Annotated in this window: 51 protein-coding genes and 3 tRNA genes (2 of these 54 only partly in view); 22 read left to right on the top strand and 32 right to left on the bottom strand. The window is 70.5% G+C overall.

Going from position 1 to position 56250, the window contains the following annotated elements:
• A protein-coding gene (locus ACSU1G_RS20930) for an App1 family protein (RefSeq protein ID WP_439281930.1) crosses the window boundary here: on the bottom strand, positions 1-985 show its 5' portion. The gene continues 185 nt to the left of window position 1, outside the view; only the first 985 of its 1170 coding nucleotides appear in the window; its start codon is at positions 983-985; the stop codon falls past the left edge of the window.
• A gap of 60 nt (positions 986-1045) precedes the next feature.
• Between ACSU1G_RS20930 and ACSU1G_RS20935 the strand changes: the two genes are divergently transcribed.
• Positions 1046-1993 (top strand): inositol monophosphatase family protein, encoded by a 948-nt coding sequence (locus tag ACSU1G_RS20935; protein WP_439281931.1) that lies wholly within the window; start codon positions 1046-1048, stop codon positions 1991-1993.
• Positions 1994-2132: 139 nt separating this feature from the next.
• The gene (locus ACSU1G_RS20940; protein ID WP_439281932.1) at positions 2133-2567 is read left to right on the top strand and encodes a pyridoxamine 5'-phosphate oxidase family protein; all 435 of its coding nucleotides are present in this window, start codon (positions 2133-2135) and stop codon (positions 2565-2567) included.
• Between the two features lie 76 nt (positions 2568-2643).
• On the opposite strand, the gene ACSU1G_RS20945 is transcribed toward ACSU1G_RS20940, so the two are convergent.
• The 5 genes from ACSU1G_RS20945 to ACSU1G_RS20965 form a co-directional block, all read right to left on the bottom strand.
• Positions 2644-4311 carry a thiamine pyrophosphate-binding protein gene (locus ACSU1G_RS20945; protein WP_439281933.1) on the bottom strand — a complete coding sequence of 556 codons (1668 nt, stop codon included), beginning with the start codon at positions 4309-4311 and terminating at the stop codon, positions 2644-2646.
• A complete protein-coding gene (speB, locus tag ACSU1G_RS20950; protein ID WP_439281934.1) occupies positions 4308-5300 on the bottom strand; it encodes an agmatinase in 993 nt (330 codons plus the stop codon). The genes ACSU1G_RS20945 and speB overlap by 4 nt, the downstream gene beginning before the upstream one ends.
• Positions 5294-6037, bottom strand: a complete 744-nt coding sequence (locus tag ACSU1G_RS20955) for a cyclase family protein (protein WP_439281935.1) — start codon at positions 6035-6037, stop codon at positions 5294-5296. The genes speB and ACSU1G_RS20955 overlap by 7 nt, the downstream gene beginning before the upstream one ends.
• Before the next feature lie 61 nt (positions 6038-6098).
• Complete coding sequence (locus ACSU1G_RS20960; RefSeq protein ID WP_439281936.1) at positions 6099-6434, bottom strand: DUF202 domain-containing protein; 336 nt, start codon at positions 6432-6434, stop codon at positions 6099-6101.
• A 3-nt stretch (positions 6435-6437) separates the two neighbouring features.
• A complete protein-coding gene (locus ACSU1G_RS20965) occupies positions 6438-6836 on the bottom strand; it encodes a YidH family protein (RefSeq protein WP_439281937.1) in 399 nt (132 codons plus the stop codon).
• A 67-nt stretch (positions 6837-6903) separates the two neighbouring features.
• On the opposite strand from ACSU1G_RS20965, the gene ACSU1G_RS20970 reads away from it, so the two are divergent.
• On the top strand, positions 6904-8010 hold the full coding sequence (locus ACSU1G_RS20970; protein ID WP_439281938.1) for a VIT1/CCC1 transporter family protein: 1107 nt from the start codon (positions 6904-6906) through the stop codon (positions 8008-8010).
• A gap of 348 nt (positions 8011-8358) precedes the next feature.
• Here ACSU1G_RS20970 and sucD read toward each other — a convergent pair whose 3' ends face one another.
• The 3 genes from sucD to ACSU1G_RS20985 form a co-directional block, all read right to left on the bottom strand.
• Positions 8359-9273: a succinate--CoA ligase subunit alpha gene (sucD, locus tag ACSU1G_RS20975; RefSeq protein WP_439281939.1), complete on the bottom strand. Its 915-nt coding sequence runs from the start codon at positions 9271-9273 to the stop codon at positions 8359-8361.
• A gap of 14 nt (positions 9274-9287) precedes the next feature.
• Positions 9288-10466 (bottom strand): ADP-forming succinate--CoA ligase subunit beta, encoded by a 1179-nt coding sequence (sucC, locus tag ACSU1G_RS20980; protein ID WP_439281940.1) that lies wholly within the window; start codon positions 10464-10466, stop codon positions 9288-9290.
• Between the two features lie 143 nt (positions 10467-10609).
• Positions 10610-13135 (bottom strand): UvrD-helicase domain-containing protein, encoded by a 2526-nt coding sequence (locus tag ACSU1G_RS20985; protein WP_439281941.1) that lies wholly within the window; start codon positions 13133-13135, stop codon positions 10610-10612.
• A 109-nt stretch (positions 13136-13244) separates the two neighbouring features.
• Here ACSU1G_RS20985 and ACSU1G_RS20990 point away from each other — a divergent pair, with 109 nt between their 5' ends.
• Positions 13245-13946, top strand: a complete 702-nt coding sequence (locus ACSU1G_RS20990; RefSeq protein ID WP_439281942.1) for a hypothetical protein — start codon at positions 13245-13247, stop codon at positions 13944-13946.
• Positions 13947-13978: 32 nt separating this feature from the next.
• Positions 13979-14055, top strand: a tRNA-Arg gene (locus ACSU1G_RS20995).
• Between the two features lie 25 nt (positions 14056-14080).
• Here the strand turns inward: ACSU1G_RS20995 and ACSU1G_RS21000 are convergent.
• From ACSU1G_RS21000 to ACSU1G_RS21020, 5 genes are all read right to left on the bottom strand, one after another.
• Positions 14081-15955 carry an ABC transporter ATP-binding protein gene (locus ACSU1G_RS21000; protein ID WP_439281943.1) on the bottom strand — a complete coding sequence of 625 codons (1875 nt, stop codon included), beginning with the start codon at positions 15953-15955 and terminating at the stop codon, positions 14081-14083.
• Positions 15952-16224 (bottom strand): DUF6457 domain-containing protein, encoded by a 273-nt coding sequence (locus tag ACSU1G_RS21005; protein WP_439281944.1) that lies wholly within the window; start codon positions 16222-16224, stop codon positions 15952-15954. Before ACSU1G_RS21005 ends, ACSU1G_RS21000 begins: the two co-directional genes overlap by 4 nt.
• 42 nt (positions 16225-16266) lie before the next feature.
• Positions 16267-16758: an HNH endonuclease gene (locus tag ACSU1G_RS21010; RefSeq protein ID WP_439281945.1), complete on the bottom strand. Its 492-nt coding sequence runs from the start codon at positions 16756-16758 to the stop codon at positions 16267-16269.
• A gap of 213 nt (positions 16759-16971) precedes the next feature.
• Positions 16972-17859: a C40 family peptidase gene (locus ACSU1G_RS21015; protein WP_439281946.1), complete on the bottom strand. Its 888-nt coding sequence runs from the start codon at positions 17857-17859 to the stop codon at positions 16972-16974.
• 304 nt (positions 17860-18163) lie between these two features.
• On the bottom strand, positions 18164-18871 hold the full coding sequence (locus ACSU1G_RS21020; RefSeq protein ID WP_439281947.1) for an iron dependent repressor, metal binding and dimerization domain protein: 708 nt from the start codon (positions 18869-18871) through the stop codon (positions 18164-18166).
• 210 nt (positions 18872-19081) lie between these two features.
• Here ACSU1G_RS21020 and serC point away from each other — a divergent pair, with 210 nt between their 5' ends.
• Positions 19082-20209 (top strand): phosphoserine transaminase, encoded by a 1128-nt coding sequence (serC, locus tag ACSU1G_RS21025; RefSeq protein WP_439281948.1) that lies wholly within the window; start codon positions 19082-19084, stop codon positions 20207-20209.
• Positions 20210-20283: 74 nt separating this feature from the next.
• On the opposite strand, the gene ACSU1G_RS21030 is transcribed toward serC, so the two are convergent.
• Complete coding sequence (locus ACSU1G_RS21030; RefSeq protein ID WP_439281949.1) at positions 20284-20871, bottom strand: DUF3027 domain-containing protein; 588 nt, start codon at positions 20869-20871, stop codon at positions 20284-20286.
• Positions 20861-21244 (bottom strand): cold-shock protein, encoded by a 384-nt coding sequence (locus ACSU1G_RS21035; RefSeq protein ID WP_439281950.1) that lies wholly within the window; start codon positions 21242-21244, stop codon positions 20861-20863. The genes ACSU1G_RS21030 and ACSU1G_RS21035 overlap by 11 nt, the downstream gene beginning before the upstream one ends.
• A gap of 238 nt (positions 21245-21482) precedes the next feature.
• Here ACSU1G_RS21035 and ACSU1G_RS21040 point away from each other — a divergent pair, with 238 nt between their 5' ends.
• A complete protein-coding gene (locus tag ACSU1G_RS21040; RefSeq protein WP_439281951.1) occupies positions 21483-21737 on the top strand; it encodes a hypothetical protein in 255 nt (84 codons plus the stop codon).
• A gap of 14 nt (positions 21738-21751) precedes the next feature.
• Positions 21752-23764: a helicase-associated domain-containing protein gene (locus ACSU1G_RS21045; RefSeq protein WP_439281952.1), complete on the top strand. Its 2013-nt coding sequence runs from the start codon at positions 21752-21754 to the stop codon at positions 23762-23764.
• Here the strand turns inward: ACSU1G_RS21045 and ACSU1G_RS21050 are convergent.
• Entirely contained in the window at positions 23761-24591 is an 831-nt protein-coding gene (locus tag ACSU1G_RS21050) for a formate/nitrite transporter family protein (RefSeq protein WP_439281953.1), read from the bottom strand. The genes ACSU1G_RS21045 and ACSU1G_RS21050 overlap by 4 nt on opposite strands.
• Before the next feature lie 108 nt (positions 24592-24699).
• On the opposite strand from ACSU1G_RS21050, the gene ACSU1G_RS21055 reads away from it, so the two are divergent.
• The 5 genes from ACSU1G_RS21055 (at position 24700) to ACSU1G_RS21075 (ending at position 30295) form a co-directional block, all read left to right on the top strand.
• The gene (locus ACSU1G_RS21055) at positions 24700-26415 is read left to right on the top strand and encodes a DNA repair helicase XPB (protein WP_439281954.1); all 1716 of its coding nucleotides are present in this window, start codon (positions 24700-24702) and stop codon (positions 26413-26415) included.
• 41 nt (positions 26416-26456) lie between these two features.
• Positions 26457-27164 carry a response regulator transcription factor gene (locus tag ACSU1G_RS21060; protein ID WP_439281956.1) on the top strand — a complete coding sequence of 236 codons (708 nt, stop codon included), beginning with the start codon at positions 26457-26459 and terminating at the stop codon, positions 27162-27164.
• 37 nt (positions 27165-27201) lie between these two features.
• Complete coding sequence (locus ACSU1G_RS21065; protein WP_439281957.1) at positions 27202-28872, top strand: ATP-binding protein; 1671 nt, start codon at positions 27202-27204, stop codon at positions 28870-28872.
• An 85-nt stretch (positions 28873-28957) separates the two neighbouring features.
• Complete coding sequence (locus tag ACSU1G_RS21070; protein ID WP_439281959.1) at positions 28958-29248, top strand: WXG100 family type VII secretion target; 291 nt, start codon at positions 28958-28960, stop codon at positions 29246-29248.
• A 105-nt stretch (positions 29249-29353) separates the two neighbouring features.
• Positions 29354-30295, top strand: a complete 942-nt coding sequence (locus ACSU1G_RS21075) for a DUF4031 domain-containing protein (RefSeq protein ID WP_439281961.1) — start codon at positions 29354-29356, stop codon at positions 30293-30295.
• A 103-nt stretch (positions 30296-30398) separates the two neighbouring features.
• On the opposite strand, the gene groL is transcribed toward ACSU1G_RS21075, so the two are convergent.
• From groL to ACSU1G_RS21090, 3 genes are all read right to left on the bottom strand, one after another.
• Positions 30399-32036, bottom strand: a complete 1638-nt coding sequence (gene groL / locus ACSU1G_RS21080; protein ID WP_439281962.1) for a chaperonin GroEL — start codon at positions 32034-32036, stop codon at positions 30399-30401.
• A gap of 254 nt (positions 32037-32290) precedes the next feature.
• Positions 32291-33016 carry a LytR C-terminal domain-containing protein gene (locus ACSU1G_RS21085; RefSeq protein ID WP_439281963.1) on the bottom strand — a complete coding sequence of 242 codons (726 nt, stop codon included), beginning with the start codon at positions 33014-33016 and terminating at the stop codon, positions 32291-32293.
• Between the two features lie 34 nt (positions 33017-33050).
• Positions 33051-33341, bottom strand: a complete 291-nt coding sequence (locus ACSU1G_RS21090) for a DUF3263 domain-containing protein (RefSeq protein WP_439281964.1) — start codon at positions 33339-33341, stop codon at positions 33051-33053.
• Between the two features lie 98 nt (positions 33342-33439).
• On the opposite strand from ACSU1G_RS21090, the gene ACSU1G_RS21095 reads away from it, so the two are divergent.
• Positions 33440-34129 carry a uracil-DNA glycosylase gene (locus ACSU1G_RS21095; protein ID WP_439281965.1) on the top strand — a complete coding sequence of 230 codons (690 nt, stop codon included), beginning with the start codon at positions 33440-33442 and terminating at the stop codon, positions 34127-34129.
• A gap of 25 nt (positions 34130-34154) precedes the next feature.
• Here ACSU1G_RS21095 and ACSU1G_RS21100 read toward each other — a convergent pair whose 3' ends face one another.
• The gene (locus ACSU1G_RS21100) at positions 34155-36020 is read right to left on the bottom strand and encodes a threonine/serine exporter family protein (RefSeq protein ID WP_439281967.1); all 1866 of its coding nucleotides are present in this window, start codon (positions 36018-36020) and stop codon (positions 34155-34157) included.
• Between the two features lie 105 nt (positions 36021-36125).
• Positions 36126-36202, bottom strand: a tRNA-Val gene (locus ACSU1G_RS21105).
• Between the two features lie 111 nt (positions 36203-36313).
• Between ACSU1G_RS21105 and ACSU1G_RS21110 the strand changes: the two genes are divergently transcribed.
• Entirely contained in the window at positions 36314-36970 is a 657-nt protein-coding gene (locus tag ACSU1G_RS21110) for a DsbA family protein (protein ID WP_439281968.1), read from the top strand.
• Here ACSU1G_RS21110 and ACSU1G_RS21115 read toward each other — a convergent pair.
• From ACSU1G_RS21115 to ACSU1G_RS21135, 5 genes are all read right to left on the bottom strand, one after another.
• Positions 36936-37682 (bottom strand): TMEM164-related integral membrane acyltransferase, encoded by a 747-nt coding sequence (locus ACSU1G_RS21115; protein ID WP_439281969.1) that lies wholly within the window; start codon positions 37680-37682, stop codon positions 36936-36938. The genes ACSU1G_RS21110 and ACSU1G_RS21115 overlap by 35 nt on opposite strands.
• A 4-nt stretch (positions 37683-37686) precedes the next feature.
• Positions 37687-39033, bottom strand: a complete 1347-nt coding sequence (locus tag ACSU1G_RS21120) for an NtaA/DmoA family FMN-dependent monooxygenase (protein WP_439281970.1) — start codon at positions 39031-39033, stop codon at positions 37687-37689.
• 29 nt (positions 39034-39062) lie between these two features.
• The gene (locus ACSU1G_RS21125) at positions 39063-40901 is read right to left on the bottom strand and encodes a SpoIID/LytB domain-containing protein (protein ID WP_439281971.1); all 1839 of its coding nucleotides are present in this window, start codon (positions 40899-40901) and stop codon (positions 39063-39065) included.
• Positions 40902-41019: 118 nt separating this feature from the next.
• Positions 41020-41096, bottom strand: a tRNA-Thr gene (locus ACSU1G_RS21130).
• Between the two features lie 83 nt (positions 41097-41179).
• Positions 41180-42052, bottom strand: a complete 873-nt coding sequence (locus ACSU1G_RS21135; protein ID WP_439281972.1) for a DsbA family protein — start codon at positions 42050-42052, stop codon at positions 41180-41182.
• A gap of 276 nt (positions 42053-42328) precedes the next feature.
• On the opposite strand from ACSU1G_RS21135, the gene ACSU1G_RS21140 reads away from it, so the two are divergent.
• The 6 genes from ACSU1G_RS21140 (at position 42329) to ACSU1G_RS21165 (ending at position 48144) form a co-directional block, all read left to right on the top strand.
• The gene (locus tag ACSU1G_RS21140) at positions 42329-43816 is read left to right on the top strand and encodes an alpha,alpha-trehalose-phosphate synthase (UDP-forming) (protein WP_439282012.1); all 1488 of its coding nucleotides are present in this window, start codon (positions 42329-42331) and stop codon (positions 43814-43816) included.
• Positions 43813-44667 (top strand): trehalose-phosphatase, encoded by an 855-nt coding sequence (gene otsB / locus ACSU1G_RS21145; RefSeq protein WP_439281973.1) that lies wholly within the window; start codon positions 43813-43815, stop codon positions 44665-44667. Before ACSU1G_RS21140 ends, otsB begins: the two co-directional genes overlap by 4 nt.
• Positions 44655-45320: an ABC transporter ATP-binding protein gene (locus ACSU1G_RS21150; protein ID WP_439281974.1), complete on the top strand. Its 666-nt coding sequence runs from the start codon at positions 44655-44657 to the stop codon at positions 45318-45320. The genes otsB and ACSU1G_RS21150 overlap by 13 nt, the downstream gene beginning before the upstream one ends.
• Positions 45317-46603 (top strand): DUF4032 domain-containing protein, encoded by a 1287-nt coding sequence (locus ACSU1G_RS21155; protein WP_439281975.1) that lies wholly within the window; start codon positions 45317-45319, stop codon positions 46601-46603. Before ACSU1G_RS21150 ends, ACSU1G_RS21155 begins: the two co-directional genes overlap by 4 nt.
• A 138-nt stretch (positions 46604-46741) precedes the next feature.
• On the top strand, positions 46742-47167 hold the full coding sequence (locus tag ACSU1G_RS21160; RefSeq protein ID WP_439281976.1) for an ArsR/SmtB family transcription factor: 426 nt from the start codon (positions 46742-46744) through the stop codon (positions 47165-47167).
• Positions 47168-47169: 2 nt separating this feature from the next.
• Positions 47170-48144 (top strand): cation diffusion facilitator family transporter, encoded by a 975-nt coding sequence (locus ACSU1G_RS21165; RefSeq protein WP_439281977.1) that lies wholly within the window; start codon positions 47170-47172, stop codon positions 48142-48144.
• A 398-nt stretch (positions 48145-48542) separates the two neighbouring features.
• On the opposite strand, the gene treZ is transcribed toward ACSU1G_RS21165, so the two are convergent.
• The 5 genes from treZ to ACSU1G_RS21190 all read right to left on the bottom strand — a co-directional run bounded on the left by treZ (position 48543) and on the right by ACSU1G_RS21190 (position 55707).
• On the bottom strand, positions 48543-50507 hold the full coding sequence (gene treZ, locus ACSU1G_RS21170; RefSeq protein ID WP_439281978.1) for a malto-oligosyltrehalose trehalohydrolase: 1965 nt from the start codon (positions 50505-50507) through the stop codon (positions 48543-48545).
• Positions 50504-52933, bottom strand: coding sequence for a malto-oligosyltrehalose synthase (gene treY / locus ACSU1G_RS21175; RefSeq protein WP_439282013.1), 2430 nt, complete (start codon positions 52931-52933; stop codon positions 50504-50506). The genes treZ and treY overlap by 4 nt, the downstream gene beginning before the upstream one ends.
• 100 nt (positions 52934-53033) lie before the next feature.
• Positions 53034-53486, bottom strand: a complete 453-nt coding sequence (locus ACSU1G_RS21180; RefSeq protein WP_439281979.1) for a hypothetical protein — start codon at positions 53484-53486, stop codon at positions 53034-53036.
• Between the two features lie 31 nt (positions 53487-53517).
• Positions 53518-53991: a hypothetical protein gene (locus ACSU1G_RS21185; RefSeq protein WP_439281980.1), complete on the bottom strand. Its 474-nt coding sequence runs from the start codon at positions 53989-53991 to the stop codon at positions 53518-53520.
• Positions 53992-54000: 9 nt separating this feature from the next.
• Positions 54001-55707 (bottom strand): S-layer homology domain-containing protein, encoded by a 1707-nt coding sequence (locus ACSU1G_RS21190; protein ID WP_439281981.1) that lies wholly within the window; start codon positions 55705-55707, stop codon positions 54001-54003.
• Positions 55708-55879: 172 nt separating this feature from the next.
• Here ACSU1G_RS21190 and ACSU1G_RS21195 point away from each other — a divergent pair, with 172 nt between their 5' ends.
• Positions 55880-56250, top strand: the 5' portion of a protein-coding gene (locus ACSU1G_RS21195; protein WP_439281982.1) for a fumarylacetoacetate hydrolase family protein. Its footprint extends 523 nt past the window's final position; the window shows 371 of its 894 coding nt (coding positions 1-371); its start codon is at positions 55880-55882; its stop codon lies off the right edge, out of view.

Consider the following 56250-nt stretch of genomic DNA (forward strand, 5'->3'; position numbering starts at 1 on the left):
GGACCGCCTGGGAGGGGGTCAGCTGGCGGATGACGATGGCGCGCACCTTGTCCGGGTGGCGGCGCGCGAAGTCGGCGTAGATCTCGGGGTCATGCTGGCCGTCGTCCCCGATCAGCAGCCAGCGCACGCCGGGGAAGTCCCGCGCCAGGCGGTCCAGCTGGATGACCTTGTGCTCCATGCCGGAGCGGAACCAACGGTCCTCCGTGGGACCCCAGCTGGTCAGCAGCAGCGGGCCGAAGGGGTAGAGGTTGCGGGAGAGGAAGCGGGAGAGGGTCTGGGCCACGTTCCACGCTCCCGTGGAGAGGTAGACAACCGGGGAGTCGGGTTGCTGGTTCAGCAGCCGGTGCAGCATCACGGCCATGCCCGGGGTCGGGGTGCGGGCGTGCTCGTCCAGGACGAAGGAGTTCCAGGCGGCCAGGAAGGGACGCGGCAGGTACGTCACCACCACCGTGTCATCGATGTCCGAGACCACGCCGGTCACCACGTGGTCATCCACGATGTACACGTCCGAGAAGGAGGGTTCGCTGCCGTTGGCCTGCAACGTGACGGTCTGCCAGCCCGGTTCCATGACCGCCTCGACCACGGTGTCCACCACGCCGCCGCGGTCCGCCCGGACCGTGACCGTCCGGCCCCCGGCGGTCACCTCCACCAGGGCGTAGGGCACGGGCGGTGAGGTGAAGTTGTGCCAGCCGCGCACGCCGTCCTCGACCATCTTGGCCAACCGGCGGCCGTTCTCGAAGGCCTCATCCGGGGCCATCACCACGCGCGAGAGCACCCGGACCCACCCGGTGGTGCCGTAGCCGGTGAACGACATCACCGTGGGCATGAGGCCGCGGCGGACGGCTGACTTGCGCCGGAAGGCGTGCCACCGGTCCTGGAGCATGGTGGCCACGTGTTCGGTGATGAGGACTTCCCGGTCCTCGAGCAGCGGGGACGGTGGGGCGCCCTCGGCAGCAGCATGCAGGGAAGGAGTCCGATCGGCCATGCATCCAGTATTCACCACCTCGCTGATCCTGATCACATCGGTGACTACTAGGCTGGCCGCATGTCGCTCCCCTCCCCCGGCGAATTGCGCCGCCTGGCCCAATCCGCCGCCACCGCCTGCGCCCCCCGACTGGTCGAGGCCTTCCGGGCGGAGCCCGACGGGCTCCAGCTGAGCACCAAGCGCAACACCCACGACCTCGTCACCGTGCACGACCGCGCCACGGAGGACGAGCTGGTCCGCCTGCTCGGTGCGGCGGTGCCCGGCAGCCGCTTCGTCGGCGAGGAGGGCGGTGCCCGCGGCACGGACACCGGGCACGACGCCGGCCCCCTCACCTCCCCCGGCCCGCTCGCCACCTCCACCCCGGACCGGCTCGAATGGATCGTCGACCCGATCGACGGGACGGCGAACTTCGCCCACGGCTTCGCGATGTTCTCCATCTCGATCGCCGCCGCCGTGGACGGCGAGGTGGTGGCCGGCGTGGTGCTGGACCCGGTGAACGGCCTCGAGTTCTCCGCCGACGATGCCGGGGCGTACCTCAACGGCGAGCGCTTCGGCGCGGCGTGTGCCGGGGATGCCGCCGCCGCGGATGCCGCGGTCACCCCTGACGAATCCGCCCTGAACCTCGTGACCTCCTACCCCTCGGCCGAGGCCCTGACGGTGGACGGCCCCGTGGCCTTGGAGCGCTTCGGCCGGCTCGTGGACTCCTACGCCACCGTGCGCCGCACCGTCTCCGGGGCTCTGGAGCTGGCCTACACGGCGATCGGCTGGGCGGACGTGACCTTGGGGGTGGACACCAACCCCTGGGATGTGGGGGTCGGCCAGCTGCTCGTGCGCCGGGCCGGCGGCCACTACCTGGGACTGTTCTATGACACCCACGGCCCCGAGCGCCGCCCCGCGCACCTGGCCCCGTGTTATGTGGCCGTGGCCCCGGGGCGCACCGCGCCGACGGCGGTGCGCGTGTTGGAGGAGACCGTCGCGGTCCGCCGGGCGGCCGGGTATACGCGCTAGTCCGCCGCCATCTGCCGGGATCGGATCCGGTCAGCACTAGCAGGAACGCGCCGAGCACGGGAGAATGGAATCACCGACTGACCGGGCAGGACACCACACCACCAGGCAGATCAGCACCCAGACCACAGGAGACCGGCCCATGATGTTCGACCACCCCGATGGCGAGGCCATCCTCGTCCTGGACGAGGGGCAGTGCTGGCAGCTGCTGGAGAACACCCGGCACGGTCGGCTCGGGTTGCGGGTCAATGACGAGCTGGACCTGGTCCCGGTGAACATCAAGGCCCACGACCAGAAGATCTACTTCCGTTCCGCCCCGGGCAACAAGCTGGCCGAACTGACCATCAACCCCAAGATCCTCGTGGAGGCGGACGGCATCCTCTCGGACCAGGCCTGGTCCGTACTGGCCCGCGGCACGGCCCGCGTCCTGGAGACCGATGCGGAGATCGAATTCGCCGAGTCACTGGGTATTGACCCCTGGGTCCCCACGTACAAGGATTTCTATATAGAGGTAGATGTCAGCCGGGTGACCGGTCGGCATTTCATCTTCGGTGAGCATCCCGAGCGCTTCGAATAGCAGCCGGACGCACACCAAACCATTTGACCCCCGGGAGCTGACGCTTCTCCGGGGGTCAGATGCGTCCGGGGGCCCTTCACTCCAGGTGCGAGGGACTCCACATCCTCAGCAGGGTCTTGACCACGACGACGGCCGGCCCCTTCCGCTGCCAGGTGCGGTTCAGGGCGGGGCCCACCTGATCCACCGGGACCTCTTCGGCGGGCACCCCGAAGGAGCGGGCCAGGGCCACGAAGTCGGGCCGGTGCAGCTCGGTGGCGGTGGCCCGGCCGAAGGCGCCCTCCATGTACTCGCGCAGGATCCCGTAACCGCCGTCGTCCACGATCAGCCACGTCACGTCCGCGGAGTGCTGCACGGCCGAGGCCAGCTCGGCGATCGAGTACATGGCCGAGCCGTCCCCGGCCACGGCCAGCGTGCGCTCGCCGAGGCCGAGGGCTCCGCCGATCGCGGCCGGGAACGCGTAGCCCAGCCCGCCGGCCCCCTGGGCGGAGTGGAACTGGCCGGATAACGCGTCCCAGCAGTTCCAGCCCCAGTAGGCGGCGATGGTCATGTCCCAATAGGTCTGCATCCCCGCCGGCACGGCGGCGCGCACGTCCGCCATGAAACGCCGCTCGCGGCCCAGGTCCTGGGCGTCCAGCCGGGCAGCCACCTTCGCGTTGACCTCCGCCACGGCCTCGGCGGCGGTGCGGCCGTGCCAGTCCGGGCGCACCGGACCCGTGGGCTCCTCGGGGCCCGAGGCCGGCACCGAGGCCAAGGCGTCGGCGAGCGCGGACAGGGCCTGGCCGGCGTCGGCCCTCACGCCGAGGGTGGGGAAATTGGACTCGAGCACGCGGGGTTCGGCGTCCACCTGGATGAGCCGGCCGCGCGGGACCAGGGTGAAGTAGTTGGAGGTGACCTCACCGAGTGAGGAACCCACCACGAGCAGCACCTCGGCGTCCTCGAGCAGGTCCGTGACGTGACGGTCCTCCACCCAGGAGCCGAGGGAGAGCGGGTGCTCCCAGGGGAAGGCCGTGTTACCGCCGGGGGTGCAGACCACGGGCGCGTCCAGCAGCTCGGCCACCCGCAAAAGGTGCTGCTGTGCATCCTGCGTGGAGCGGCGCACCCCGCCGCCGGCCACGATCGCGGTCCGGCGTGAGGCGGCGAGCCAGCGCACGGACTCCTCCACCAGTTCGGCCCGCGGCGGGTGGTCGTAGGGCACGGCCAGGGCGTCCACCACGGGCGGGACCAGGACCTGGCCCAGCAGCACGTCCTGCGGGACCTCCACCCACACCGGGCCCTGCGGCACGGTGACGGCCTCGGTCCAGGCGTCCTGGATGGCCGAGGGGATCCCGGAGGCGTGATGCACGCTGAACTGCGCCTTGGTGACGTTCTGTGCGGAGGCCTTCTGGTCGTCGAGTTGGTGCAGCATGCCCTTGCGCCGCGCCCCGAGCCCGGACAGCGGGATCTGCGAGGCCACCACGAGCATCGGGACTCCGGTGGCGTAGGCCTCCTGCAGCCCCGCCAGGGAGGTCAGCGCGCCGGGTCCGGTGGAGAGGAAGAGCACCCCGACCTCTCCGGTGGCCCGCGCGTAGCCGTCCGCGGCGAAGGCGGCGTTGTTCTCCACGCGGGAGGAGACGTAGGACAGCTCCGAGCGGGACAGGGCGTCGAAGAGCCCGAGCGCGTGCTGGCCCGGGATGCCGAACACGGTGCGGGCACCCAGGGACGTCAGGGTCTCGATGACGAGGTCACCACCGTTGCGGGCGGTCATGCGCCGCTCCCCCGCCCTTCGCCCAGCAGCCCGATCAGGTCGTAGGCCACGTGGGCGGCCGCGATCCCGGTGAGCTCGGCGTGGTCATAGGCCGGGGCCACCTCCACGACGTCGGCGCCCACCAGGTTCGCCCCGCGCAGCCCCCGCAGGATCTCCAGCAGCTCCCGGCTGGTCATCCCGCCGGCCTCCGGGGTGCCGGTGCCGGGTGCGTGGGCGGGGTCCAGGACGTCGATGTCCACGGAGAGGTAGAGCGGGCGGTCGCCGATGCGCTCGGCGAGCCGGGCCGCCACGGCGTCCGCACCCTGCCGGTAGACGTCCGCGGAGGTGACGATCCCGAAGCCGAGCCGGGTGTCGTCGTCGAGGTCCTGTCGGCCGTAGAGCGGGCCGCGGGTGCCCACGTGGCAGGCGGCCTCCGTGTCCAGCAGGCCCTCCTCGGCGGCCCGCCGGAACGGGGTGCCGTGCGTGTAGGCGGCGCCGAAGTAGGTGTCCCAGGTGTCCAGGTGGGCGTCGAAGTGCAGCAGGGCCACCGGGGATCCGGCCCGCTCGGCGGCAGCCCGCAGCAGGGGTAGGGCGATGGTGTGGTCGCCGCCGATCGCCACCAGACTGGCCCCGTCCGCGGTCAGGTCCAGGGCATCGGCCTGGATGGTGGCGATGGCCTCGTCGATGTCGAAGGGGTTGATGGCCATGTCGCCGGCGTCCGCCACCTGTACCTGGGCGAAGGGGGAGGTGTCCGTGGCCGGGTTGTACGGGCGCAGCAATCGGGAGGACTGGCGCACGTGCCCTGGCCCGAACCGTGCGCCGGGCCGGTAGGAGACCCCGGCGTCGAAGGGCACGCCGACCACCTTGATGTCGGCCCGCTGTCCGGCGGCCTCGACCTCGTCCAGCCGAGGCAGCAGGGCGAAGGTCGGGGCGCCGCTGTAGCGCGGGACCACGGTGGAGTCCACCGGACCGAGGTTCCCGTTCTCGGTGATGCGGGGGCGGTTCAGCATGGTGGGGTCCTTTCGTCGGGTCCTCGATGACGGGCGACCGCCCGGGCCGGGGCACCGTCACGGCCGGCCAGTGGCAGGGGGTAGACGCCCACGGTGATCGTGGCCGTCCAATCCGCTCCGCGGTCGGGGTCCTGCGCCGTGCCCGGCGGCCGGAAGCAGTCCAGGCCGGTGAGGTTCTCCACCAGGATGCCGTCGTGGCCGAGGAAGACCCGGTGTACCGGTAGCCCGGTTGCCGCGGCGGAATCGGGGCTGGCGGTGTCGATACCGAGCAGTCGGGCCCCGGCATCCCAGAGCAACCGGGCGGCGTCCTCCGTCAGGTGGGCGGGGTGGAGTTCGGCCGCCCCGGTGTGTACGAGCACCCGCGGGGGCAGCGTTGCCGCAGGAGTGGCCGGCCCGTCCGGCCCGGCCGGTCCGAACCGTCCGATCAGGGGGCGCAGTCGGTCAGCGGTGATGGGCGCGTGGGGGCCGAGGCCTTCCAGGCCCAGGATGACGGCGGGTCCACAGAGCTCGGCCAGTTCCAGCCGGTCCACGGTCCGCCCACCGGGCACCAGGTGCGCGGGCGCGTCCACATGGGTGCCGGTGTGGGATCCGAGGCAGAGGTGGCTGACCCACGCGCCGTCGTGTTCGAGCGTCAGGGCCGTGCCGATCTCCACGGCAGGGTCGCCGGGGACGACGGGCATCCCCGTGCTGATCGGACGCGTCAGGTCCTTCCACGGGTGGTTGCTCGAGGTCGGCACCCGTTCACCGTAGGCCGGTCCTGAAGACCCTGGCAACAGCGGGCAGCACCGGGCTCCGGCCTCAGAGCACCCAGATCGCCAGGACCGCCAGCACTGCAACGGCCACCACGAGCACCACCATCCACAGCACGGCGAACACGTCTGCCTCCACGCGCTCCGCGGCGATGCCGGTGGACTGCACCGCATACCGGCGCCGTTGGGTCACATGGATCGCCAGCGCCGTCGCCCCGCACAGCCCGGCCGGGAACAGCGCCGCCAGACCCACGGCGGAATACCAGCGCAGGAGCATGGCGGCCACCACGAACAGGGCGAGCAGGGTCCGGTCCCAGCTCATCACCGTCCGTTCGGGCTGCAGCCCGGGGTCCTGGTGCAGGGACGGCCGAGTGGTGGAGGCCACGGCTCAGGCCTGCCGGAGCAACAGGAACACCAGCAGCACCACCGCCGCCACGGCTCCCCCCGTGGCCAGCAGCGGGACCAGCAGCGGCAGGGGCAGCGGCCGTCCGTGCCGCATGGCCCGCTCCACCTGGATCCAGCGGAACCCGGCCGTGACCGCGAGCAGGGCGGCCAGGCCCAGGAGCACGGAGCCGAGCACCGTGCGCGTCACCGGGTCGAACACGGAACCGGTGAAGGCCTCCACCGCGATGCCGCCGGCGATCAGCGCCAGCGACGTGCGGATCCAGGCCAGGAAGGTCCGCTCATTCGCCAGGGTGAATCGGGGATCAGGTTCCCGGCCGCCGTCGAGCACCGTGGTGGAGAACCGGCCGCGGGCTGGCGGGCCGGCCGGGGCTGAAGATGTCATACCCCCAGCGTAAACTGATCCGGGCCGGCATTCCGGCCGCCGTCCGCAGTCACTGGAGTCTGATCCCATGTCCGAGAACCCGATGCCCACCCGGGACCAGATCCGGCGGTGGCGCCGGTATCTGGCAGACGAGATCGCCGAGGCGGAGGTCTACCGGGTGATCGCCGAGCGCAAGGTCGGCCCGGAGCGGGACATCCTGTTGGGTCTGGCCACGGCGGAGAAGCGGCACGAGAACCACTGGCGGACCCTCCTCGGCGAGCACGCGAAGCACCCGCCGCGCCCCTCGCCGCACCGGGTGCTGCTGCGCTGGCTGGCCCGGATCTTCGGTTCCGTCTTCGTGCTGGCCCTGGCCCAGCGGGCCGAGTCCGACTCCCCCTACGCTAAGGACCAGCACGCCACCCCCGCCATGGTGGCGGACGAGGCCATCCACGAGGAGGTCGTGCGCGGCCTGGCGTCCCGCGGCCGCGAGCAGCTGGCCGGCAACTTCCGCGCCGCCGTGTTCGGCGCCAATGACGGCCTGGTGTCCAACCTGGCCCTCGTGATGGGCATCGGCGCCACCGGAGTCGCCCACCAGGTGGTGCTCTTCACGGGGATCGCCGGGCTGTTGGCCGGCGCCCTGTCCATGGCCGCCGGCGAGTTCGTCTCCGTGCGCTCCCAGCGCGAGCTGCTGGAGGCCTCCTCCCCCACCCAGATCACCCTCGAGACGGCCGAACACCTGGACCTGGACGAGAATGAACTCGTTCTCGTCTACCGGGCCCGTGGCATGAGCGAGGAGGACGCCACCCACCGCGCCTTGGAGCGTCTGGGCTACTTCAGCTGCGACTGCAACCCGTCCTTCTCCGCGCGTCCGGACGGCTCGCAGGGCCCGGTGGACTACTCGGACGACCACGAGGCCATCGGCAGCCCGTGGAGTGCGGCGTTCTCCAGCTTCTGCTTCTTCGCCTCCGGAGCCATCATCCCCGTCATCCCCTACCTGTTCGGGATGGGCGGGATCGGCGCCGTGGCACTCTCCGCGGCGTTGGTCGGTATCGCCCTGCTGGGCACCGGCGGCGTGGTCGGGCTGCTCTCCGGCGCTTCACCCCTCAAACGCGGGCTGCGCCAGCTGCTCATCGGCTTCGGCGCCGCGGCCATCACCTACGTGCTGGGCCTGCTCTTCGGCACGTCGGTGGCCTGAGCCCGCGCGGGGTGCTGATGGAAGGCGCCCCGCGGCCTACACCGCCCTGACCACGGGTTTCGACACGGTTTCGAGCGGTGACAGGTTTGCAATGAGCGCAGTTCGTGCAAGCATGAAGGAGACGTATCCCCTAGAGAACGGATGAAATACGATGCGCGGAAGTAACCTTGTGTGGACCATCGTCGGTATTCTGGTGGCCATCGCACTGATCATCTGGATCGTCTCGGCGCTCTAGGGATCGGTTCTCAGGTCCGCCGCACTCGTGGCGCCTGATGGCCCAGTCAACAACGACGCCGGCCCCCACCTTCCGCTGAAGGTGGGGGCCGGCGTCGTTGAACCGGGGCTGAATCAGCCCTTCAGGATCGCGCGCATCAACTCGGCGGTCTCCGAGGGGGTCTTGCCGACCTTCACGCCGGCGGCCTCGAGGGCTTCCTTCTTGGCCTGCGCGGTGCCGGAGGAGCCGGAGACGATGGCGCCGGCATGGCCCATGGTCTTGCCCTCCGGGGCGGTGAAGCCGGCCACGTAGCCGACGACCGGCTTGGTGACGTTGGCCTTGATGTAGTCGGCGGCACGCTCCTCGGCGTCGCCGCCGATCTCGCCGATCATCACGATGGCCTTCGTCTCCGGGTCCGCCTCGAACGCGGCCAGCGCGTCGATGTGGGTGGTGCCGATGACCGGGTCGCCGCCGATGCCGATGGCGGTGGAGAAGCCGAGGTCACGCAGCTCGTACATCATCTGGTAGGTCAGGGTGCCGGACTTGGAGACCAAGCCGATCGGGCCCTTGCCGGTGATGTTCGCGGGGGTGATGCCGGCCAGCGCCTCGCCCGGGGTGATGACGCCGGGGCAGTTCGGACCGATGATCGTGGTGGTCGGCTTGCCGTCGGCGTCCGTGCGGGAGGCGGCCAGGGCGTAGAACTCGGCGGTGTCCTGCACCGGGATGCCCTCGGTGATGACCACGAGCAGCGGCATGGTGGCCTCGACGGCCTCGATGGCGGCGTCCTTGGCGAACTTCGGCGGCACGAAGGCGACCGAGACGTCAGCGCCGGTGGCCTCCATGGCCTCGGCCACGGTGCCGAAGACGGGCAGCTCGACCTCGTGCCCTTCCGCGTGCGTGTGCGTCACGGTGGTGCCGGCCTTGCGGGCGTTGACGCCGCCGACGACGTTGGTACCGGCCTTGAGCATCAGGGCGGTGTGCTTGGTGCCTTCGCCGCCGGTGATGCCCTGGACGATGACCTTGGAGTCCTTATTCAGGTAGATCGACATGAGTTGAGCGGTCCTTACTTGTCAGCCGGAGCGGTGTTGGCGAGTTCTGCGGCCTTGTCGGCGCCTTCGTCCATGGTGGTGGCGAGGGTGACCAGCGGGTGGTTGGCCTCGGCCAGGATGCGCCGGCCCTCTTCAACGTTGTTGCCGTCCAGGCGGACCACGAGCGGCTTGGTGGCCGACTCGCCCAGGATCTCCAAGGCCTTCACGATGCCGTGGGCCACGGCGTCACAGGAGGTGATGCCACCGAAGACGTTGACGAACACGGACTTGACCTGCTCGTCGTTCAGGATGACGTCCAGGCCGTTGGCCATGACCGCGGCGGAGGCGCCGCCACCGATGTCCAGGAAGTTGGCGGGCTTGACGTTGCCGTGGTTCTCCCCGGCGTAGGCCACCACGTCCAGGGTGGACATGACGAGTCCGGCGCCGTTGCCGATGATGCCGACCTGGCCGTCCAGCTTGACGTAGTTGAGGTCGTTGGCCTTGGCCTTGGCCTCCAGCGGGTCCTCGGTGCGCTTGTCCACGAGGGAGGCGTGGGCCTCCTGGCGGAAGTCTGCGTTCTCGTCCAGGGTGACCTTGCCGTCCAGGGCGATGATGTCACCCGCGCCGGTCTTGACCAGCGGGTTGACCTCCACGAGCGTGGCGTCTTCCTTCTCGAAGACGTCCCACAGCTTCACCAGGACGTCGGCCACCTGGCCGCGCAGCTCCTCGGGGAAGTTGGCCTCGGCCACGATCTTCTGCGCGGTGGCGGCGTCGATGCCGGTCAGCGCGGAGACGGGCACCTTGGCCAAGGCCTCGGGGCGCTCCACGGCGAGCTGCTCGATCTCCATGCCGCCCTCGACGGAGCACATGGCCAGGTAGGTGCGGTTGGAGCGGTCCAGCAGCACGGAGAAGTAGTACTCCTCGGCGATGTCCGCACCGGCCGCGATCATGACCTGGTGGACGGTGTGGCCCTTGATGTCCATGCCCAGGATGTCCTTGGCGTACTGGAAGGCCTCATCGGCGTTCTTGGCCACCTTGACGCCGCCGGCCTTACCGCGGCCACCGACCTTCACCTGGGCCTTGACGACGGTCACGCCGCCGAGCTTCTCAGCGGCCGCCTTGGCCTCTTCCGGGGTCTGCGCCACGATGCCGGCCAGCACGGGAACGCCGTGTGCCTCAAACAGATCGCGCGCCTGGTATTCATACAGGTCCACGGGTTGCAGTCCTTCTACGTCGAGAACGGGGACGGTCGGGTTCCGCGAGCGGCATCAGGCACACCGCATCATCTGCAGGCGTGTCCGGCACGGCGGAAGCCGGCCGGAAGCCCGAGGGTTCCCCGGGCGTTCCATCCCATACCTTAGTCCACCTTGTGCAGCGGGGCGTACCGCAGCAACAGCCGTTTCTCGGTCCCGCCGAAATCGACCTTGGCCACCGTCTTGTCCCCCTGGCCCTCGAGGGTGAGCACGGTGCCGTGCCCGAAGGTGCCGTGCTCCACGTGGTCCCCCGGGCTCAGCGAGACGATCTCCTTCTGCGGCTGGACCCGGGTGCGTGCGGCACCGCGTTGCGGGACCTTCAGCTCGGCGTCCTCGGCATAGGTGCCCGAGGCGCGGGCCGGACGGTTGGCCGTGCCGGTCCCGGCCCCCCAGTGCGAGCCGGAGAACCGCTGCGGATAGCGGGACCCGGACCCGTTCTGACCGCCGTGTCCGCCGTGCCCGCCGATGCTGCCGCCACCCCAGCCACCGGAGAACCCGGCCGGACGGGCCGATCCCTCACGTTCCCACTCCACGAGGCCCTCGGGGATCTCACCGAGGAACTGGCTGGGCGGGTTGAACTGGTGCTGTCCCCAGAGGGAGCGGGCCTCGGCACGGGAGACGAAGAGCCGCTGGCGGGCGCGGGTCAGCCCCACGTAGGCCAGGCGGCGCTCCTCCGCGAGCTCCTTCTCATCCGTCATGGACCGCGAGTGGGGGAACACCCCGTGCTCCATGCCGGTCAGGAACACCACGGGGAACTCGAGGCCTTTGGCCGTGTGCAAAGTCATCAGGGTGACCTGCCCGAGACGCTCGGCCAGCTCCGCCCCTTCCGAGTCCGCGGCATCCGGCAGCTGATCGGCGTCCGCCACCAGCGCCACCTGCTCCAGGAAGTCCCCGAGGGTGCCCTCCGGATTGTTCTTCTCGAACTCGCGGACCACGGCCACCAGCTCGCCCAGGTTGTCCGCCCGGGACTCGTCCTGCAGATCCTCCGAGGAGCGCAGGGTCGCCAGCATGCCGGTCTGCTCGAGCACGGCCTCCAGCACGGTGGCCGCACGCGAGGTGGCGGCCACCTGGGACAGGTCCTCCATCATCTGCACGAAACCGGCCACGGCCTTGAGTGATCGTGCGGCCATGGCCGGGGCCTGCTCGGCCTGGCGCAGCGCCTCGAAGAAGGTGGAGCGGTTGCGGTCCTGCAGCGCCGACACCGCACCCTCGGCACGGTCACCGATCCCCCGCTTGGGCTCGTTGAGGATCCGGCGCAGGTTGACGTCGTCATCCGGGTTGGCCAGCACGCGCAGGTACGCCAGGGCGTCCTTGATCTCCTTGCGGTCGTAGAACCGCGTGCCGCCGATGACCCGGTACGGGATGCCCTTGGTCACCAGGCGTTCCTCGAGGGACCGGGACTGGGCGTTGGTCCGGTAGAAGACGGCCACGTCCGCGGGGCGGATGTCCTCCTCGTCCTGGAGGCGGTCGATCGTGGTGGCGATCCACTCGGCCTCGGCCGACTCGTTCTCCGCGGCGTAGCCGATGATCTTCGGCCCCGCGCCCTCCGCCGTCCACAGGTTCTTGGGGCGGCGCTTCGGGTTCTTGGAGATCACCGCGTTGGCGGCGTCCAGGATGGTCTGGGTGGAGCGGTAGTTCTGCTCCAGCTTGATGGTGGTGGCATCCGTGTAGTCCTGCTCGAACTCCACGATGTTGCGGATGTCCGCCCCGCGGAAGGCGTAGATGGACTGGTCGGAATCGCCGACCACCGTCAGTTCCCCGCCCCCCGTCTCCACGCCTTCTGGGTCACCGGCCGGGCCCGTCAGGAGCCGCACGAGGCGGTACTGGGCATGGTTGGTGTCCTGGTACTCGTCCACCAGCACGTGCCGGAAGCGGCGGCGGTAGTTGTCCAGGACACCGGGGAAGGCCTCGAACATGTTGACGGTCATGCCGATCAGGTCGTCGAAGTCCATGGCGTTGGCCCGGCGCAGGCGCTGGGTGTAGTCCCGGTACACGGCGGCCACGGCCTGGGCGAAGGGATCCGACTCCGAGACGGTGGCGGAGTGGTCCTCGGCGTCCACGAGCTCGTTCTTCAGGCCGCTGATCTTGTTCAGCAGGGCCTTGGGGGCGAACTTCTTGGGGTCCAGTTCATGGGATTTGGCGATCGAGGTGACCAGGCGCAGCGAGTCCGCCGAGTCATAGATGGAGAAGTTGGACTTCAGCCCGACCGTGGTGGCCTCGCGGCGCAGGATGCGCACGCAGGAGGAGTGGAAGGTGGAGATCCACATCTTCGAGGCAGCCGGGCCGATCAGCGCCGAGATCCGCTCGCGCATCTCGGCGGCAGCCTTGTTGGTGAAGGTGATGGCCAGGATCTCGTGCGGGCGCGCCAGCCCGGTACCGAGCGCGTAGGCGATGCGATGGGTCAGCACGCGGGTCTTGCCCGAGCCGGCGCCGGCCACGATCAGCAGGGGTCCGCCGGTGTGCACCACGGCGAGCTTCTGCTGCTCGTTCAGCCCCTCCAGCAGCTCAGCCGGGTCAGGGATCCTGTGCGCGGGGGCGGCGGCGGCGAAGGCCTCCGGGTCCGCGGCGACCGGTTCGATGGAGCGGGAGGTGAAGAGGCCGGGCAGGGTGGTCTGGAAGTTCTGGGACATGGTGCCCAGAAGTCTATCGAGTGACGCGGACACCTGAGCGCGCCCGTCCACAGGGCACCGGGGTCACGGCGGGTGCGCGGAACTGGGACAATGGACGCTGGAGGTTTCCGTGTCCCAGAAGAACCGCAAGCGTTCCCCGAAGAATCCCAAGAACAGACCGCGGCCCGACGCCGGCCGGTCACCCCAGGTGACCGGCGAGACCGAGCCGGGGTCCGGCGTCGCGCCCGCGAAGCGCCCCAGGATGTCCGTGGGCCAGGCGCGGCAGGATCTGCAGGCCTCCGGGCAGCAGCAGGGCAGCCCGGGCATGCTCATCATCGCGCTGCTCGGCGTGACGCTGTTCATGTTCTTCTACCTGCACGTCATCGCCCTGCCTCAGATGTCCGCGCTGGCCGGCGGGTTGCCGATGCCGGACCACCGGTTCTCCTACGACGCCCACGATCTCGCGGCGCTGGACGGGGCCATGGACGCCGCCGCCCACGGGCAGCTGAACTGGGTGCACAAGACCGCCGGGGTGATCTTCCCGCTGTTCGTCTTCGCCTGCGTGTCCGGGGTGGCCGCCTGGTCCCTGCCGCGTGGGGTCGGGAGGTGGATCTCCTACGCCGCCGGCGCGCTCTTCGCCGTGGTGGACATCACGGAGAACCTGCTCATCGAGGCCGCGTTGAACGCCGACGGCGAGGGTTCCGAGCTGGCCTCCGCGTTCACCTCGGCGCGGTGGATCCTGCTCGTGGCCCTCACGCTCTGGGTGATCCTGATGGTTGCCGGGAAGGTCCGACGCCTACTCGCTGACCGGAAGGCCCAGATCGTTCAGTAGGATGTTCGGGTGGACCGGCCCGCCGGTCCCGCGCCCCCGTAGCTCAGGTGGATAGAGTGGCCCTCTCCTAAAGGGCAGGTCGCTGGTTCGAATCCAGTCGGGGGCACCACTCAGGCCGGCACCACTCAGTTCGTCTACGGCTGTCCGGGATCATCGAACTGCGTCCGGTACAGCTCCGCGTAGCGCCCGCCGGCGGCGAGCAGCTCCGCATGGGGGCCTTCCTCCACGATGCGGCCTCCCTCGACCACCAGGATCCGGTCCGCGGAGCGGATGGTGGAGAGCCGGTGGGCGATCACCACGGCCGTGCGGCCGGTCAGTGCCTCGGCCAGGGCCGCCTGCACGGCCTTCTCCGAGGTGGAGTCCAAGGCCGCGGTGGCCTCATCCAGCAGCACCACGCGCGGGGCGGCCAGCAGCAGCCGGGCGATGGTCATGCGCTGGCGCTCCCCGCCGGAGAGCCGGTAGCCCCGCTCCCCCACCACGGTGTCCAGCCCGTCCGGCAGGGACTCGACCACCGCGCGCAGGCGGGCCCGGTCGATCGCGTCCCAGATCTCGTCCTCGCCGGTCTCGGGCCGGGACAGGGTGAGGTTGCCGCGGATCGTGTCATGGAACAGGTGTCCGTCCTGGGTCACCATGCCGACCGTGGACTGCAGTGACGCGAAGGTGGTGTCCCGCACATCCGTGCCGTTGTAGCGGATGGTGCCGGAGCCGGCGTCGTACAAGCGGGCCAGCAGGGAGGCGATGGTGGACTTGCCGGCACCGGAGGTGCCGACCAGCGCGTAGGTCTGGCCGGGGCGCACCGTGAAGGAGATGCCGTGCAGCACCTCGGAGCCGCCCCGACGGTCCAGCACGGCGACCTCCTCGAGCGAGGCCAGGGACACCTGTTCGGCACTCGGGTAGGCGAAGCGGACGTCCTCGACCTGCAAGGTCACGGGGCCGGCCGGGATCGATGCCGCGTCCGGCCGTTCACGGATCAGCGGCTGCAGGTCGAGGACCTCGAAGATCCGGTCGAAGGAGACCAGGGCGCCCATGATCTCCACGCGCGCGCTGGCCAGGGACGTCAGCGGGGCATAGAGGCGGGTGAGCAGCAGGGCGAGGGTCACCACGTCCCCCGCGTTGAGGGTCCCCGCCAGGGCCTGCAGTCCGCCGATCCCGTAGACGGCCGCCAGGGCGAGGGCCGAGACGAGCGTCAACGCGGTCATGAACACGGACTGGCGCACGGAGATCCCGACGCCGGTCTCCCGCACCCGGTCCGCGCGGTCGGCGAACTCCACCGATTCCCGGCGCGGGTTGCCGAAGAGCTTGACGAGGGTGGCCCCGGGCGCCGAGAACCGCTCGGTCATCTGGTCGCCCATGGCGGCGTTGTTCTCGGCCTGACGCCGGCTGAGCCCGGCGATCGTGCCGCCCAACAGACGGGCCGGGATGAAGAACAGCGGCAGCAGCACCAGGGAGACCAGGGTGATCTGCCACGAGGTGGACAGCATCACGGCCAGGGTGAGGACCACGGAGACCAGGTTCATGACCACCCCGGACAGCGTCCGGGAGATCGCGGTCTGGGCGCCGATCACGTCATTGTTGAGGCGGGAGACGAGCGCCCCGGTGCGGGTGCGCATGAAGAAGGCGATCGGCATCTTCTGCACGTGGTCGAACACGGCGGTGCGCAGATCGTAGATGATCCGCTCCCCGAGGTCCGAGGAGAGCCACCGGGTCACCACGGCCAGCAGGGCGTCCGCCACGGCCACCGCGGCGATGAGCAGGGCCAGCCGGATGATGCGGTCGGTGCCCCCGTCACCGACGATCGCGTCCACCACGTCTCCGGCGAGGACGGGCGAGGCCACGCCCAGCGCGGCCCCCACCACGGAGAGCACGAGGTAGAACACGAGCTTGCCCTTGTACCGGCGCACGAAGTCCAGGGAGCGCCGGATGGTGCCGGGAGTCAGGGCCCCCGAGGACGCCGGGTCGCCGTGGCTGGCCCGGCGCATGGCCATCATCGCCGCGCGTTCCATGCTCACGGCGTGCTCCGCTCCGCGGTGACGGCGCGGCTCAGGAAGGTCTCGATCCCCCGCAGGGAGGCGCGGTGGGCGCGTTCGAAGCCGGCCTGGCCCGTCCCCTCGGCCAGCCCCGCCGCGTAGCCGGCGATGAACGCGGTGGCCGCCGCGTCGTCGTCGTGCCCCGATGCCGCGGCCGCGATCCTCGCGATCCGGGCCAGGCGGGGGACGTCCACGGCGGGGTCCCCGAGTTCGAGGGCGGCCATCAGCTCAACGGTCAAGGTCTCGGGCATCATCCCAGTTTAGGTCCGCCACGAGGTGCCGCCGACCCCGGCTCAGGCCGCCGCCAGGAAGTCCGTCCACTGCTCGGCCGGCCGCTCCAACTCGCGGATCCGCCATGCGGCCCCGCGTGGCCGGCCGGGCGTGACGCGCAGCGACCAGCCCAGCTGCGCCAGCGTGCGGTCCCCCTTGGTGTTGTTGCAGGCCAGGCAGCAGGCCACCAGGTTCTCCCAGGAGTCCTTCCCACCACGGGAGCGGGGATGGATGTGGTCCACGGTGCTGGCAGACCGTCCGCAGTAGCCGCACAGGCGGGCATCCCGGCGCAGCACCCCGCGCCGGGACACCGGCGCCGCATCGGTCTGGGGGATGCGGATATACCGGGTGAGCAGGATGACCGCCGGGCGGCGCACCGTGGTGGAGGGCCCGACGACGGGATCGCCGCCGTCGGCGAGCACGCTCGCCTTGCCGGTGCCCACCAAAAGGATGGCACGGCGGTAGCTCACCACGGAGAGTGGCTCGTAGCCGGCATTCAGGACCAGAGTGCGCATGGGAGAGACCTCGCGGCGTTGTCTGTGCCGCGGGCGCCGGATCGTCCGGACGGGTGCTGGCCCGGCCATCCGGCGTCAGCGGGGATGAATCGGGGTGACGATCAGGTTCAGGATACGCGCCGTCCCGCGAACGACCGAGGGCCCCTCCTGGTGGAGGGGCCCTCGTAGCAGTCGTCGCAGGTCCGGCTCAGGGCCGGACCGTGGAGTCAGTGATCAGCCGACGTAGGTGTAGTAACCCATCAGCGGGTTCCGGGTCACGGAGTGCTGGAAGGTGCCCACGGAGGGGTTCTGGGCGCCGATCATCTGGCCGTTGCCCACGTAGATGCCCACGTGGCCGCCGCCGTTCTGGAACACCAGGTCACCCGGCTTCGGGTTGGAGGTCTGCACGAAGAGACCGGAGCCGCGGATCGCGGAGGTGGAGGACGGGATGCTGATCCCGGCCTGGCGGTACGCCCAGGACACGAATCCGGAGCAGTCCCAACCGGAGGTGGTCTTGCCGCCGTAGACGTAGGGCACACCCACGCCGGCGTAGGCAGCACCCACCACGCCGCCCACGGAGGAGCTCTGCGCGGCCGGGGCCGGGGCGGCCTTCTTCTTCGGGGCGCTCTGGGTGGAGGCCGAGGAAGACGCGGCGGATGAGGAGGAAGAAGTGGAGGAGCTGGACTGACGCGTGGTCTCGGACCGGCTCTGCTGGTTCTGCGAGGAGGCGGCCGGTGTGGCGGCGCGCTCGGCGCGCGGTGCCGGGGTGGGCTCCGGCTCAGGGGCCGGCTCGGGCTCGGGCTCCGGGGCCGGCTTCGAGGAGACCGGTGCGCGGTCAAGCTCGACCTTCACGTCCTTGGCGGCGGCCACGTTGACGGTGGTGACCGCGGCGCGCTCGATGTCCAGGCCGGGGGCCGGGATGCTGGTGGTCTCCCGGACGGCCGGGGCGGCACCCTGTGCCGGCATGCCGATCGTCAGCACGAGGCCGGATGCGGCGGCCACCACTGCGGCCTGTCGGCCCACGGTGCCTGCGTTCGAGGAGACGGCCTTGGAGATGGCCTCCAGCGGGTTGATGTTCGCCGGTACTGCGCGGTGGCGTGCTGTTGAGCTGCGCTTCGACACGTAAATAACCTCTCTCACGTGCCGCCGGGCAAAAGCCCGCCCCCGCCATGATGGACGACTGCTTGAAACGCCATGGTCACGGGGGGTGTGGCAAACCATTGGCTGGCTACTTCGATCAGGTCTGGCCGAAGCGCCGTGAACCAAGGTATATCAAAAGTTTATAAATGTCACGCGGAGGTCACGGCCTCGGTGGATAACTCGGGAGTACGCGCCGAGACCCGCGAGATCTCGCGGTTTTCACGGTCACGCCCAGATGACGAACCGGGGCATTCACCGTTATGCGCGACCATTTCCCGCGGGGTGTCTAGCGCTCCACGATGATGTGAGACGCCGTCTCCTCGTTGACTTCCAGCGCCACGCCGCCGTCGGCGGAGGCGGACGGTTCGGCGGCACGGACCGTGACGTATCCGTCACCGTCCGCGATCTCGATGACCAGACCCGGGCGGACCCCGGCCAGGGCCAACTCCCCCAGCAGCTCGGGATCGGTCTGGATGGCCTCGGTCAGGCGCACCACCGTATAGCGACCCGGCTGGCCGGACACCTCGGAGAGCCGTGCGCCCCGGTCGAAGGCGGAACCGGTGCCCGGCACGGGCGGACGCAGGTCGCCGAGGCCGGGGATCGGGTTGCCATAGGGCGATTCAGAGGGGTTGTCGAGCAGGTCCAGCAGGCGCAGCTCGACCTGTTCGCTCATGACGTGCTCCCAGCGGCACGCCTCCTCATGGACGTAGGCCCAGTCCAGCCCGATCACATCGGCCAGCAGCCGCTCGGCGAGGCGGTGCTTGCGCATCACGCTGACGGCCTTCTCGCGGCCGTCCACGGTCAGTTCCAGGTGACGGTCGTTGCGCACGTGCACCAACCCGTCCCGTTCCATGCGGGCCACGGTCTGGGAGACGGTGGGGCCGGAGTGGTCGAGGCGCTCGGCGATACGGGCCCGCAAGGGGACGATGCCCTCCTCCTCCAGCTCGAGGATGGTCCGCAAGTACATCTCGGTGGTGTCAATCAGGTCCGTCACGGCTGATGTTCCTCTCCAGGTCCCCAACGATTCGCCGTCTCCGTCCCCACCACCCTCCAGGGGCGGTGTAGACACGGGAAGTCCATCATCCACTCTACTGGCCCTGCGGTTGCGGCCCGATCAGGAACGACATGTGGCCCCGGCACCGGCGACCGTGCGAGAGAATGGCCCTTTGCCGCCCAGCCGAGACCCCCAACACCAGGAGACCCCATGAGCTCACCCGAGGTGACCATTCCCCAGAACCTGCTGCCCCGTGACGGGCGGTTCGGCGCCGGACCGTCCAAGGTGCGGGCGGAACAGGTGCAGGCCCTCGTGGAGGCCGGACCGAAACTGTTGGGGACCTCCCACCGTCAGGCGCCGGTCAAGAACCTGGTCGGCGGGGTCCGCGAGGGGCTGAGCCAGCTGTTCTCCGCCCCGGACGGTTATGAGGTCATCCTCGGCGTCGGCGGCTCCACCGCCTTCTGGGACGCCGCCAGCTTCGGGTTGGTCCGTTCCAAGGCCCAGCACCTGTCCTTCGGTGAGTTCGGCTCGAAGTTCGCCAAGGCCACGGACAACGCCCCCTTCCTTCAGGCCTCCTCCATCCTCTCCGCTGAGCCGGGCACCCGCCCCGAGCCGGCCGCCGAGGACGGCGTGGATGTCTATGCCTGGCCGCAGAACGAGACCTCCACGGGCGTGGCCGCCCCCGTGCAGCGCGTGTCCGGCTCGGCCGATGACGCCCTCGTGCTGGTGGACGCCACCTCGGCGGCCGGCGGCCTGCCGGTGGACGTGTCGCAGACCGATGCCTACTACTTCGCCCCGCAGAAGAACTTCGCCTCGGACGGCGGCCTCTGGTTGGCGCTGTTCTCCCCCGTAGCACTGGCCCGCGTGGAGGAGATCAAGGCCTCCGGCCGCTGGATCCCGGACTTCCTGGATCTGAAGACCGCCGTGGACAACTCGGTGAAGAACCAGACCTACAACACCCCGGCCCTGGCCACCCTCGTGATGCTGGACAACCAGCTCCAGTGGATGAACTCCAACGGCGGACTGGACTTCGCCACCGCGCGCACCTCCGATTCGTCGAACCGCGTGTACACCTGGGCCGAGGGATCATCCTTCGCCACCCCCTATGTCACCCGCCCGGAGGACCGCTCCGCCGTCATCACCACCGTCGACTTCGACGAGTCCGTGGATGCGGCCGCCGTGGCGAAGGTCCTGCGCGCCCACGGTGTGGTGGATGTGGAGCCGTACCGCAAGCTCGGCCGCAACCAGCTGCGCATCGCGACCTTCGCGGCGATCGAGCCGGATGACATCACGTCGCTGCTGGCCTGCATCGACTACGTGGTCGAACACCTCGGATGACGGAACGACGTCGGCCGCGCACCGGGGGTGCGCGGCCGTCGTCGTTTAAGGGGTTCGGGAAGGGGTTCGGACTCTCAGGCCTGCGGTTCGGCCGCCGGCCCGTCCTCGTCCTGAGGTTCGTCCTCGTCCGGAGCCTCGTCCTCAGCCGCGCTGCGAGCGCGGGCGACGGCCGCCTCCGGATCCTCGCCGGCGGCGATGGCGTCCAGGCGGATCTTCTCCTCCTGGCTCACGCGTTCGGACCAGGGCAGCCAGTCGGGGGCCAGGATCGCGTCCGTGCCGGGCAGCAGCCCGGTCTCGCACACCGTGACGGTCTTGCTACGCGGGGCGCGTGCCACGGTCACGAACCACTCCCAGCCGCCGTACCCGGCCAGGGTGGCGGTGAACCGGTGGGTGACCAGCCGGTCGTCATCGGCCACGGTGCCCACGTGGTCACCGATCTCGTCGTCCTCGGCCAGACCCTGCAGGGCGGCTCGGGCCTGGTCCACGGCACCGGCGAGCAACTCGTCCAGCTTCGGCGTCCGCTTGCGGGGTGCGCGCGTCGGCTTCGGCGGGATCCGCACGGTCCGACCCTCGGCCTGGGCCGTCTCCGGTGGCGAGGGCTCGACGTCGGTTGCTTCGGTAGCCTCGATGGCCCGGGCCTGTGTCTGCGTCTCAGGCTTCAAGTTCGTCCGCCACCTTCCGTAGGGCCATGGCGATCTTCTCGGCCTGGGCCTTCTGCGGGTACTTGCCCTTGCGCAGGCTGTTGGAGGCCATGTCCATCCACTTGATGAGGTCTTCCACCACCACGGCCATGTCCTGGGGCTTGCGGCGGGTCGCGCGGACCACCGAGGGACCGTCCTCGAGGATGCGGGCGCTCAGTGCCTGCGGACCGCGGCGGCCCTCGGCCACCCCGAACTCCATGCGGGTACCGGCGCGGACCTCGGTGACGCCCGCGGGAAGGGCCGAGGAGGGCAGGTGTACCTCCTGGCCGTCATCCGTGTGGATGAAGCCGAAGCCCTTGGTCGAGTCGTAGAATTTTACTTTGCCGGTCGGCATTCCTGATGTCCTTCACTTTCTTCGGTGGCCCCTCCGGCCCCCGGCGGGCCCGTTCAGCGTCCGGGGACCGTTGCGGCCGCCCCGGCATCCGGGCCCCTGCTGCGGTGCCGGCGTGTGGGGTGGTCCAGTCCTCGGACAGCGCGGTCCGGGCGGCCCTACCCCATCCTGTACCGGACGGAAGGGAAAGTCTGTAGCCCCCCAAGGATACCCTGTTGCTCCCGGGCGTAGACTGGAGGTCATGCCCGCACGTCCTTTCGCCGCCCCCGCCCCGCACAGCCTCGAGACCTCCCCCTGGTTGCGGTCCCTGCTGGTGGCCGGCGTCGCACTGACCGTGGTCTCCTTTGCCGCCACGGTGCTCCTGCTGGTCTCCTACTTCCTCTCCGTCACGGCCTGGCCGGTCTTCTTCTGGTTCGGCCTCTACGGACTGCCCCTCGGCTTCGCCCTGATGCTCGCCTACGTGGTGGCCAAGGCCGTGCTGAGGCGCCGCGCCTGATCCGGTCAGCACAGATGAGGGCTGCCACCCTGACGGACCACCTGGCCGGGTGGCCGGATGACCGGCTGGAGCGGTTGCTCGCGCTGAGGCCGGACCTCTGCCACCCGCCCGTCCCCGACTTCGCCGCCCTGGCGGCCCGGGCCAGCACGCAGATGTCCGTGTTGCGCGCCCTCGACGGCTTGGACCGCGCCCATCTGGACCTCCTGGAGGCCCTGGCCACGCTGTCCGAGACGGACCCCCCTTCCAGACCGGACGACGCCGGCCCCACCGGTACCCCGGCGCGCCTCGCCGCGTTCTTCCAGGACGCCGACCCCGGCGTGGTGGAGGGCCTGCTCGAGGACCTCGCCGGGGCTGCACTGGTGGTGGGACACCGTGGCGACTGGCGGCTCCCCGTCCCCGTGTCCGCCGCCCTGGGCTCCCACTCCGTGTCCCCCGGCCTGACCCTGGACGCCGTCGCCCCGCCACCGACCGGACGCACGGTGTCCGCCGCGCTCTCCCGGAACGCGGCGCTGGCCGCCATCGGCGACCTGCTGCGCGGCGCCGACGACCTGCTCGAGGCCCTCACGCCCGGGCTGGGCACCCTGCGCTCCGGCGGGGTCGGGGTGCGGGAGCTGAAGAGGCTGACCGATGCCACCGGATCCACCCCCGAGGACACCGCCTGGCAGCTCGAGCTGCTGGCAGCCGCGCGGTTGACCGTGTTGGACCCGGACACCTCCACGTGGCGGCCCGCCACCACCGTGGCCCGCAGCTGGCGGCGCAGTGACCGCCACGCGCAATGGGAGGTGCTCGTGGCCGGCTGGCTCGGCAGCGGTCGAGCGCCCCTGCTCGGCACCCCGCCCGCCGAGCCCACGGGCCGGGCCCTGGCCGCGGACCGCAACCGCCCGGACGCGCCCCGGTTGAGGGTGTCCGTGCTCGAGGCGGCTCTCGAGATCCACCACGAGCGCCCGGGCACCGTCCTGGACCCCGCCGTCGCCGAGCGGCAACGCTGGCGCTCCCCCCGCCCGTTCGCCCGCACCGGGGCCTTCACCCCCGCCCTGCTCACCGAGGCCGAACGGCTGGGCCTCACCGGCGCCGGCGCCCTGACCGAGGCCGGGGCCCTCGTGGCCGCCGGCCATCTCGATCAGGCCGCGGCCGCCGTCGGGACAGCCCTGCCGGCCCCCCTCACCACGGTGCGCCTGCAGGGGGACCTGACCGCCGTGGCCCCGGGGTACCTGGACCCGGAGGTGGCCCGGCAGCTGGCGGGCCTGGCCGAGGTGGAGGGTGACGGCGCCGCCCGCATCTACCGCTTCACCGATGCCTCCCTGCACGGCGCCCTGGACGGCGGCACCACGGCCTCGGAGATCGAGACGTTCCTGACCGACCACTCCGAGGACCCGATCCCCCAGTCGCTGCAGTACCTGATCCGAGATGTGGCCCGGCGGCACGGCCTGCTCACGGTCGGCTCGGCGGGCGCCTGGCTGCAGAGCGAGGACACCGACCTGTTGGACGTGATCACGGCGGACCCGGCGATGGCCCCGGCCCGGCTGGAACGGCTCGCGCCCACCGTGGTGACGGCCGGCGTCGGGCCCGCGGCACTGCACCGGACCCTGACCGCGGCCGGGCACCGGGCGGCCCTGCTCCGGCCCGCCGGCGGCGAGGACGGGCCGGCCGAGGAGATCCAGCGCGCCCGGCGCCAGCTGTCCGAGGCCAGCGCCTTCCCCGAGCCCGTCCGGTCCGTGCGCTGGGGACCCTCCGAGGAGGAGCTGGCCGCGCAGATCGCCCGGCTGCGCTCGGCGCCCCGGCCGGCACCGTCCGGGCCGGGCCCCGAGGAGGCCGTGGCCGTGCTGCGGCAGGCCACCCGGCAGCGCACCGAGGTGGACCTCGTCACGGTGGACCAGCGGGGCCGGCGCCAGTCGCGGCGCGTGGTGCCGTTGGCCGTGGCCGGCGGGCGGGTCCGCTGTCTGGTGCCCGCGCAGGACGCCGAGACGGTGGTGCCGCTGCACCGTGTGGTCTCGGCCGCGCCGGTTACTGCGGCCGGGGCCGGCTAAGCGCCGGTCTCGGCCTTCGCGGGATCCTCAGAGGTCTTGTCGCGCGTTGTGAAGGCGAAGTAGAGCGGCAAGGCCGTCAGGGCCAGGGCTCCGATCAGGTTGCCGATCAGCACGGGGATCTGGTTCCACAACCACCAGTCGTCGAGGCCCACCGGGGCGCCCAGCATCATGCCCGCGGGGATGACGAAGAGGTTCACCACGCTGTGTTCCAGGCCCAGGGCGAAGAACGTGGCGATCGGGAACCAGATGGCCAGGATCTTGCCCGTGGTGTCACTGCTCGTCATGCCCATCACGACCCCCAGGGAGACCAACCCGTTGCAGAGGATGCCGCTGAGCAGCGCCAGTCCCGCCCCGCCGGCGTAGCCCAGGTGCTGGTAGCCGAGGGTCTTCTCAACCGCCAGCTCCGCAATGGCCAGGCCGAAGGGCTCGGCATCGACGGTCCACCATTGCGTCAGCAGGGCGGCAATGAGGAAGGCCGCGAGCAGTCCCCCGAGCACGTGCCCGAACAGCACCCAGCCGAAGTTGCGCAGCATCTGGCCGGCCGAGGCACGCCTCTCGATCACGGCCAGGGGGACCAGCGCCATGTTGCCGGTGAGCAGCTCCAGGCCCAGGAGGATGACCATGACCAGGCCCATCGGGAAGAGCAGGGCGCCGAGGACTCCCACGCCGGTCTGTCCCGTGGCCGTGGTGGCCAGCAGCACCGCGGCCCCCAGGAGGAAGGTCGCAACGGCGGACCTCAGGACCAGTTGCCCGGTGCCGAGACGGGCCTTGGTGATGCCGGAGTCCAGCATCGATGCGGCGACCTGCTCCGGGGGGATGTAGGACATGGTTCTCCTAGGTCTGCGAGTCGGGCAGGGTCAGTCTTTCATCGTTCGGCGGCCCGGGGGCGAGAATGGAGAGGACCGATTCACCCGTTCCGTCCTGAGGAGTCTTCCGTGGCCGATGGCCCCCTGATCGTCCAGTCGGACCAGACCGTGCTGCTGGAGGTGGACCACCCCCAGGCCACCGAGGCCCGCCACGCCCTGGCCGCCTTCGCCGAACTCGAGCGCGCCCCGGAGCACATGCACACCTACCGGATCACCCACCTCGGGCTGTGGAACGCGCGGGCCGCCGGGGTGGACGCCGAGCAGGTGCTGGACGTGCTGTTGAGCTACTCCCGCTATCCGGTGCCGCACGCCCTGCTGCTGGACATCGATGACACCATGTCCCGGTACGGCCGCCTGCGTCTGGAGAACGATCCCGTGCACGGGCTGGTGCTGCGCACGGACGACTACCCGGTGCTGGAGGAGGTCCTGCACGCCCGGAAGACCGCGGAGATGTTCGGCCCGCGCATCGACGGCGAGACGGTGGTGGTGCACGCCGCCAGCCGCGGCCAGCTCAAGCAGGCGCTGCTCAAGCTCGGCTGGCCCGCCGAGGACGCCGCCGGCTATGTGGACGGCACCCCCTATCCCATCGGCCTCACCGAGGTGCCGGTCACCGGCGAGGTGCCCGACGACGGCCCGGCGGCTGCCGCGGCCGGTGACACCGCCGCGGAACCCTGGCAGCTGCGCCCCTATCAGCGCATGGCCGTGGAGAACTTCTGGGCCGGCGGTTCCGGCGTGGTGGTGTTGCCGTGCGGCGCGGGCAAGACCCTGGTGGGCGCCGCCGCCATGTCCACGGCGAACGCGACCACGCTGATCCTGGTGACCAACACCGTCTCGGCGCGGCAGTGGAAGGCGGAACTGCTCAAGCGCACCACGCTGACGGAGGCGGAGATCGGTGAGTACTCGGGCGCCGTCAAGGAGGTGCGCCCGGTGACGATCGCCACCTACCAGGTGCTGACCCTCAAACGCGGCGGGATCTATCCGCACCTGGAGCTGGTCAACGGGCACGACTGGGGGTTGATCATCTATGACGAGGTGCACCTGCTGCCGGCCCCCATCTTCCGGATGACGGCGGACCTGCAGGCCCGGCGCCGGCTCGGGCTGACCGCCACGCTGGTGCGGGAGGATGGGCGGCAGTCCGAGGTGTTCTCCCTGATCGGGCCCAAGCGGTACGACGCCCCGTGGAAGGACATCGAGGCCCAGGGCTACATCGCGCCCGCCGAGTGCGTGGAGGTCCGGGTCCAGCTGCCGCGGGATGAGCGGGTGGCCTACGCGATGGCCGAGGACGCGGACAAGTACCGGCTGTGTTCCACCTCCGAGGTGAAGCTGGACGTGGTGCGGGCCCTGGTGGCCCGGCATCCGGACGAGCAGGTGCTGGTGATCGGGCAGTATCTGGACCAGCTGGCCGAGCTCGGGGAGATGCTCGGCGCCCCCGTGCTGACCGGGGCCACCTCGGTGACCGAGCGGCAGCGGCTCTTCGACGCGTTCCGGGCCGGTCAGATCCCCGTCCTGGTGGTGTCCAAGGTGGCGAATTTCTCGATCGACCTGCCGGAGGCCTCGGTGGCGGTCCAGGTCTCCGGCTCCTACGGCTCCCGGCAGGAGGAGGCCCAGCGACTGGGCCGGCTGCTGCGTCCCAAGGAGGACGGCAAGTCGGCACACTTCTACACCGTGGTGGCCCGGGACACGCTGGACCAGGAGTACGCCCAGAGGCGCCAGCGGTTCCTGGCCGAACAGGGGTACGCCTACACGATCATGGACGCCGGGGACTTGAGCACCCCATCCAGTTGACGTTCAGGAAACGTCCAGCAGACGGGGGGACGATGGAGACCATGAAGTCCAAGGAACCCGAAGCCAAGCTGCTGGTCGTCGACGACGAGCCGAACATCCGCGAGCTGCTCTCCACCTCCCTGCGGTTCGCGGGTTTCGAGGTGGTGGCAGCCGCCAACGGTCGCGAGGCGCTGGCCGCCGTCGAGAAGGACCAGCCGGACCTCGCCGTGCTGGACGTCATGCTCCCGGACATGGACGGTTTCACGGTGACCCGCAAGCTGCGGGCCGCCGGGCGCCACTTCCCCGTGCTGTTCCTCACCGCCCGGGATGATACGGATGACAAGGTCACGGGCCTGACCGTGGGCGGAGACGACTACGTCACCAAGCCGTTCTCCCTGGACGAGGTGGTGGCCCGCATCCGCGCCGTACTGCGCCGCACCGCCCCGACCGAGGGAGACGAGGCGATCCTGCGTGTGGACGATCTCGAGTTGGATGACGATGCCCACGAGGTCCGCCGCGCCGGCGAGGTGGTGGAGCTCTCCCCCACCGAGTTCAAGCTCCTGCGCTACCTGATGATGAACCCCAATCGGGTGCTCTCCAAGGCACAGATCCTGGACCACGTCTGGGAGTACGACTTCAACGGGGACGCCTCGATCGTGGAGTCCTACATCTCCTACCTGCGCCGGAAGATCGACCGAGCGGACCTGCCGGACATGATCCAGACCAAGCGCGGCGTCGGCTACCTGCTGCGGTCAGCGGACAAGCGCTGACCCGCCGGGGTCCGAAGACCGTCATGCCTGACTGCCGATGACTGCCACCGTGAACCACCACGGACGCTTCCGGCCCTTCCACGAGCTCGGACGCCTGTGGAAGACCTCCTCCCTGCGGACGCAACTGGTGGTGATGACCACCGGCCTGATGCTCCTGGCCGTGATCATCACCGCCGCCCTGACGGCTTCTCTGTTCCGGCAGGAGCTGGTGCGGCAGATCGACGAGGACCTGTTCGTCAACCGGAACAACGTCTCCCGGTACCTGACGTCCCTGGGCACGAACGTCGACTTCTTCTCCTCCCCCCAGTCCATCCTGCGGTTCTACGGGGAGCTGCAGGACAACGAGGGCAAGACCACCACGAACTCGTCCTTCACGGGGGCCAACGAGGACCGCCCGCAGGTCCCCTCCCTGGACGCCGCAGAGGTCGTGGAGCGTGACAACGACGCCTTCGAGGTCCCCGGCACCACGGAGGCCTCCCGCGGCTGGCGCGTGCAGATGTACCGACTCGAGTCGGGTGAGGGGTCCCTGGCGATCGCCCTGCCCCTGGAGCCGGTCCACGATTCGGTGGACCGGGTGACCTCGCTCGTGGCCACCATCGGCCTGCTGGCCACCGCCGGCGCCTCCGTCATCGCCTATGGCGTGACCACACGCGCCTTCAAGCCCCTGCTGCGGGTCGAGCGCACCGCGGCCCAGATCGCCGCCGGGGACCTGTCCCGGCGGGTGGAGATCGGCGCCCCGGACACCGAGGTCGGGCGGCTCTCCCGGTCCCTGAACGCCATGCTGGCGCACATCGAGATCGCCTTCCGGTCCAAGGAGCGGTCCGAGGAGAAGATGCGCCGGTTCATCCAGGACGCCTCCCACGAGCTGCGCACCCCGCTGGTCACCATCCGCGGCTTCTCCGAGCTCTACCGGCACGGCGGCATCTCGGACCCGGAGGACGTCGGCGCCGCGATGGGGCGGATCGAGGGCGAGGCCAAGCGCATGGGCCAGCTGGTGGAGGACCTGCTGACCCTCGCCCGGTTGGACGAGCAGCGTCCTCTGGAACACCGGCCCGTGGACCTGATGATGCTGGCCCACGACGCGGTGTTGGACGCCCGGGTGAACGCGCCGGACCGCGAGGTCCGGCTCGAGGGGCTCGACGGCGGCCGGGCCGGGTCCGCGCCCACGGTCGGGGACGAGGGCAAGATCCGGCAGGTCATCGCCAACCTCGTCACCAACGCCCTGCGGTATACACCGGAGGGCACCCCGCTGGAGATCGCCGTCGGCACGGTGGATGTGCTGCCCGGCTCCGTCCATGCCGACGGCCGGCAGGTCCACGGATCCCGGGACTCGGTCATCGAGATCCGGGACCACGGGCCGGGCATCGACGAGGAGGACGCCAACCGCGTCTTCGAGCGCTTCTACCGGGCCGACTCCTCCCGCCAGCGGGAAACCGGCGGAACGGGGCTGGGACTGGCCATCGTGGCCGCGATCGTGGCCCAGCATGACGGCACCGTGCGGCTGGACCAGACTCCCGGCGGAGGGGCCACCATGTCCATGCGCCTGCCGTGGGTGGGCCCTTCAGACGGTGCCGAGCCGGGCGACGCCGATGGGGTTGATGCGGCGGACGACGCCGATGAGGCGGAGGACACCTCGACCGGAGCCCTCCCCATCCCGCCGCGTCCTCCACAGCCGCCGGGAGCGGGCCATCCGTCCACAGAGGGGTAACACCGGCACGGCGGGACTCCGGGGCCCCGCCTAGCGTGGAAGGCGCCGGGGACCACCGGCACCGCCCCGCCCCTCAGGAGAGAACATGGCACTCGTCCACATCGACACCGAAGACCTCATGGCCAAGAGCCAGGCCGTGGAGTCCTCCATCGGCCGCCTGCAGACCGAGGTGAACGCCATGGAGGCCAACCTCCGGCAGCTGCAGGACACCTGGCGCGGCCAGGCCGCCAACAACTTCCAGACCGTGCTCACCGAGTGGCGCGCCACCCAGGCCCGGGTGGAGGAATCCCTCGTGTCCATCCGCGGCGCCATGACCCACGCCGCGCAGCAGTACCTGGACGCGGAGACGGCTAACGCCTCCATGTTCCGCGGCTGACGTCCCCGCCCGGTCGAGGGTACTGAACCCCCGCTTTCAGTTGAGTCGGGGTGGGTGTTCCAGCAGACCACCCACCTCGACTCGACGGAAAACTATGATGGGGGCATGACGGTCCTGATCGATCCGGCGCGGTGGCCGGCCCACGGCACCGTGTTCTCCCATCTGGTCTCGGAGACCTCCCTCGAGGAACTCCACCGCTTCGCCGCGGCCGCCGGCATCTCCCGGAGGGCCTTCGACGGAGACCACTACGACGTCCCGGTGGAGCGCTACCGCGAACTCGTGGCCCTCGGCGCCGAGGAGGTCAGCGGGGCCGAGCTGGTCCGCCGCCTGGTGGCGTCGGGCCTGCGGATCCCCGCCGCCCAGCGCCCCGGCAAGCTGGACAAGATCCTGGTCCAGCGCTTCAACCGACTGTTCCCGGGCACCTCTCCGCTGGAGCGGGAGCCAGTCGTCGCAGACCTGTTGACCCGGTGGTCCGAGCCGCATCGGCACTACCACGATCGATCCCACCTGCTGGCCGTGCTGAAATCCATCGACGTGCTCGCGCGGCACGGTGAGGACTGCGGCCGGTGGACCCGCAGCGTGAAACTGGCCGCGTGGTTCCATGACGCCGTCTACCGCGGGGATCCACAACAGCCGGCGGGCCAGGACGAGGAGGACTCCGCCGTGCTCGCGGAGCACACCCTGGCCGAGCTCGGGGTGCCGGACCCGGAGATCGAGCAGACGGCCCGGCTGGTGCGGATGACCGCCACCCACGATCCGGACCCGCAGGACCGGGCCGCCGCCGTCCTCTCCGACGCCGACCTCGAGGTCCTGGGCCGCAACCGGGGCGACTACGCACGCTATCTGGCCGCCGTCCGGGAAGACTTCGCGCACGTACCGGACGCGGACTTCGCGACCGGCCGGGCCGCCGTCGTGCTGTCCCTGCTGGAGCAGCGTCCGCTGTACCGGACCGCCGCCGGGGCCCGGCTGTGGGAGCGCCCCGCCCGGCGGAACCTGTCCGCCGAGCTGCACCCGACCGCCCGCCACTGGACCCGCCCGGGACTTTGAGTTGAGTCTGTGTGGGTCTTAAACGCCAGAACCCCCACCAACTCGACTGAAAGCGAGGTGGTGGGGGTTCCGTGAGAGCTGGGCGCTCAGGTGATCACGAGGATCACATCATGCCGCCCATGCCACCCATGCCGCCCATGTCGTCGCCACCCGGCATGGCCGAAGCCGGCTCGGGCTTGTCGGCCACGACGGCCTCGGTGGTGAGGAACAGGCCGGCGATCGAGGCGGCGTTCTGCAGGGCAGAGCGGGTCACCTTGACCGGGTCGTTGACGCCGGCGGCCAGCAGGTCCTCGTACTCGCCGGTGGCGGCGTTGAGGCCGTGGCCGTCGGGCAGGGACCGCACCTTGGCGGCCACGACGCCCGGCTCCATGCCGGCGTTGAACGCGATCTGCTTCATCGGCGCCTCGATGGCCACCTTGACGATGTTGGCGCCGGTGGCCTCGTCACCCTCCAGGGAGAGCTTGCCGAAGGCCTTGGCACCAGCCTGGGTCAGGGCCACGCCGCCGCCGGCGACGATGCCCTCCTCCACAGCTGCCTTGGCGTTGCGCACGGCGTCCTCGATGCGGTGCTTGCGCTCCTTGAGCTCCACCTCGGTGGCGGCACCGGCCTTGATGACGGCCACGCCGCCGGCCAGCTTCGCCAGGCGCTCCTGCAGTTTCTCGCGGTCGTAGTCCGAGTCGGTGTTCTCCATCTCGGCGCGGATCTGGGCCACGCGGCCCGCGATCTGCTCGGCATCGCCGGCACCCTCGACGATGGTGGTCTCGTCCTTGGTGATGACGACCTTGCGGGCGGTGCCCAAGGTCTCCAGGCCGGCGTTCTCCAGGGTCAGGCCGACCTCTTCGGAGATGACCTGGCCACCGGTGAGGATGGCGATGTCGGCCAGCATGGCCTTGCGGCGGTCACCGAAGCCCGGGGCCTTGACGGCCACGGACTTGAAGGTGCCCTTGAGCTTGTTGACCACGAGGGTGGCCAGGGCCTCGCCCTCGACGTCCTCGGCGATGATCAGCAGGGACTTGCCGGACTGCATGATCTTCTCCAGCAGGGAGACCATGTCCTTCACGGAGGAGATCTTGGAGTTGACGATGAGGATGTAGGGATCCTCCAGCACCGTCTCCTGGCGCTCGGCGTCGGTCACGAAGTAGCCGGAGAGGTAGCCCTTGTCGAAGCGCATGCCCTCGGTCAGCTCGAGCTCCAGGCCGAAGGTCTGGGACTCCTCGACGGTGACGACGCCCTCCTTGCCGACCTTGTCCAGGGCTTCGGCGATGAGGGAGCCGATCTGGGTGTCGGCGGCGGAGATGGACGCGGTGGCCGCGATCTGCTCCTTGGTCTCGATCGGCTTGGCCGAGGCCACGAGCTCCTCGATGACGGCGGCGACGGCCTTCTCGATGCCGCGCTTCAGCGACAGCGGGTCCGCCCCGGCGGCGACGTTGCGCAGGCCTTCCTTGACGAGGGCCTGGGCCAGCACAGTGGCGGTGGTGGTGCCGTCACCGGCGACGTCGTCGGTCTTCTTGGCGACCTCCTTGACGAGCTCGGCACCGATCTTCTCGTACGGATCCTCGAGCTCGATCTCCTTGGCGATGGAGACACCGTCGTTGGTGATGGTGGGGGCGCCCCACTTCTTCTCCAGCACCACGTTGCGGCCGCGGGGGCCGAGGGTGACCTTCACGGCGTCGGCGAGGATGTTCAGTCCACGCTCCAGGCCGCGGCGGGCCTCTTCGTCGAATGCAATGGTCTTGGCCATGTGTGCACTGTCCTTTCTGGACCTTGGCGTTGCTTGGCAGTGTTCAACCGACCTGTGCAGTGCCCGCGACGGACGGCCCGGCAAAGGGCCTCACCACGTTCAGGTCTACCCCGGCGGCCTTGACCACCCGCATGCCTGCGGGCTTGGCAGTCACAACCTCGGAGTGCTAAGTCCATATTTAGCACTCGCACCCTCCGAGTGCAAACGGCCTCCACCCTGCAGACCCCCGTTCAGCGCGTGGCCGAATCGGAGTCTCAGCCGGAGTAATCCGCGTTCAGCACCACCGCGATGCCCGGGACCCGGGCATCCTGGACCAGCGGCAGGCCCAGTCGGCCGGCCACGGCCTGTGCGGTGGTCGCGTTCTGGGAGTAGTACACGGCTGACTGCTGCACGGGGAAGCCCTGCCAATTGCCGGATCCGGCCACGGTGAAGCCGCCGGCGGACAGCCCGCCGGAGACCCGTCCGGCGAGCCCTCCGATCGAGGAGGCGTTGTAGACCTCCACGGGCGCGGTGGTGTCACCCGTGTCCGCAGCTTCCGTCTCCGTCGCCTCCGGAGATTCCGTCGCCTCCGGAGATTCCGTCGGCTCTGGGGATTCCGTGGGCTCCGGGGACTCGGTGGGTTCCGGGGACTCGGTGGGTTCCGGGGACGCAGAAGCGGGTTCCGACTCGCTCGCACTGGGCGCCGCGGAGTCTGACTCCGGGGACAGCTGCGACTCCGTCTGGCTCGCGGCAGGCTCCGACGGGGCCGAGGCGCTGGCTGACGAGCCGGCTGCGGCGCCGGTTCCGAACGCCCCGGAGGGCAGCAGGGAGGGCAGGACCAGGAAGCAGAAGGCTCCGACCGCCAGGGCCAGGGCGGCCGCCACGGAGATGCCCACCAGGCCTGAGGGCCCGGCCGTCACCGGCGGGGCCTGCCGGTGGGCTCCCTTGCGGTCGCTGTAGGCGGGCACATCGTCGAAGCGATCACGCGGATACTGGGTCATGGGCATGGGTCCGTCTCAGCCGCGGTGGCGGCGCTCAGGCTTCCTGCCGGCGGGCGTTGCGCGCACGGTGGCGGGTGGTCCGCAGCCGGCGCAGCCGTTTGACCAGCATGGGTTGGCGTGCGAGGGCCTCCTCGCGGTCCAACAGCCCGTTGAGCACCTGGTAGTAGGTGGTCGCGGAGAGCGAGAACCGGTCCCGGATGGCCTGGTCCTTGGCGCCACCGTACTTCCACCACTGGTTCTCGAAGTCCAGGATGTCCCGGTCCCGCTCGGACAGCCCGCCCGCTGCCGCCTGGGCGGCATCCTCGGCGGCGTGCTCTGCTGACATGGGTGGTCCTTCCAACGCGATTCGTCCTGCACAGTCTACCGGTCCAAACTACAGCCATGTCATTCACCGGGCCTGTTCCCGCCCGGTAGTCTGCCGCCGTGGACACCCCTCTGATCACCCCCCTGGACCCCGGCTGGGAGCGCGCCCTGGCCTCGCAGCGCGAGGCCCTGGCCGGCGTCGGGCAATCCATCACCGCACGACGCGCGAGCGGCGAGCAGGTCCTGCCGGCGCCGGAGGACATCCTGCGGGCCTTCCGGCAGCCCTTCGACGACGTCCGGGTGCTCATCCTGGGGCAGGACCCCTATCCCACGCCGGGCCACCCGATCGGGCTGAGCTTCGCCGCGGACCGCCACGTCACCCCGCTGCCGCGCTCCCTGGGGAACATCTACCGCGAGCTGGAGACCGACCTCGGCATCCCGCCGGCCTCCCATGGGGACCTCTCGGCCTGGACGGACCAGGGGGTGCTGCTGCTCAACCGGGTCCTGACGGTGGCAGCGGGCCGGGCGGGCAGTCACCGGAACCTGGGCTGGGAGGCCATCACCGAGGCCGCCGTGGCGGCGCTGGCGGCCCGGGAGGCGCCCCTGGTGGCGATCCTGTGGGGTGCCGACGCGCGGAAGATGGCTCCGATTCTGACGAGGCACGGCGGGGGCCGGGTGGACCTGCTGGAATCGCCGCACCCCTCGCCGCTGTCCGCCTATCGGGGGTTCTTCGGATCCCGGCCCTTCAGCCGCACCAACGAGCTGCTGACACAGGCCGGTGCGGCCCCGGTCGACTGGCGGCTGGACTGAGCGGGCGCCCCTGAGCCCCGGAGGGTCAACGGCGGCCGATCCGCCGGCGCTCGTTGGCCTGCAGGGCTCTGGTCAACGGCCGGGCGATGGTGTCACCCAACACCACCCCGGCGGCGATCGCCATGATGATCGCCGAGGCGTCGAACAGCCCCACCAATCCCTCCTGCATGGCCCCGCTGTTCATGGCGATGTTGTACATGGACCGGAAGATCTTCAGACCGGGCAGCAGGAAGAGGATGCCGGGGACGGCGACCACGAGCTGCGGGGCGCCCATGCGCAGGGCCACGTAACGGCCCAGGGCGCCGATCACGACGGCGGCGATCCCGGGTGTCAGGCGCGGGCCGGTCCCGATCGCCTCGGCGCCCACGTAGACGAGGAACCCCATCAGGGAGACCAACGCGGTGGGCAGCAGCAGGCGCCAGGCCGACTGGTCGAAGATCCCGTCCGCCGCGGTGGCCACGACCACCAGGATCCCCAGCAGCCAGATCGGGTGGTTGGACACCGCCTCATTGGCCAGATCCAGCTCCGGCACCCCGAGGATGGAGGAGAACACCACGGCCGCGATGATACCGGCCATCAGCCCCGCGAACACCAGCGCGGCGGAGACGAACCGGCCCGCCGCCGAGACGGGGAAGCCGTTGATCGCGTCCTGCATGGCGGAGACGAAGCGACCGGAGGGCAACAGCAGCATGATCCCGCCGGCCACCACGAGGGAGGGCGCCAGGGGCACGTGCAGTGTGTAGAGCACCAACGCGATCACGGTGGCGATGAATCCACCGACCATGATGGAGAAGAACTCCGGGATCCGGGCCTTGCCCAGCAGGTTCACCATCCCGATCAGCAGCATGGTGGACACCAGCGCCACCCCGGCACCGATCACGGTGGCGCCGATATAGGCCGTGAAGGCCGCCGCGAAGATGCCCGAGGCGAGGATGGTCAGCCACGGCGCGAACGGTTTGGGCTTGTGCCGGATGTCCGCCAGCCGCTGCTGGGCGGAATCGCGGTCCATCTCCCCCGAGGAGACTCCGGAGACCAGCTGATGCAGCAGGGCCAGGCCCGCATAGTTCTGGGACCAGGACCGCACCACCCGGTGCAACGAGTACGGGGTCTTGCCGCTGGGGGCGTAGTTCAGGGCGATGGACTGGTTGGTGATGTCCACCTCGGTCTCGTGCACGCCGAAGGCCTGCGTCACCACGATGATCGAGGTCTCCACCTCGAGGGCACCGGCGCCGAAGCGGAACATGGTCTCCCCCAGCTTCAGGGCGAAGTCCAGGGTGGTGCGGGCATCGGCATCCGCGTTGCGGGTGGTGCGCAGATACGGGTTGGCGTAGGGGCTGTCCGCAATCCGATGGACGATCGAGAGCGTCTGCGTGGGCAGCGGCTCGGAGTGCATCATCCGCTTGAAGGCCGTCCCGCCCGAGAAGCGTTGGCGCCCCTTGGTGGGCTTCTTCGGCGCCGAGACACCCAGCGTGCCGACCGGCGCCGCGGCGGGTGTCTCCCCCGTCACCGGTCCGGCGGGGGACAGCACGGACTGTGGCACGGGGTCCGAGACCGGTGGCTCCGTCAGCGGCGTATCGGTCAGCGGCACGTCAGCCGCCGGGGCCTCGGCCTGGGGCATCGCGGCGGTGTCCCCGCCGGGTGCCTCCGGCGCGCCCACCACGCTGGTCCCGGACTCCGTGCGGATCGGCTCGGCCCGTCCGGCGGCCGGTCCCAGCGGGAAGTCGATGGCCGAGGTCGGTGCGTGGACGGTGCTCTCCGGCTCCGCGTCCGGCTCGCCCGTCTCCGGTTCCGGCTCCTTGCGGGACGGCCTGATGATGGGGATCTCGGCCAGTTCGACCGGCGGCTCCTGGGCGTGGCGATCTCCCAGCCGCGTGTTGGGGTTGTCCTCCACCGCAGCTCCCTTCAACACGTAGCACGGCACGGCTCGGTGCCCTCAATAACTGTACTGGTGCGTTAACGGCTGAAGGGCCCAGAGCGGGCCCCTCAGGTGAAAAAGTGGTGGATCTTACTGGACTCGAACCAGCGACCTCTCGCGTGTGAAGCGAACGCTCTAACCAACTGAGCTAAAGATCCGTCAGCGCCGGGCCGCCCGCAGATGCAGGGCCCCGCAGCTATGAAAGCCTAGCAGAACACTCGCCGAACCGAAAAACCGGCCTCCGTCCTAGCCCCCTTAGGATGGTTGTCATGCGCACCGATCCGTCCCGACTGGGAGTCTGCCTGACCGTGGCCGCCGCAGCGGCCCTGATGCTGACCGGCTGTGCGGACGCGATCCGCAGTGCCGGCTCCGGCGGAGGCTCCGAGCCGTCGGCCGCCCAGACCACCCGCCAGGTCCAGGTCTTCGAGGACTTCGCCTGCCCCCACTGCGCGGCGTTCCACGATCACTATGGCGGGTTGGTGCACGGCTTGGTGTCCGGCGGCCAGGCCGCCGTCGACTACCGGATCGTGGACTTCCTGGGCCGGGGTGACCCCGAGTCCTGGTCCACCCGCGCCGCCACGTCCTACTACTGCGTGGAGCAGACACTCGGGGACTCGGATGCCGCCGCCGGGACGCTGCACGGGTTCCAGACCTGGCTCTTCGAGCAGGCGCCGGCCCAGCCGGATGACGAGACCCTCGTGTCCCAGGCCGGTGAGATGGCCGGGGACGCCGGCGACGCCGAGGAGATCGGTCAGTGCATCGCCGCGGACGGCACCGCCGAGACGATCGAGGCCGCGATGTCCGACTTCTCGGACTTCGGCCTCCGCGGCGTCCCGTCCGTCTACTCCCCCGCCGAGGGCGCGCTGTACAACCCCGAGGAACACGGGGACCTCAAGCTCTGGCTGACAGGTTCCGAGGCGCGGTAGCCTCGTTCTCCGTGGCGTAGCCTCCGTCCCGGAGCACCGGGAACCGCCGTGACACGGCGTAGCCGATCCACATCAGCGCTAGGGTGGCGGCGCAGGCCGCCAGCCAGTACAGCGGTTCGGGGACCTCCCGCAGGAACGGCCGGTACTTGAGGTAGAAGTAGTTGCCGTCCGTCAGCGCGTTGACGGCCAGCGCCACCCCGAAGTAGACGATGAACCAGCCGTAGGCACGCCGGAGTCCGCGGGCGGTGGGGCGCCAGCCGTAGGCGATGCCGGCGAAGACGGGCACCAGGATGATCACGGCATGGCTGACCAGGAAACTCCACCCCATCAGGTGGTCCAGCGGCTGGATCCGCTGCGGGTAGAGGAACGTGGCATAAGCGTAGAGCCCGAGGTAGAAACCGACCTCCAGCACGGCCCTGCGCCCGGTGACCAGATACGCCACCAGGACCAGGGTGGTCACGCGGGAGAGGTGCAGTGGCGCCGAGTCGCCCCAGTCCCAGCCGGCCACGGCCGCCTGATACCAGTAGAGCGCCGTCTGCTGCGCCAGGGCCAGTAGCAGGAAGGACCACCGCAGCACCGAGGCGTGGGTCCGCACCGTGGACCGGAACATGGACAACAGGCTCAGCCCTGCCAGCACCGTCCCCAGGGCCAGCAGGTGGTCCGTCCCGAACAGCGGGATATACGGTGCCAGCGGGTCCAGGAACGAACTCATCGGGTCACCGGCGGAACCGGGCGCCGGGGTGACCGGCCGGCAGCGTGTCGGTGCCCAGGAAACGCTGCCTCACGGTCCCGCCACGGGGTGTGGCCGGGATCAGACCCCGCCGGCGCAGCTCCGGGGAGACGTGTTCGGCAAAGGCCGCCAGGTCCGGTCCGCGCAGGGCGTGGTCCACGTTGAAGCCGTCCACGCCGGCCTCCTGGAGCCAGCGTTCCAGCTCGTCGGCCACGGTGGTCCCGGAACCGACGATGACCGGGCCTCGGGCCCCGATGGCCATGAAGGTGGCCAGGTCCCGGATGGTCCAGGCACGGTCCGGGTCCAGGGTGGTGAAGGACTGCAGGGCCGAACGGTTGCCCTCGATCTCCACATGCTCCAGCACGTCATCCGGCGAATACCGGGCCAGGTCCAACCCGGTCCACCCGGCCAGCAGGGACAGTGCGGCATCCTCGTCCACGTAGTGGGCGTAGTCCTGGAGCCGGGCGCGGGCCTCGGCGTCGGTGGCCCCGGCGATCACGGTCACCGAGGTGATGGTCTTCAGGGTGCTCGCGGGCCGGCCGCTGGCCGCCAGCCGGGACCGGACACCGTCCGTGAGGGGACGGACGTTCTCCGGGCTCGTGCCGGAGAAGAACAGCGCCTCGGCGTGCTGTGCGGCGAAGTCCAGGCCCCGCGGGGAGGAGCCGGCCTGGAAGAGGAAGGGGGTGCGCTGGGGGCCCGGAAAGGTGAGCGAAGGCCCCGGGACCGTGAAGTACCCACCGGCGTGGCCGGCGTCGTGCACCTTGGCGGGGTCCAGATAGGTGTTGGACGCGGGGTCCGCCACCAGGGCGCCGTCCTCGAAGGTGCCCTCCCAGAGCCGGTAGACGACCTCCATGAACTCGTCGGCGCGGTCATAGCGGGCATCGTGCGCCAACTGCCCGGTGGTGCCGAGGTTGGCCATGGCCGAGGCCTGATAGCTGGTGACGATGTTCCAGGCGATCCGTCCGGCCGTGAGGTGGTCGAGGGTCGCGAACTTGCGGGCCAGCAGGTAGGGCTGCTCGTAGCTGACGGAGGCGGTCACGCCGAAGCCGAGCGTGGTGGTCGCCGCGGCGAGCGCGCTGACGGCCAGCAGCGGGTCCAGTGTGGGGTACTGCATGCTGGCCCGGATGGCCGTGTGGCCCGAGCCGTCGTACACGTCGTAGACCCCGGCCACATCGGCGAGGAAGAGGGCGTCGAAACCGGCCCGCTCCAGCTCCTGCGCGTGCCGGGTCCAGAATCCGAGGTCCCGGTACTGCTCGGTGTCCGCCTCCGGGTGCCGCCACAGGCCGGTGGACTGGTGGGTGGGGACCATCATGTCCAGGGAGCACAACATCATCCCGCCATCATCCCACCGGCGGGACGGCCTCAGCGCGGCGTGACGGAGGCGATCGCGGCGCTCTTCAGCCCCAGCCGGGTGCGGAACTGGTTGCCGGTGATCTGCGAGGTGGTGCCGTCCGAGGCGGTGGCCGTCATCCAGTCCGTGTACCCGGAGTTCTTGTTCACCGCGGTCTCCTCCACGGTGAGCACGTTCGGCAGGCCGAAGGCCTGGGCCACCTGCTGCTGGGTCACCGTCTGGGTCCAGGACCTGTTCGGGTTGGCGGCCGTCAGGCTGTAGGGGTCGGCCTTGCTCGTCAGGTACGGCACGGTATTGCCCCACTGCTCCTGCGCGCCGCGGGTGCGCCCTGCGCTGGAGGAGAAGTAGGTGGCGTCAGCCACCGCGCCGTTGTAGTAGAGGGCCTGCCGGGAGGTCTTGTCCACGGCCGTCTTCCAGAAGGCTCCGTAGTGGCCGTTGCCCTCGTTCTCCTTGGCCCAGCCGGTGAACTTCTGCGAACGGACGTCGTCATAGACGTGGCAGTCGCAGTCCTCCTTGAGCGACCGCATGTTCCGTAGGGCGTAGGACCGTCCGGCGATCGCCTGCGCCTGCAGGGCTGCCTCGTTCCAGGCCGAGGGCATCTCGTCCACGCCGTAGAGGTACTCGTCATCCATCCTCAGCTGCGTGACCACGTTGAGCTGGCTGTCCTGGTCCAGGGTGACCACCAGGCGGCCGTGGCGTAGGACCAGGTCGGTGCTGGTGCCGTTGGCGTCGGGGACCGTGACGGTCGTCTTGCTTCCGTTCGCGTCCCAGAACCGTGTCCCGGTCCACTCGAGCGCCACCGAGCCACTGCCCTTCGTGGTCCCGTCCGGCAGTGTGGCCACCACGTGGCCGTCCTTCACCGTGAACGTCACGGCGCCCTCGGTCTGGGGCAGTTGGGTGGATCCGGAGGCGCGGACCCGGAGTGCGCCGGTCCCGTCCACGGTGATCTCGTCCGTGGAGACGAGGTGCACGCTGATGTCCTCCCGCGCCAGGGCCGGGGCCTGCGCCATCGCAGCGGGGCTGTAGTAGTGGCTCAGGATCTGCCGGGCCGTGGAGCCCTCCACGGCCATGGCCCGGGCCCCGTACTGGCTCATCCCCACACCGTGACCCCAACCCGCACCGGTCACCGCGAAGGACACCGGGAACACCGTGGTGTCGTAGCCCATCTCACCGGCCACCTTCCAGATGAGCTGGGCGGCCTCACCGCGGGAGATCGACCGTCCGGGCCGGAACGTGCCGTCCGCGTAACCACGGCTGATGCCCTCGGACTTCATCCAGGCGATGTACTGCGCATAGGACGAGCCAGCCGGCACGTCCGAGAACGGGTCGCTGCCCGGCACCGGGGCGTCCGCGCCGGCCGCGCCGTAGAGGATCTTGGCCATCTCCCCGCGGGTGATGGACCGGTACGGCCGGAAGGTCCCGTCGGTGTAGCCGCTGACGATCTCCTCCTGGACCATCCAGGAGATCGGCGCGTACCAGGAGGAGCTCGCCGGCACGTCCGGGAAGGGGCTCTCGGCCGGCGACGTGGTGTCCGGATCGATCAGTCGGAACAGGAACGCCGAGGCCTGAGCACGGGTGATGTCATCGTTCACGCCGAAGGTGCCGTCCGTCTGGCCCGTGGTGATCTCGTGCTGGATCATCCAGGTGACGGCCTCGTGGAAGGTGTGGGTGGCCGGGACATCGGGAAAGGAGGAGGGGGTGGCCGCACGGGCCGGTGCGGCACCGGCCAGCAACGGGCCCGAGGCCACCACCAGCAGGGCCGCCAGGGCCAGGGTCAGGACCCGGCGAACGGACTGCCGGAGCAGGGCGGGACGGGGAGGGTGCGCGGCTGGCGCGAGGATGACGGGCACGGCGGTCCTTACGGAGGAGTCGTCGGGACGTCTGGCCCGCTGCCCGCGGCAGCGTCAACGTCCCCACTCCTCAGTATGCGCCGGGAGCCGGGGCGGGCGGCAGGTTCTGACGCCGCGGTGGAGCCCCCTACCGGATTCGAACCGGTGACCCCCTGTTTACAAGACAGGTGCTCTGGCCAACTGAGCTAAGGAGGCGGAAAAGGGCCGGCTCCGGGCCACACCAGCGAGTACGCGGCGGGGAACGGAATCCGGCCCTTCAAGGGTAGCCGATCAGCCGATCACTCCCGTTCGGCGATCTTGCCCTCCACGTACTCGGGGAACGCGACGCTCTGGTCCCAGTTCTCCCCCTGCACCCACACGGACGGGGTGCCGGCGATCCCGGCCTCGCGGGCCGCCGAGCCGGTGTGTGTCACGAAGGGACGGTACTCATTGGAATCGATGCAGCCGTTGACGTCGGCGCCCAGGCCGGTGGCCATCTCCTGCAGCTCGTCATCGCTGAGGCCCTGGCCCTCCTTCGTGGCATAGCTCGCGAAGATCTGGCTCAGGAACGAGTTGTAGTGCTCCGGGGACTGCTCGGCCATGCAGGCCAGGGCGTTGCCGGCCCGGGACGAGTAGTTGCTCGAGGCCGGGGTGTCCAGGTAGTCGAGGATCCGGTACTCCACCGTGACCTCGCCGGCGTCCAGCCATTCGGCCAGCTGGCCCGCGTTCTGCTGCTCGAAATCGGCGCAGTGCACGCAGTTCGCGTCCGCGTAGACGATGATCTGGGCCGGCTCACCGGCCGGCCGGGCCTCGCCACCGGGGACGGAGGGCGGGACCTCGCCGGTCATCTCGGGCTGGGAGGTGTCCGCGTTGTCCACCTCGGTGAACGCCTCGTCCCCCGGGGCCAGCGCGGTGCTGGAGGTCAGGGTGATGCCGCCCTGGTCGTTGGCCGCACTCGGTGCCGGACCGGCGTCCGGGATGGCCCGGGAGGAGTTCATGAAGATGACACCCACCACCACGGCGATCACCACCACCACGGCAGCCACCACGCCCCAGCGGACCATGAGGGAGCGTCGCTTCTCCTGACGGCGCTGCTCCTCCTGCATCTGCCGGGCCTTCTCGCGGGCGGTCTGCTGCCTCTGGGCCTTCGTCTGCTTGTTGCTGGTCGCCATGGGCCTGCCTGTCGTCCTGACTCTCGGGGTCGTAAGCGGTCTCGGATGCCGGGCCGGGGTCCCCCGCCCTGAGGCCTCCGGGCCAAGGGCTAGGGTACCGGTCCAACCTGACAGTGGGGTTCAGGCGCCGGCCTCGTGCGGAGTGTCCCGCAGACCTCCCTTGGGAGGGCGGAGGGCGGGGAGATAAAGTCGGAGTCGGACCCAGACCGGGCCCGAGAGAAGGAGTTCTGAGAAGTGAAGAACCGCGTTGACCTCCCCATCGGAGCCCCCTCCTTCCTGGAACAGGCCGAGCACCGGGTCGGGGCGCCGCCCGAACCCGGCGCCTACGATCTGGTGGTGGTGGCCAACCGCCTGGCGGTGGACCGGGTGACGGATCCGGACGGCACCTCGTCCTGGCACCGCTCCCCCGGCGGGCTCGTGACGGCACTGGCCCCCATCATGGCCAGCCAGGAGGGCGCCTGGGTCGGCTGGGGCGGCGTGGCGGAGGAGGCACTGGATCCCTTCACGCACGACGGCATGCACCTGGTCCCGGTCGAGCTCTCCGAGCACGAGCTCACCGAGTACTACGAGGGCTTCTCCAACTCAACGCTGTGGCCGCTGTACCACGATGTGATCGCCCGCCCCGAGTTCCACCGGCAGTGGTGGGACACCTATCTGACGGTCAATGTCCGCTTCGCCCGGGCCGCGGCCGCCACCGCGGCGCCGAACGCCACCGTGTGGGTGCAGGACTACCAGCTGCACCTTGTCCCCCGGCTGCTGCGCCGCCTGCGGCCGGATGTGCGGATCGGCTACTTCCACCACATCCCGTTCCCCCCGGTGGACATCTATGCCCAGCTGCCGTGGCGGCGGTCGCTGCTCGAGGGATTGCTGGGAGCGGACCTGATCGGCTTCCAACGCCGCTCGGACGTGGCGAACTTCTCCGGGGCCGTGCGCCGCCTGCTGGGTGGCTCCTTCCGGTCCGGGACGTTGAACGTGAACGACGGCCACGGCGGCGAGCGCCCCGTGAGGGCGGAGGCCTTCCCCATCTCCATCGACGTCGGCACCATCACGGCCCTGGCCCGGGACCCGGAGGTGCAGGCCCGGTCGCGGCAGATCCGGGAGGAACTCGGCGATCCGCACACCATCCTGCTGGGCGTGGACCGACTCGATTACACCAAGGGCATCCGCCACCGGATCAAGGCCTACGCCGAGCTGCTGGAGGACGGCAGCCTGGACGTCGAGGAGGTCTGTCTGGTCCAGGTGGCCAGCCCGTCCCGGGAGAACGTGGAATCCTACCAGGAGCTGCGGGATGACATCGAACTGGCCGTGGGCCGCGTCAACGGCACCTACGACACCATGGGCCAGACCGCGATCCGTTACCTGCACCACTCCTATCCGGTGGAGGAGATGGTGGCCCTGTATCTGGCGGCGGACGTCATGCTGGTCACGGCCCTGCGGGACGGCATGAACCTGGTGGCCAAGGAGTATGTGGCGGCCCGGGGCGGCAGGGGCGGCCAGGGCGGGGTGCTGGTGCTCTCCGAGTTCGCCGGTGCCTCTGATCAGCTGCGTAAGGCCCTGCTGATCAACCCGCATGACATCGACGGGATGAAGGACGCCATCCTGGAGGCTGTGGCCATGGATCCGCGGGAGGCCAGCCAGCGGATGAAGTCCATGCACCGGCAGGTCCTCACCCATGACGTGAACAAGTGGTCCCGGGACTTCCTGGGCCGGCTGGCCGGCGGAGATCAGGGGATGGACGACGCCGGCCCGGAGGCCTCGCGATGACCGGTCCGGACCCCGCGGGGCTGGGTCAGGGGCTGGGTCAGGGGCTGGGTTCTGAGCCTGCCGGAGCCCTCCCCCAAGATCTCGCGGCCGCGCTGCGACGGTTCGCCGGACGCACGGAGATCCTGGTGGCCGTGGACTTCGACGGCGTCATGGCCGAACTCGTGGACCGGGCTGAGGAGGCCCGGCCACTGCCCGCCAACGCCGCGGCCCTGGCCGCCCTCACGGGGCTCCCCGGTGTGCACACGGCCCTGGTATCCGGACGCGCCCTGGCATCGCTCCTGACCGTGGCCTCTCCCCCACCGGCCACGCTGCTGATCGGTTCCCACGGCGCCGAGCGCCGCCTCGGCCCCCACGCGCCCCCGCTGGAACTGGACGACGGGCAGCTGGCGGCACTGGCCGCCGTCGGGCAGGTGCTGGAGCCCGTGGCCCGCCGGTACCCGGACTCCTGGGTGGAGCACAAACCCGCCGGCCGGGTGCTCCAGGTGCGGCTGGCCCGCAGCCCGGAGGCCAAGCGTCAGGCGGTGGCCGAGGCCGAGGCGGCGCTGCGCGGATTGGCCGGCGAGGCGGGCTTGAGCCCCTTCCACGTGGGCCACGGCAAGGACGTGCTGGAGGTGTCCGTGGTGCGCGCGGACAAGGGCCAGGGACTGGACCTGCTGCGCCGCGTCACGGGAGCCGAGGCGGTGCTGTTCGCCGGGGATGATGTGACGGACGAGCACGGCTTCGCCCGGCTGGATCCGGGACGGGACGTCTCGGTCAAGGTCGGCGCCGGGCAGACGGCGGCGCGGTTCCGGATCACCGGGCCGGAACAGGTGGCCGCGGTGCTGCAGGAGGTGGCCGCGTGGCGCGGCTGAGCCTGCAGAACATCACGGTGCGGTACCCCTCCGCCCGTCGGCCGGCCCTGACGGACCTGGACCTGACCGCCGCGGACGGGCAGTTCGTGGTGGTCTCCGGGGCGATGCGCAGCGGCAAGTCCACGCTGCTGCGGGTGGTGGCCGGTCAGGAGACACCCGCCACCGGCCACGTGCTGATCGGCGGCGTAGACGTGACCGGCCTACCGCCGCAGGACCGGGATGCCGTGCTCGTATTCCAGCACTATGCCCTGTATCCGCATATGGACGTCCAGGAGAACATGAGCTTCGCGCTGCGGGTGGCCGGGGTCCCGGAGGCCGAGCGGGCCGAGCGGGTGCACGAGGCCGCGCGGCTGCTGGACCTGACGGCGCAGCTGTCCCACAGTCCGGAGGAGTTGACGGGGCCTCAACGCCAGCAGGTGGCCCTGGCCCGAGCGGTGGTGCGCCGGCCCGCGGTGCTGCTCATGGACGACCCGTTGGCCGCCCTGCCCCCGGATCTGAAGGACCACACCGCCGGGCTGATCCGCTCCCTGGCGCGCACCCTCTCCGTCACCACGCTGTACGCCACGGCCGAGCCCGGGCCGGTGGCCTCGGTGGCGGACCGCCGGCTGCGGCTGGACTCCGGGCGGCTCAGGGAGGACACTGCGGTCTCATGACACCCCGATCCGGATTGGACATCACCACGTCCGTGAGCGCGGGCAGCTCGGAGGGCGCCGCGGAGCTGCTGCGCCTGCCCTGGGACGTCCCACTGGTGGACTGGCCCGAGTCCGCGCTGGCCGCGCTGCCCCGCGGCCTGTCCCGGCACGTGGTCCGCTTTGCCCACCTGGAGGGGTCCGTGGTGGCGGTCAAGGAGACCACGGAGTTCTCGGCGCGCCGGGAGTACCAGCTGCTGCGCCGGCTGGAACGGTTGGACATCCCCTGCGTGGAGCCCGTGGCCGTGGTGGCCGGGCGCTCCGACCCGGACGGCGAACCCCTGCCGACCATGCTCGTCACCCGGCACCTGCGCTTCTCCCTGCCCTACCGCGCCGTGTTCTCCCGCCGGCTCCACCGGGACACGCTGACCAGGCTCATCGACGCCCTGGCCCTGCTGCTCGTGGAACTGCACCTGGTGGGCTTCTACTGGGGGGACGTCTCCCTGTCCAACACCTTGTTCCGCCGCGATGCCGGGGCGTTCGCCGCCTATCTCGTGGATGCCGAGACCGGGGAGCTGCACCCCTCCCTCTCCCGCGGCCAGCGCGAGCACGACCTCGAGCTCGCCCGGGTCAACATCGCCGGGGAGCTGATGGACCTGATGTCCGGCGGCCTGGTGGACCAGGACGTGGACCCGCTGGCCACCTCCGAGCTCATCATCGACGCCTACCGCCGGCTCTGGGACGAGCTCACCGGGGACATGTCCTTCCAGCCCGGCGAGCGCTGGCGGGTGGAGGAGCGGATCCGCCGCCTGAACTCGCTGGGGTTCGACGTGGAGGAGTACGCCATCCGCACCACCGAGGACGGCTCCCGGCTGGTCCTGCAGCCCAAGGTCGTGGATCCAGGGCACCACCAGCGGCGGCTGCTAGGCCTGACCGGCCTGGATGTCCAGGAGAACCAGGCCCGGCGCCTGCTGCGGGACATCGACGAGTACCGGGCCGTGAACCACCCGGACATGGACGAGCACGAGGTCGCCAACCGCTGGCTGACCGAGGTCTTCGAACTGGTCACCCGCGCCATCCCCGCCGAGCTGTCCGGCAAGTTGGAGCCCGCCGAGGTCATGCATCAGCTGCTGGAGCACCGCTGGTACCTGTCCGAGAACCAGTCACGGTCCGTGCCCCTGCCGGAGGCGCTGCAGTCCTACGTGCAGACCGTGCTGCCCCTCCGCCGGGACGAGGATGCGGTGGCGCTGCATCCGACCACCACCATGCTGAAGGCCGTGGAACTGCCCTCCGAGAACTACGACTAGGCCGGCCGTCCGGTCCCGCCCGACCCGGTGCGACGGCCCGGCCCCTGCCTGACCCGCATCACCCCGCCCCCAGCCCGGCCACCAGCCGGGCCACCAGACCCCCTTGCTGACATCGCCGCACAGCGATATGATCGCTTCATGACGATGAGTACGGTGGAGTCCGAACCCCTCGACGAGGTGGCCACGGCCGCATACGCCCACCTGTTCCAGGCGCTGGCCGAGCCCACCCGTCTGACGCTCGTGCAACACCTCGCCTCCGGGGAACACCGGGTGCGGGACCTCGTGGAGCACCTGGGGCTCGCGCAGTCCACGGTTAGCAAACACCTCGGCTTCCTCCTGGAATGTGGCCTGGTCACCGCGCGCCCCGAGGGGCGGTCGACCTGGTATTCACTGGCCGAACCGGGCCGGCTGCGCCTGCTGATCTCCGCTGCTGAGGAGCTGTTGCAGGCCGCGGGGACGGACGCCGTGCTGTGCACGCACCTGCGGCACCCCCACCGGCGCCGGCCCCCGGGCACGCACGCCCGCACGGGTACGGGCACGGGTACGGGTACGGAGGACGCGTAGCCATGGGCGCAGGACACGTCCACGCTCCCGCCGGACCGGCAGGACCGGCAGGACCGGCAGGACAGCCTGGGCAGGCGGGTCAGCCCGGGGACCACCGGGCCCGGCTGTGGATCGCCTTCAGCCTCACTGCGGTGATCGTGGTGGCGCAGGCGGTCGGCACGGTGCTCACGGGCAGCCTCGCGTTGCTGACGGATACGGCGCATGCCCTGACGGACGCCTCCGGATTGCTCGTCGCGCTGATCGCTGCCACCCTGATGCTCCGGCCGGCCACCTCCACCCGCACGTGGGGGTTCCGCCGGATCGAGGTGATCGCGGCCCTGGGTCAGGCGGCGTTGCTGCTCGTGGTCGGCGTCTATACGGCCGTCGAGGGCATCCGCCGGCTGTTCGCGCCGCCCGAGGTCCCCGCCGGGGAGCTGCTGGTCTTCGGTCTCATCGGCTTGGCGGCCAACCTCCTGGCGATCGCCGTGCTGTCCTCCAGCCGCGGCGCGAACTTCAACATGCGGGCCGCCTTCCTCGAGGTGCTCAACGACGCCCTGGGCTCCGTGGGCGTCATCGCCGCGGCCGTGGTCATCGCCACCACCGGGTTCCAGCAGGCTGATGCGCTCGCCGGACTGTTCATCGCCGCGCTGATCGTGCCCCGCGCGTTCATCCTGCTCCGCGAGACCACCAGCGTGCTGATGGAGTTCACCCCGGCCGGCCTGGACCTGGACGAGGTCCGGCGCCACCTGATGGGGCTGGAGCACGTGGAGGACGTCCATGACCTGCATGCGACCACCGTGGCCAGCGGGTTGCCCACGCTCACGGCGCACATCGTGGTGGGGGACCAGTGCTTCACCAACGGCCACGCCGCCGCGATCCTGCACGACGTCAAGCGGTGTGTGGCCGAGCACTTCGAGGTACAGGTCCACCACTCGACCTTCCAGATCGAGACCTGGGAGGTCGCGCGGCACGAACCGGAGTCCGTCAGACACGACTGAGGAGACATGGCTGAGGAGACGCGATTGGGTGCCGCCACGCCCGGCCCAGCTGCGGAAGTCGCCGCCGGGTCACGGATCTCCTCCGATTCCACGCATTCTGACCCCAGATTTCCGGCCGTGCTGCGCGGAATCGGATGACTTCCCAGCGGGAGGCGGACCGGCCGGGTGCGGACCGGCCCAGGGCGGACGGGGCGGTGGCGCACCGTGCGGAGGTGGACCGGCCCAGGTGCGGACCGGCCGGCCCAGGGCGGACGGGGCGGTGGCGGACCGGCCGGGTGCGGACTGGCCCAAGGCGGACGGGGCGGTGGCGCACCGTGCGGAGGTGGACCGGCCCAGGGTGCGGAGGTGGACCGGCCCAGGGTGCGGACCGGGCGATGGCTCCGGTCAGGCAGGTCCGGTCAGGCAGCTCCGTCGCGGGCCAGCACCAGGACACCGTGCGCCGGCACCTGGTGAGGCTCCGGGGTCTGGGTCAGGGGGCCGTCCGGTCCGTGGCCCACCAGCAGGCGGTATCCCCGCAACTCCTCCGGCACCGGCATCGGCTCGGGTCCCAGGGCGGCCAGGAGCACCGTGCTCCCGGCACCGGCCTCCCGGCCAGCCTGATTCCCGACGCCGGCCCCGGCGCCTCCTCCGGTGTCTCGCCCTCCGTGTCCCCCGCCATCTCCCCCGGCCTGCAGGCCGCGGTCCATCCGGACCCACCGGCGGTCCTCGTCCACGGTGGCCCGGGTGGTGGCGCGGTCCGGATCCGTCAGCTCGGGCCGCTCGGCGCGGATCCGGATCAGGGTGCGGTGCAGCTGCAGCAGCCGGGCATGCCGGCCGGTCCCGGTCTCGTCCCAGCGCAGGATGGAGGCGGTGAGGGTGTCCGCGGCCTGCGGGTCCGGCACGTGCTCGCCCCAGGCCATCCGCGAGAACTCCCGGCGGCGGCCCTCGGTCACCGCCTGCGCCAGTTCGGCCTCGCGGTGTGCCGTGAAGAACTGCCACGGCGTGGAGGCCGCCCACTCCTCGCCCATGAACAGCATCGGCGTGTAGGGGCCGGTCAGCAGCAGGGCCGCACCGATCGCCAGCTGTCCCTCGTCCAGGGAGGCCGCCAGCCGATCGCCGGTGGCCCGGTTGCCGATCTGGTCGTGGTTCTGGGTGAAGACCACGAGGGCCTCGGCCGGGATCTGGTCTCCCAGCGGCCGGCCGTGGTGGCGCCGCCGGAAGGAGGAGTAGCTGCCGTCATGGAAGAACCCGGCGTTGAGGACCTTCGCCACGGCGGACAGCGGCTCGAAGTCTGCGTAGTAGCCGTCCGTCTGCCCGGTCAGGGCCACGTGCACCGCATGGTGGAAGTCGTCCGACCACTGCCCCGTCAGCCCGTAGCCGCCGGTCCCGTCCTTCCCCGACTCCGCCCGCGCCGTGATGAGCCGCGGGTCGTTGAGGTCGGACTCGGCCACCAGTACCAGCGGCCGGCCCCAGGCTGCGGAGAGGGCGTCCGTCTCGGCGGCCAGCTCCTCCAGCACGTGTACCGCCCGGGAGTCCTGCAGGGCGTGGACGGCATCCAGTCGGAGCCCGTCCACGTGGTATTCCTCGAACCACATCCGGGCGTTGTCCAGGATGAAGCGGCGAACCCCGTCCGAGTCCGGACCGTCCAGGTTGAGCCCGCTGCCCCAGCCGGTGGACTGTTCCGTCAGATAGGGCCCGAACTGCGGCAGGTAGTTCCCGGACGGTCCCAGGTGGTTGTAGACCACGTCCTGGATCACGGCCAGGCCGGCGGCGTGGCAGTCGTCCACGAAGCGTTCGTAGGCCCGCGGGCCGCCGTAGGAGGCGTCCACGGCGTACCAGCCCACGCCGTCATAGCCCCAGTTGTGGCCGCCGCCGAAGGAGTTCACGGGCAGCAGCTCCACGTGGGTGATGCCGAGCCGGACCAGGTGGTCCAGCCGCCCGGCGGCCGCCGCGAAGGTGCCCTCCGGCGTGAAGGTCCCGACGTGCAGCTCGTAGATCACCGCACCGCGCAGGTCCCGTCCGGCCCAGTCACCGTCCTGCCAGTCATGGCCGGCGGGGTCGAAGAGTCGCGAGGGCCCGTGGACGGTGTCCGGCTGGCACCGCGAGCGCGGGTCGGGGAACGGCCCCTCGCCGTCCACGCGGTAGCCGTAGCCGTGGTCCGCCCCAACACCGGTCAACAGCCCCTTCACCGGTGTCTCGGGAACCCACCAACCCCGCCCGGCGGATTCCATCCCCATCGAGGCGACGATCTCCCAGCGGTGCTCCGCATCGTGTACGGCCCCGGGCCTTTGGCCGGTGAGGACGAGCTCCACGCGCTGCGCGGCCGGGGCCCACACGGCGTAACGGGTCTCCGCGGCCGGGCCGGTGTTCAGTTCTGCGCTCATCGCAGCGTGTTCCCGTCCTCCGGGACCAGCAGGGCCACCGGGTGGTGTTCGAAGAGTTCGGCCAGCCGCGTGGTGCCGTCCGTGTGGGCCCCGCCGAAGCGGCGCCCGGTCAGCAGGTCCACCATGGTCTGCCGGGGCAGCACGACGGCGGCCTCGCCCCAGCCGCCTTCATCGTCCAGTCCCAGCGGCCACCGGGTGGCGACGGTGATGCTCCCGCCGCGGGTGAAGGCGATGACGTGGTCGGCGGCTTCCCCGATGACGTCGAGTTCCTGGTAACGGTTGAACCACTCGGGATGCTCGCGGCGGGCCCGCAGGGCGCGGGAGGTGACCAGCAGCTTGAGGCCGGCGGCGTACTCGGCCAGGTCGCCGCCGTCGCGCCTCATGGTTCCGTCCGCTCCCTCTTCAGCGTCCACCGCCACCGGGAACTCGGGGGCCCACCCGGCATCGAGCCGGGCCAGCAGCGCGGCGCGCTCGGCGAAGTCGACGGGACGGCGGTTGTCCGGGTCCACGAGCGTGGGGAACGGGATCTCGGTGCCCTGGTAGACGTCCGGGACGCCGGGAAGGGTCAGCTGGATCAGCTTGGCGGACACCTGGTTCACCACCCCGGCCACCGCCACCCGGTCCGCCATCGACTGGACGGTGTCCCGTAGTTCGCCGGTGCCGGTGGCCCGCTCGGCGAGGTCGGCCAGCCGGGCCTCGAACTCCGGGTCCTGTGCGGTCCACGTGGTCCGCGTGGCGGCCTCCCGGGCGGCCTTCAGCGCGTAGTCGGCCAGGCGCTGGGTCTCCAGCGCGGTACCGTCCACGGGCCAGGCACCGATGAGGGTCTCCCACAGCAGCTTCTCGAAGGGACCGTCCCCCAGCGGGGCGAGCTCCATGAGCCGCTGCAGCGTCCGGGCCCATTCCCCCGGGATCTCAGAGAGCACATCGATCCGGGCGCGCACGTCCTCGCTGCGCTTGGTGTCATGCGTGGACAGCGTGGTCATGGTGCGCGGCATGCGGGCCTGACGGTCGCCCTGCAGCGCGTGGAAACGCGCCAGGTCCAGGGCGAAGGCGGAGGGGTCGCCGCCCACCTCGTTCAGGGAGGCCAGCCGGGTGTACCGGTAGAACGCGGTGTCCTCCACGCCCTTGGCCATGACCATGCCCGAGGTCTGCTGGAAACGCTCCCCGATCGGGTGGTCGGGGTCTGCCAGCAGAGGCAGCAGGGCGTTGACGGCCTCCGTCAGCTCGGGGCGGCGCCGTACCGCGTCTGAGGCGGCGTCGTCCAGATGGTGGCGCCCGGTGGGCAGGTAGGAGCGGTACACGGGGAAACAGGCGAGCAGCTCGGCCAGCGCGTCCTGGAGGAGTTCCCCCTCGGGGTCTTCCGGCAGCAGGCCGGGGACCAGCCGCGCCAGCCGCTCGACCTCGGAGCGCAGCATGCCGTCCGCCACGGCCCGCTTGGTGCCGTGGATCATCTCGGCCCACACCACCTCGGCGTCCTGTTCCGCCCATCCGCCGAGCCGGCCGGCCACCTCGTCCAGCTCCGCGGCACCGGCCGGGTCGGTGAGCACCCGCTCGATCTCGCCCAGGGCGTCATAGCCGGTGGTGCCGTCCACAGCCCACGCGGCCGGGAGCCGTTCGTCGCCTTCGAGGATCTTCTCCCCCAGCAGGTAGACCCCGCCGGCGGCCTGGCGCAGGTTCTCGAAGTAGCCGCCGGGGTCCGCCAGCCCGTCCGGGTGGTCCACCCGCAGCCCGTCCACCAGTCCGTCCCGGATCCAGGACAGGATCTCGCGGTGGGTCTCGGCGAAGACCCGTGGGATCTCCACGCGCACCCCGGCCAGGGAGTTGACGGCGAAGAAACGGCGGTAGTTCAGGTTCTCGTCCGCCTCACGCCAGGGCATGAGCCGGTAGTTCTGCAGCTCGTGCGCCGCCCGGGCCACCTGTTCCTCGCCGGCCTCAGGGCCGGCCGCGGAACGCGCCGCCTCCTCGGTGCCCGGTGCCAGCGGGTACACGTTCTCGTAGTAGTGCAGCTCGCCGTCCACGATCCGCAGCCGGGAGAGCTCGGCCTCCGGGTCCTCGTCGGTGCCGTCCCCCAGCACGGGCAGCCCGATGCGGGAGTCACCGGCCTCCCAGTCGATGTCGAAGGCCGTGGCGTACTTGGAGGCCTGACCGTACTTGAGCAGGTTCCACCACCAGGCGTTGTCCTTGGGGGTGGCCACCCCCACGTGGTTGGGCACGATGTCCGCCAGGATCCCGCCGCCGGCGGAGTGCACCGCCTCGGCCAGCTCACGCAACCCGGACTCACCGCCGCGGGCGTCGTCCACCTGGGTGGGGTCCACCACGTCGTAACCGTGGGTGGAGCCCTCCTCCGCACCCAGCATCGGGGACAGGTAGAGCCAGTCGACCCCCAGCTCACGCAGGTAGGGCAGCGCCTCGCGGGCCCGGTCCATGGTGAAGTCGGCCGTGAGCTGCAGGCGGTAGGTGGATGCGGGGACTCTCTGCGGACTGGTCACGTGGTGCACGGTAGCAAACACGGCGGTCCCCGCGGTGTTATGGACTGGGTGTCTCGGTCAGGTCCCGGCTGATCTGCGGTTCCCCGGAGTCCGCGAACGTGATCAGCACGTCATGGTGGACGGTGCCGTCCGGCATAGCGACGTCGGCCTTGAGCGCGTTGCCGATCCATTCCTTGCCCACCACGGACTCGACGCCGTACTTGGCGGCCACGTTGTCCTGGACGGCCTGGTCCGAGGCATTCGATTCGAAGACCGCGAACGCGAGGGCCGCCACCCCGAGGACCAGCACCGCAGCGCCGGCCACGATCTCCCGGGTGGCGTCCTTGAGGCGGTCCGGCCCGGCGTACCGGGCATCCTGGTCGTCCAGGTGTGCCCGGTAGCGCTTGCGCCGCCACATGCCGTGGGCCACCACGGCCAGCCCGATGATGGCCAACAGGACGCCCATCCCCTGGGCCACGAGTGAGGTCTGGAGGTCGATCGGCGCGTACATGCCTCCATTCTCCCCCGAAAGCGGCGGTTCGTCAGACCCCTCCGCCGGGGGTGAACAGCTCCTCGCCGATCAGTGGCTCACCATCGCGCTCGAAGTAGACCTTGGCGTCGTCCTGCACGCTGCCGTCCGGCAGGACCAGGTCCGCCACGAGGAACGCCCCGTTCCATCGGGCGTCCTCCACCGCGCTCACCCCGTACTTGACCGCCAGGTTGCCGCGGACGTTCTGGTGGGTCTGCCACGCGCCCACGGCGGCGAATCCGGCCAGCACCACGGCCAGGCCGAGGCAGGCATAGCCGGTCCACCGTTCCGTCCGGATGTCCCGCAGCAGCTGCGGGTCCCGGTTGCGCCCGGTCCGGCTGGTGAAGCCCAGATGACGGCGGCGCCGCCACGCGGCGTGGCCGATGACGCCGGCCGCGATCACCACCAGCACCCCGACGACCCACAGCGTGGTCGCCGGCGACTGGAAGTCCACGGCCCCATAGCCGGCCGCGGACGCCTGGCCCACCAGCTGGGCCTACCGCTTCAGCGTGGTGTAACCACGCGTCCCGGCCATGTCCGCCAGCTGGCTGGTGTCCAGCCAGAACGGCGCGGTCCAGGGGTCGTACACCAGGAAGGTGTCGTTGTTCCGGTTGTAGCCCACGATGGCCATGTGGTGACGGAGGGTGAACTTGCCCTTGGTCTTGGCCCGCTGGAGCGGAGGCTGCTCGGCCGGGGTCGCCGCGATGTTGACGATGGACGGGACACCGGCATCGATGGCTTCGCGGAGGTCGTCACGCAGGGTGTTGGTCTGCGTCTGGTTGGCGTCCGATCCCGGAATGGTCTTGACCGTGTACCGGACATCGCGCGGGGCGTTGTAGTCCATCACGCGTGCCACCTGGTGCAACCAGGTGCCCTCGCGGTCCGTCTGGGCCTGAACGGCCAGGGACTCCTGTGAGAAGTACAGCCGGAAGGCGGACAGGGAGATCTCCATGGAGGCCGGCCCACACCAGTACCCGTTGGGCTGCTCCGCGTAGTCGGCGTCCAGGATGGCGAGGCCGCGTTTGGGGCGGTCCGGCAGGTAGCGCTTGCCCTTGCGGGAGACGTCCGACTTGGCGTTGCCGGCCTCGAAGTCCCGCATGAGGTACCCGCCGTGGACCCAGCCCTTGAGGGAGCCGGCCGTGATCTCACGCCAGGTGACCCCACTGACCGCCGTGCTGCGGCCGGTCCAGACCACCTTGGTGTTGCGGGCCAGGGACCCGACCTTCGAATACTGGGTCCCGGCCCCGGACCTCACGTTGAGGCCGTCGTCCGAGATCACCACGTACTTGTACTCCAGCGGGACCTCGGCCGGTGGCTTCGGTGCCGGCTTCGGCGCGGTGGCCGGCGGCTTCGGCTGGCCGTGCAGGAAGGTCTCCAGACCGTACAGGTACTTGGCGGTCTCCCCGCGCGCCACCTTGCGGCCCGGGCGGAAGGTGCCGTCCGTGTACCCGGAGACCATCTTGTGCTCCGCCAGCCAGGAGATGTCCCGGTACTGGGCGGACGTCGTCGGCACGTCCTTGAAGGCCTGCTTGGTGGGAGCCTCGTAGTCGGTGTCCCCGGCGAACCGGAACAGGTAGGAGGCCAGCTCGGAACGCGAGATCGACTGCGCCGGCTTGAAGGAGGGGTAGTCCTGGCCCTCATTCACGTAGCCGCGCACGATCTCCTGTTCGTGCATCCAGGAGATGGCGGTGAATCCCTCGTCCCCGCTGCGCGGGGTCACGTCCGCGAAGTCACGTGCGGTGCCGGGATCGTGGCTCTGCCCGGACATCCGGTAGACCATGACCGCAGCCTCCTTGCGGGTGATCTCCCGGTACACGCCGAAGGAGTGGTCCGCGTAGCCCTTGGTCAGCCCGGAGCAGGCCATCCAGGTCACGTGCGGGTAGAAGGTGGTCTTCGGGGCGACATCCGTGAAGTCCTGCTTGCACGGTCCCAGGTGCTGCAGCGCCGCCGCGGCGGAACGACTGCCGGCGGCCTCGGTCTCGGCCGGTTCGCCGGCGTTGCGCTGGAGGCCCTCCAGCAGGGAGTCCCCGAGCACGGGGAGGTCCTCGTCGAACTGGGTCGACTGGTCCAGGGGGTTGAGCGTCTCGGAGTCGGCATATGCGGGGGTCGCCACCACCGCCCCGGGGATCAACAGACCCGCGGTCAGTGCGGTGGCAAGCAGTCGCCAGCGTGCGGTGCGGCGGCGCGAGGTGGGACGGGACACGGTGGTCGCCCTTCGTCGGTGGAGTGGGGAGTGCAGGAGTATTCCCTCCTCCTGCAACCGATGTGATGATAACCGAACAAGGTTTCCATACGGTGACATCCACCACAACAGTTCACAGACTGCGCCGCAGCAAAGGTCGGGCCGAGTGGGCCGGATGTGATGGGATAGGAGCATGAAGCTCTGCACCTACCGACTGCCCGGCTCGGACCCTCAGACCCCGGGCGCCACCTTCGCCGCCCTCGTCACGCAGACGGACGGTTCCCGCGCCACCGCCGCCGTCGAGCTGGAGGGCGTCATCGACGTCGGCGACTTCCTCTCGCTGCCGGCGCCGAACCGCACGGAGATGGTGGACGCGGCCCTGGCCGCCGCCGCCGAGGACCCGAGCCGCGTCCTGGACGCCACGCAGCTGGAGTACGCCACGCTCATCCCGTTCCCCACCAAGGTGTTCTGCATCGGCCTGAACTACCGCAACCACATCCTCGAGACCGGACTGGAGCTACCGGATCATCCGACGGTCTTCACCAAGTTCGCCCAGTCACTGAC

It is taken from the genome of Microbacterium sp. A93, assembly GCF_051842835.1.

What these genes read in the sequence shown, in the direction of transcription:
- ACSU1G_RS20935 (WP_439281931.1), top strand. Translation starts at nt 1,046, where the DNA reads ATGTCGCTCCCCTCCCCCGGCGAATTGCGCCGCCTGGCCCAATCCGCC.
- ACSU1G_RS20940 (WP_439281932.1), top strand. Translation starts at nt 2,133, where the DNA reads ATGATGTTCGACCACCCCGATGGCGAGGCCATCCTCGTCCTGGACGAG.
- ACSU1G_RS20945 (WP_439281933.1), bottom strand. Translation starts at nt 4,311, where the DNA reads ATGACCGCCCGCAACGGTGGTGACCTCGTCATCGAGACCCTGACGTCC.
- speB (WP_439281934.1), bottom strand. Translation starts at nt 5,300, where the DNA reads ATGCTGAACCGCCCCCGCATCACCGAGAACGGGAACCTCGGTCCGGTG.
- ACSU1G_RS20965 (WP_439281937.1), bottom strand. Translation starts at nt 6,836, where the DNA reads ATGACATCTTCAGCCCCGGCCGGCCCGCCAGCCCGCGGCCGGTTCTCC.
- ACSU1G_RS20970 (WP_439281938.1), top strand. Translation starts at nt 6,904, where the DNA reads ATGTCCGAGAACCCGATGCCCACCCGGGACCAGATCCGGCGGTGGCGC.
- sucD (WP_439281939.1), bottom strand. Translation starts at nt 9,273, where the DNA reads ATGTCGATCTACCTGAATAAGGACTCCAAGGTCATCGTCCAGGGCATC.
- ACSU1G_RS20985 (WP_439281941.1), bottom strand. Translation starts at nt 13,135, where the DNA reads ATGTCCCAGAACTTCCAGACCACCCTGCCCGGCCTCTTCACCTCCCGC.
- ACSU1G_RS21005 (WP_439281944.1), bottom strand. Translation starts at nt 16,224, where the DNA reads ATGCCCGAGACCTTGACCGTTGAGCTGATGGCCGCCCTCGAACTCGGG.
- ACSU1G_RS21010 (WP_439281945.1), bottom strand. Translation starts at nt 16,758, where the DNA reads ATGCGCACTCTGGTCCTGAATGCCGGCTACGAGCCACTCTCCGTGGTG.
- serC (WP_439281948.1), top strand. Translation starts at nt 19,082, where the DNA reads ATGAGCTCACCCGAGGTGACCATTCCCCAGAACCTGCTGCCCCGTGAC.
- ACSU1G_RS21035 (WP_439281950.1), bottom strand. Translation starts at nt 21,244, where the DNA reads ATGCCGACCGGCAAAGTAAAATTCTACGACTCGACCAAGGGCTTCGGC.
- ACSU1G_RS21040 (WP_439281951.1), top strand. Translation starts at nt 21,483, where the DNA reads ATGCCCGCACGTCCTTTCGCCGCCCCCGCCCCGCACAGCCTCGAGACC.
- ACSU1G_RS21045 (WP_439281952.1), top strand. Translation starts at nt 21,752, where the DNA reads ATGAGGGCTGCCACCCTGACGGACCACCTGGCCGGGTGGCCGGATGAC.
- ACSU1G_RS21050 (WP_439281953.1), bottom strand. Translation starts at nt 24,591, where the DNA reads ATGTCCTACATCCCCCCGGAGCAGGTCGCCGCATCGATGCTGGACTCC.
- ACSU1G_RS21060 (WP_439281956.1), top strand. Translation starts at nt 26,457, where the DNA reads ATGAAGTCCAAGGAACCCGAAGCCAAGCTGCTGGTCGTCGACGACGAG.
- ACSU1G_RS21065 (WP_439281957.1), top strand. Translation starts at nt 27,202, where the DNA reads ATGACTGCCACCGTGAACCACCACGGACGCTTCCGGCCCTTCCACGAG.
- ACSU1G_RS21070 (WP_439281959.1), top strand. Translation starts at nt 28,958, where the DNA reads ATGGCACTCGTCCACATCGACACCGAAGACCTCATGGCCAAGAGCCAG.
- ACSU1G_RS21075 (WP_439281961.1), top strand. Translation starts at nt 29,354, where the DNA reads ATGACGGTCCTGATCGATCCGGCGCGGTGGCCGGCCCACGGCACCGTG.
- groL (WP_439281962.1), bottom strand. Translation starts at nt 32,036, where the DNA reads ATGGCCAAGACCATTGCATTCGACGAAGAGGCCCGCCGCGGCCTGGAG.
- ACSU1G_RS21085 (WP_439281963.1), bottom strand. Translation starts at nt 33,016, where the DNA reads ATGACCCAGTATCCGCGTGATCGCTTCGACGATGTGCCCGCCTACAGC.
- ACSU1G_RS21090 (WP_439281964.1), bottom strand. Translation starts at nt 33,341, where the DNA reads ATGTCAGCAGAGCACGCCGCCGAGGATGCCGCCCAGGCGGCAGCGGGC.
- ACSU1G_RS21110 (WP_439281968.1), top strand. Translation starts at nt 36,314, where the DNA reads ATGCGCACCGATCCGTCCCGACTGGGAGTCTGCCTGACCGTGGCCGCC.
- ACSU1G_RS21115 (WP_439281969.1), bottom strand. Translation starts at nt 37,682, where the DNA reads ATGAGTTCGTTCCTGGACCCGCTGGCACCGTATATCCCGCTGTTCGGG.
- ACSU1G_RS21120 (WP_439281970.1), bottom strand. Translation starts at nt 39,033, where the DNA reads ATGATGTTGTGCTCCCTGGACATGATGGTCCCCACCCACCAGTCCACC.
- ACSU1G_RS21135 (WP_439281972.1), bottom strand. Translation starts at nt 42,052, where the DNA reads ATGGCGACCAGCAACAAGCAGACGAAGGCCCAGAGGCAGCAGACCGCC.
- otsB (WP_439281973.1), top strand. Translation starts at nt 43,813, where the DNA reads ATGACCGGTCCGGACCCCGCGGGGCTGGGTCAGGGGCTGGGTCAGGGG.
- ACSU1G_RS21155 (WP_439281975.1), top strand. Translation starts at nt 45,317, where the DNA reads ATGACACCCCGATCCGGATTGGACATCACCACGTCCGTGAGCGCGGGC.
- ACSU1G_RS21160 (WP_439281976.1), top strand. Translation starts at nt 46,742, where the DNA reads ATGACGATGAGTACGGTGGAGTCCGAACCCCTCGACGAGGTGGCCACG.
- ACSU1G_RS21165 (WP_439281977.1), top strand. Translation starts at nt 47,170, where the DNA reads ATGGGCGCAGGACACGTCCACGCTCCCGCCGGACCGGCAGGACCGGCA.
- treZ (WP_439281978.1), bottom strand. Translation starts at nt 50,507, where the DNA reads ATGAGCGCAGAACTGAACACCGGCCCGGCCGCGGAGACCCGTTACGCC.
- treY (WP_439282013.1), bottom strand. Translation starts at nt 52,933, where the DNA reads ATGGACCGGGCCCGCGAGGCGCTGCCCTACCTGCGTGAGCTGGGGGTC.
- ACSU1G_RS21180 (WP_439281979.1), bottom strand. Translation starts at nt 53,486, where the DNA reads ATGTACGCGCCGATCGACCTCCAGACCTCACTCGTGGCCCAGGGGATG.